The following is a 52486-nucleotide window of genomic DNA, read 5'->3' as shown; positions in this document are numbered from 1 at the left end:
CAGGGCGCCGACGATGACGGGCCGGTCGATATCGTTTTCCAGGAATTGCACCAGCACTTCCTGGCCGATGCGCGGCAGGAACTGGCTGCCCATGCCGCCGCCGGCGGCGCGCTGCGCTACCCGCACCCAACACGTTGCGCCAGTCTCTTGCTGCCAGTGAAAGCGGATGCGCACCCGGCCCAGCTTGTCGCAGTAAATCTCATCGGCGCCGCTGGCCACGTCATTGCCATCGGCGCCGACGACGATGGCGCTCTGGCTGCCCAGGGCGGTAGGTTTCGGATGTTGGCGCAGTCCGTTTTCCCCCAGTAGCGGGCGCCACGGCGTGGCCGCGGCAAGCATCTCGATGCAGTTGGCGTAGCCGCTGGCCATCGCCTGGGCGATAACCTGCTCGAAATGTTCAATGTAGTGCGGCCCCAGGTTCAGCGTGCCCAGGCTTTCCTGCAGCAGTTCCGGGATCGGGCCGAACAGTTCGGCCAATCCTTGCCGGGCCGGCGCCGGCAGGTTGTTGACACCCACGCTGCAGACGCGCAACACGGTGTAGGACGGCGTATCGCCGCCCGCCGCCTGTAAGGGTCCTTGCGTCAAGGTAAAACGCGTACCGGCGCGCAAGGTGCGCACCGTCGAACGCGCAACGCAGCGTTCGACGCGCGCTTCGATCGCCTGCATGCGCAACAGCGCGTAGCGGCTGGCCTGGGCAGCGTCGGCATAGTAATACTGGCCCGGTGTATCGTAGCTTTCCAGCAGTGGCGCCTGCCGGCCGCCCACCGCCGTCCGGGTCGGCACGCTGGCCGCGACCGCCTGCTTTGCCTTGTAGTCATAACTGAGCACCGTCGCCAGCGCCGTGCTCAGCGAACGCGCCGTGCTGAATGCCTGCAGCGTGTCGCCCCGCTCGCCAACCCTCGCGCCATGAAAGCGGATGCCGCCGCCGACCGCGCTGGACCTATCTTCCGGCACGGCGCTGTCGGCGCTGCTGTCGGCAAACAGCACCAGGCAATGGCCGCCGTCCTGTTCCTCAAAGCGCCATGCCAGCCCTTCTTCCGTCAGCAGGCGGCCGACGAAATCGAGGTCCGATTCGCGGTACTGGCAGCAATAGCTGCGCGCCGCGGCGCCGTCCATGAACGGGCGCGTGTCGTCGCTCCAGCGCCATAACGCCGCCGGCGCATAGGCCTGGAACACGGAATCGACGATCTCGATCACGGACTTGTCTTGCCAGACGCGGCTGTTACGCACCTGGCCCAGCCGCCACAACCACGGTGTCAGGCGCAGCCGGTAGCGCGCCAGGCCGCCCAGGCTGCCCAGCATGGCCGCCTCGCTGATATGGCCGCTGAAACTGGCGCGGCTGCCATCAAACAGGCTCACCTGCAGCGTGGCCAGCTTGCCCAGCATGGGCGCCAGCGCCAGCTGGGCGCTGGTCGACAGCACGATGACATCGCGCGCCCCGGGGGTCTGCAATTGCTCGTCGCAGGCGAACGCTTCCACCAGCAGGGGCGCAGTCTTCTGCCCGCTATCGTCTTCAAACTTGAGCTCGTACAAGCGCGTGATGCTGGAGAACGCTCCCAACGCGGCGCCCACCTGGTCCAGCAGCGCTGTGCTCATCGCGCGCCTTTCGCCGCTGCCTTGGCCGCCTTGCACAGGGGCTTGTCGACGCGGCCGGCGCACGTTCTCTGACGGCAGCTATCGGCCGCCGCCGGTTTCAATTTGCTGCATTGCTGCAACTGGGCTTGCAGGCTGGACGGCGTTTTTTTGGGCGGCTTGGCCGCCTGGGCGTGCGAGACCAGCGCGGCCAGCAGGGCCACGTCGTTTTCCTGTTCCGGCGTGGTGGCGGGCTTGGCCGGTGCCGCAGGCTTGAGCGGCTTGGCCGTTGGTTTTTTTGGCGGCGCCGCCTTGGGCGCGCTCTTCTGCGGCCTCTCAAGAGCCTTGCTCAGCACATCCCTGGCGCTGGGTACGGGAGCCGAAACCGGAGCCGGCAGGTCGGCGTCCAGCATTTCGCTCAAGCTCTGCTGCGGCAGTGCCTGCTGCTCCTCCTCGCGTATGCTGGCCGCGGCGGTGACAGGGGCGGCGGCTGGTGTTTCCGGCGCTGGCGCCGTGCTGGACAATGCCGGTTCGGCCTGCGCCGCCGTTTCGCCTTGCCCCAGCCAGGCACCGGTGGCCAGCAACAGCATGGCGCCAGCCAGCATGCCCACCCAGACGGCCCACCGGCCGATGCGCCTGCCTTCATGTGGCACGGGCGCGGGCCGACGGCCGCCTTCAAGGTGGTTCAGGATACGGCTGCGGTCGGCCTCGGCCTGTTGCGCGGGCGTCAGTAAGCTGGGCCGTGTCGATGGCCGTCGGCTGTCGTCATTGCTTTGCAAAATCTTAACTCCTGTCAATATTTACAACACCTTACGACAATAAAAAAAAGCGTGACGCATGTTAGGAAATCAACAGTGCGCACCCGGCGCACAATTGAAACAAAGCTCCCGTAATTAGCAAGTTAGTAAGATATACTCAGAGGCAATATTAGCGAAAACGCTGGCACCGCGGCATTCAGCTGCCCATGCATGGCGCCTTTTTTCGAACGGAGTGGGCGTGTTTTTACTGGCGGTGGCACTCTATTTTTTACTCGCATGCCTGATCAGCTGGCTGGCGCTGTTTCCATCCGGTCGCGAACTGGTACTGCGGACGCTGGCGACGGCCGAACAAGGCCTGGCGGCGCGGCTCGATCGGCTGGCCCGGCGCAGGAACGCGGGCCTGGACACCTTGCGCCGTGGCGGCGCCAGGACGCTGCTCGGCGGCGCGGCATTCGTGCGCCGCCATTACCTGCTGTTCCTGGGCGGTGCGGCGGTGGTCTGCCTGCCGCCGGCGATCGCCTTGCTGGCAGGCAGCAAGAACATGCTGGGCGGCTACGAGGTCTCGACGCGCGAAATGAATACGCAGGTATCGGCCCTGCTGCAAGGTGAACAGCTGGTGCCGCCGGTAGACCTGCCGCCGCTGGTGTTTGCCACCGAGGAAGTGCAGCAAGTGCGGCCGATGCTGGTATCGGCCAGCCGCAACTGGACGCTGCTCAATGCCGAATATGCGCAAAGGCTGCTGCTGGTGTTCAAGATCATGAAAGAAAAACATGGTTACGACATGGCCATCCTGGAAGGCTACCGCAGTCCGGAGCGGCAAAACATGCTGGCCGGCATGGGCAGCAATGTCACCAATGCGGCCGCGTTCCAGAGCTGGCATCAGTATGGCCTGGCGGCCGATTGCGCCTTTTTGCGCGACGGCAAGCTGGTGATCTCGGAAAAAGATCCCTGGGCCATGCGCGGCTATCAGCTGTATGGCGAAGTGGCCGAATCGGTCGGCATGACCTGGGGCGGCCGCTGGAAAATGATGGATTTCGGACACACGGAACTGCGCGTGCCGGGTGTGATGAAAAAACAACGATGACTGGAAGGAACACATATGGCTGGTCCCGTAATCAGATTGGGCGATAAAACATCGCATGGCGGCAGCGTGCTGGAGGCCTCGGCGATGACGGACAGCGGCGGCATCGGCATCGCGCGCGTGGGCGACAAGGTCTCGTGCCCCCTGCCGGGCCATGGCACCTGCCCCATCGTCAGCGGCGACGCCAGCTGGATCATCGACGGCAAGCCGGTGGCCCGCCACGGCGACAAGACCAGCTGTGGCGCGATGCTGATCGCCAGCCAGCAAGCCACCACGGATCAACTATGACGTCCCGCCGCCACTGCAAGGAAGTGCGCTGATGCGCCCGTGGCTGCGGCGCAGCCTGCTGATACTGGCCGTGTTCGCCCTGTGCTGGGGCGGCGCAATCTGGTACTGGCGCACCAGCATGCGCATGCCGTCGACGGGCGACCTGACAGGCACCATGCTGGCGTTGCCGCTGCTGCTGCTCGCCAGCTGGTGGCTGGGCAAGAAACTGCTGGCCAGGCTAGCCGCGCCGGCAGCGGCGCCGGCCGATGCCGCCGGCAGCGACGCCCTGGCGGGCGGCATCGAAGCGCCGCCGCGCGCGCCGCTGCACCTGGCCGCCGCCGCGCTGCGCATGCCCGGTGGCGGCTCGGCGCCGGAACTGGCGGCCGCGCTGCAGGACAAGCAGCAGCGCCCCGAACTCGATCCGGAGCTGACCGATGCGCAAGGCTACCCCGTGATGAGCGCCCGCGTGGCGGATCTCGATGAACAGGGCCAGAAGGAACTGCTGGACGACTGGCTGCGGACCCGTCCTGCCGCTACGGCGCAGGGCGCGGCAGCGCATTTCGATGCCGAACACTTGCGCGCACTGGCGCTGGGCGCTGGCGTATTGAATGAACTGATGCAGGAAGCGGCGATGCACGCGGCGCTCGACGGCTACAAGACGGTGCAAACGGGCGCGCGTGCCGCCCTGCCGACCCTGCAACTGCATCTGCTGTTGCCGCCGGACTGGGACAAGCCGCAGCGCGACATGGGCGCCGCCTGGCTGCACGCGCAAGCGGGACAGCAAGGCTGGCCGTCCGACAAGCTCAGCGTGCACCTGGCCGGCGACTGCGGGCCGCTGGCGCTGATCGAACAGCTGGCCACGCAGGCTGCCTTGCAAGAGGTGCCGTGCCTGGCCATCGTGCTCGCTTGCGCTTCCCATATCGGCGAGATGACCGTGCATGACTGGACTACGCGCGGCCTGCTGTTCAATGCCGGCCAGCCGGGCGGGCAGATTCCCGGCGAAGGCGCGGCCGGCCTGTTGCTGGCCGACGCGGCCCAGGCGGCGGCGCTGCAGGCCGACACGCCGGTACTGCTGCACCATGCCAGCACGGCCGTGCGCGGCCAGTCGGCGGACAGCCGCGGCCATGGCGATGCCAGCTTGCTGGCCGAGCTGGGCGGCAAGGCGATGTCGGCCGCGTCCGTCGCCCCGGCCGCGATCACGCGGCTGTACGCCGATGCCGACCAGCGCTCCAGCCGCATGATCGAACTGATGAACAATGCAGGCACGCTGCTGCCCGATATCGACCTCAGCAATGACGTACTGAGCGTGTCGGCGGCCTGCGGCCAGAGCGGCCAGGTGGCCACCCTGGCGGCTCTGGTGCTGGCGCGGCACGAGGCGGCCGAGAATGCCAGCCAGGTGCTATGCCTGAGCAACCTCGATGCCTTCCACCGGGCCGCCGTAGTGGTGGGTCCGGCCGCCGATGCCGCTCCTGCCGCTGCCCCTGAAACCCTGGCCGCGACATGACCCCTCCTTCCACCATGCCTATCAACCTCTCGCCCCTCATACTATGATGCAACGATTCTGGCATTCCATTACTACCCGTTTCAGCCTGTTCGCCATCGGCTTCGTGGCGCTGGCCGCGCTGCTGGCCAGTTGCGCCGTCATCTTTCAATGGCCGCTGGTATGGATCGTGCCGCCACTGGCGCTGGTCCTGCTGGTCGCCAGCGTGGTCTGGTGGCTGCAGCGCAGGCGCCGCCAGCGCGATGCCGCCCGGTTCGGCGGCATGCTGGAACAGCAGACAGCCGGCGCGGCGCCCAAGGCCGGGCCCGCCCAGCGCGAAGAAACCGAAGCCATCCGCAAGCGCATGCTCGAGGCGATCAGCACCATCAAGACCTCCAAGCTGGGCCAGCTGTCGGGCGACGCGGCCCTGTATGAATTGCCCTGGTATATGATCATCGGCAATCCGGCGGCCGGCAAGAGCACGGCGATCGCCAATTCCGGCCTGCAGTTTCCGTTTGCCGACAGCAAGATCGTGCAAGGCATCGGCGGTACCCGCAATTGCGACTGGTTCTTCACCACCGACGGCATCCTGCTCGACACGGCGGGCCGCTATTCCGTCAACGACGAAGACCGCGCCGAATGGTTCGGCTTTCTGTCGCTGCTGAAAAAACACCGCAAGCGCGCGCCGATCAACGGCATCATCATCGCCGTCAGCATTGCCGAACTGACGGGCAGCCGGCCCGAATTCGCCATCAACCTGGCCAAGAACCTGCGCCAGCGGGTGCAGGAGCTGACGGAAAAACTGGAAGTGCACGCGCCCGTCTACGTGGTGTTCACCAAGGCCGACCTGATTACCGGTTTCAACGAATTTTTCCAGGACACGGAACGCGGCGAACGCGACCGGGTATGGGGCGCCACCCTGCCCTACAGCCAGACCAGTTCCAAACAGGACGTGCTGGCACAGTTCGACCAGCGTTTCGACGAGCTGTATGACGGCTTGAAAGAGCTGAGCCTGGCCAGCATGGCGCTGCAGCAGAACGAACGCATGCCGCCGGGCGTCTTCACCTTCCCGCTCGAATTCAGCGCGATCAAGGGGTCGCTGCGCGCCTTCATCGCCACCCTGTTCGAGGAAAACCCGTTCCAGTTCAAGCCCGTCATGCGCGGCTTTTATTTCACCAGCGCGCTGCAGGAAGGCGCGTCGGTATCGGCCTCGTCGGAACGCGTGGCGCAGCGCTTCGACTTGAAATTGCAGCCGCAGCAACACAATGCGGTGCAGGACCAGCATGGCTATTTCCTGCTCAATCTGTTCCGCAAGGTGATCTTTGCCGACAAGGAACTGGTGGCCCAGTACGCCAGTCCAGCCAAGACCCGCCTGCGCTACGCCACCTTCTTTGCCGCCACCGCGCTGGTGGGCCTGGCGCTGGCCGGCTGGAGCTGGTCCTACATGGCCAACCGCCAGCTGGTGGCCAATGTGCAGGCCGACCTGGACCAGGCGATCAAGGTGCAGGACAAGCGCCTCGACCTGCAATCGCGCTTCGAAGCACTGGAAATCCTGCAGGACCGGATCGAGCAGCTCGATTCCTACCGCAACAGCCGCCCCGTCTCGCTGGGCCTGGGGCTGTACCAGGGGGATCTGCTGGAGCGCAAGCTGCGCGAGGAGTATTTCTCGGGCGTGCGTGAAGTGATGCTCAGCCCGGTGGCGCAATCGCTGGAAGCCTTCCTGGCCGAAGTCAACGCCGGCGCCAGCCACTTGCAGCCGATGGCCAGCACGCCGCAGTCGGGCGCGGTATCGGCCAGCGCGGCAGCCACCCTGCCCGCGCCGGCCGGCACCCTGGCCACGCCGGTGGCCGCCACCCCGACGCCGGCCTTGGCCAGCGCCCCTGCCGCCGCGCCGCCAGCCACGGCCGCCGCCGTCAACCTCGGTGCGCAGCAGTTCAAGGATGCCTCGCCGGCGAATGTGGAAGACGCGTATAACGCGCTGAAAACCTATTTGATGCTGAGCGACAAGTCGCGCGCCGAAGCGAGCCACTTGAACGACCAGCTGACCCGCTTCTGGAGAGTCTGGCTCGACAGCAACCGCGGCAGCATGCCGCGCGAACAGATGATACGCAGCGCCGAACGCATGATTTCGTTTTATCTGACCCAGATCAACGACCCGTCATGGCCACGGATCGACAGCAAGCTGGCGCTGGTCGACCAGTCGCGCGATAGCCTGCGCCGCGTAGTGCGGGGCATGCCGGCGCGCGAGCGCGTGTACGCCGACGTCAAGGCGCGCGCGGCCACGCGCTTCGCCTCGATGACGGTGGCGCGCATCGTCGGCGAGCAGGACAAGGAACTGGTGCTGGGCAGCTACGCCATTCCCGGCACCTTCACGCGCGACGCCTGGGAACAATTCATACAGCAAGCCTTCCAGGAGGCGGCCAACCGCGAACTGCAAAGCGCCGACTGGGTGCTGAAAACGGCCTCGAAGGACGACCTGACCCTCGAAGGCAGCCCGGAGCAGATCCAGAAAGCGCTGGTCGAACTGTACAAGACGGACTACGCCAGGGAATGGCAGAAATTCATCCAGGGTGTCAGCATCCGCGAGTTGAATGGCTTCGACAACGCGGCGGCGGCCATGAACCGGCTCGGCGATCCGCAAACCTCGCCGATCAACAAGCTGATCGAAACCGTGTACAAGGAAACCTCGTGGGACAACCCGTCGCTGCTGGGCCAGGGCTTGCAGCGCGCCCAGCGCGGCGTGATAGGGTGGTTCAAGGAAACCATCCTGCGCCAGAAACCCTCGGGCATCAACGTCAACGTCGGCACGGGGGCAGCGGCCGCCGGCGCCTTGCCGATGGGGCCGGTAGGCCGCGAGTTTTCCGGCGTCGCCCGCCTGGTGGTGACCAAGGACAAGGACGCTTCGCTGATGCGCGGCTACATGGAAGCGCTATCGAAGCTGCGCGCCCGCTTCAACCAGATCAAGAACCAGGGCGATACGGGTCCCGGCGCCAAGCAATTCATGCAGCAGACGCTCGACGGCACCGGCTCGGAACTGGCCGATGCGCTCAAATACGTGGATGAACAGATGCTGACCGGCATGACCGACGGGCAAAAGCAGGCGATCCGGCCGCTGCTGGTGCGCCCGCTGATGCAGACGTTTGCCGTCATCATCAAGCCGACCGAAACGGAAATCAACAAGGTCTGGCTGGCGCAGGTGCTTGAACCGTTCCAGAAAACCCTGGCGCCCAAGTATCCGTTCTCGCCCGCCTCCGGTAGCGAGGCCAGCAATGCCGACATCGGCCAGGTGTTCGGACCGGAAGGCAGCATCGCCAAGTTCTTCAATACCACCATCGGCCCGCTGGTGGTGCGCCGTGGCGATTCACTCAGCGCCAAGACCTGGGCCAACATGGGCATCGGCCTGGCGCCGTCCGTGGTAGCCAGCTTCCCCGGCTGGATCGCTCCGCTCAGCGCCAACGGCGTGGCCACGGCGGCCGGCGCCGGCGAAGCGCAAACGCGTTTCGACCTGCAGGCGCTGGCCGCCAGCGGCGCCACCGAGTACACGATCGAGATCGATGGCCAGGCCCTGCGCTGGCGCGGCCAGCCGCAGCCGTGGATCCATATGGTCTGGCCGAATCCGCAAGGCACGCCCGGCGCGCGCATCAGCGCCATCACGCCGGAAGGCCGCACGGTCGTGTTGCTCAACGAACCTGGCCATTTCGGCCTGAAGAAAATGATCGATTCAGCCAAGCGCAAGCGCAAGGATGGCGGCGTATTCGAACTGAGCTGGGAAAACAGCGGCGTGACCGTGGCGGCCAACCTGAAGATCGTCGCCACGCCGGCGCCAGCCGCCGCGCCGAGCACCGCCTCGGGCGCTGCGGGCTTCCGCGGCCTGAAGCTGCCGGAAAGCGTGGCCCAGAGCGTACCGGCCGTCAACACCCCCGCGCCGGCAGCCCCTGCCAGCGCCATCGCGGCCAATGCCGCCGCCGTGCCATGAGCCGCACCACCGCCACCCCGATCGGCTATTTCGGCAAGCTGCCCAGCCGCGGCGACTTCGTCAAGGCCAGTGACAACCCGGCCCTGCTGAAGATCCTCGACGACTGGCTGGCGCAGGCGATGGACCTGCTCAGCGCCGACGCGCGCTGGAAGCTGACCTACGATGCGCTGCCGCCCATGCATTTCGCCTTTATCGGCCCGCGCCGGGGGCGCGCCATCGCCGGCCATATCGCAGCCAGCAGCGATGCCTCGTCGCGCCGTTTTCCCTTCCTGATGATGAGCACCATGGAAGTGGACCATCCGGCCGCGTTTGTCGCCAGCAGTCCGCTGGTGCTGTCGCGCCTGTGGAACCGTTTCGAGGCGCTCAGCAACGACATGCGCGGCCCCGATGCGGGCAACGCGCTGCAGGCGGCCACGCATGCCAGCATCGACGTCGACCTGCGCGCCGCCGCCTATGAAGCCGCCTTCAACGATTTTCTCGACATGCAGACCGTGGGCGAACTCGACGCGCTGTTGGCGCCGACCGGCTTCACGGGCACGGTGCGGCAAGTGCTGCTGGCGCTGGGCCTGCTGCTGCAGCCGGTGATGGCCAGCAGTTCCAGCCGGCTCGAGAAAAGCCTGGAACTGCCGCTGCCGGCCGATCCGCTGTACCGCAACATGGTGGCGGCGTTCTGGATGCACCTGATCACGCCGTTCCTGGCGCGCGCCGACTTCGAGCTGGCGCTGTTCATCACCCGGCTGCGCGGCCGCCAGACGCTGGTGCTGGGCTTTTCCGGCGCCTCGGCGCAGACCCTGCATGTGCTGATGAACCCGCAAGCGGCACTCGATCACCATATCGCGTTCGACGACCTGGACTGGGTCGAAGAACAGGTCGGCAGCGACTATGCGATCAAGAAAGTGTCGACCTATCTGGCGCAAGCCAACCTCTCGCTCAAATCGGCGCACGACTCCTTGCGCGCCGCCTTTATCGGAACCTGACCATGCGCATATCCCGGATCGTTCTCTTCCTCGGCATGGCGCTGGCCGCCATGTCCGCTTCAGCGCAAGCGCCCCTATCGATACCCACGGCCGCCACGCCGCAGCCAGGCCAGGTGCTGGCCAGCGGCACCGTGCCCGACGAAGCAAGCAAGGCCGCCGTACTGGTGCGCCTGCGCGAACTGTACGGCGCCGACAAGGTGGTCGACCAGATCGCGGTGGGCCAGGTGGTGTTGCCCGCCAACTGGAACGCCTATGTGCAAAAGTTGCTGTCACCCAATCTCAAGCAGATCAGCCGCGGCCAGCTGAAGATCGACGGCAGCGTCGTCAGCGTGCGCGGCGAGGTGGCCAACGAGGCGCAGCGGCAAAAGATCGCCAGCGATATCGCCACCAGCCTCAACCCCACCTACACCGTCAACAACGGCCTGCGCGTGTCGGCCAGCGAGCAAGGCGTGCTCGACACCACCCTGGCCAACCGCACCATCGAATTTGAAAGCGGCAAGACCATGCTGACGGCATCGGGCCGCGCCATCCTCGATGAAATGGCGGCGGCCATGCAAAAGCTGGCCGGCCGCAAAGTGGAAATCATCGGCCATACCGACAACCAGGGCTTGCGCGCCAGTAACCAGAGCCTGAGCCAGGCGCGGGCCGAGGCCGTCAAATTCTACCTGGCGTCGAAGGGCATCCACAGCGAACTGCTGACGGCGTCGGGCCAGGGCTCCGACCGGCCGATCGCCAGCAATGACACGGCGGACGGGCGCGCCCGCAACCGGCGCATTGAATTTCGCATGGCGCAATAACCATCTATCAGAGGACCACATGTTTTCAGCCGAACAGCTATTACTTCCGATCAGCAATGAACAACCGGCGGGCGTGGATCTGGCGTTCTCGCCCGAGCTCGACGCCATCACGTTGGCGCGCAAGTTCGACGACCCCTCGCTCGACCAGGGCGAATGGGTCGCCGACCTGAAGGAAGCCGACTGGGACTTCGTCGTGCGCAGCTGCGCCGGCCTGCTTGCCGGCAGCAGCAAGGATCTGCGCCTGGCGGTCTGGCTGACTGAAGCGGGCGCCAAGCGCTATCACCTGCGCGGCATGGCCGAAGGCTTGCTCGTGCTGGCGGGGCTGTGCGAAAAGTTCTGGGACCGGGGCCTGTTTCCGGAAGCGGAAGACGGCGACCAGGAGCAGCGCATCGGCAACCTGAGCTGGATACTCTCGCGCATCCCAACGCTGCTGCGCGAGGTGCCCCTCACGGGCGGCCCGGGAGGCGCCTTTTCCACCATCGATTTCGAGACCGCGCGGCGCCAGGCCGGCGTGGGCGATTCGGTCAGGCCGCATGAGGGCGTCAAGTTGTCCGACATGGAAGCGGCGCGGCGCAACAACTCGGCCGCCTTCTGCGCCAGCTTCGCCGTCGACGCGCAAGATTGCCTGGAAGCGCTGCGCAAGCTCGAAAGAGTCGTCGACGCCCGGCTGGGCAACGACAGCCCGGCCTTTTCCACGGCGCGCGAAGCCGTCGAAGCGATGCTGCGCGTGATGCCAGCCAGTGCCGGCGTGACGCCTGCCGCCGTCCCTGTCGCGGCGAGCGGAGCAGCCGCTGCCGCAAGCACGATGGCGCCTGCCATGCCGGCGATCCCGGCCGGCCCACCGGGCGCCATCGCCACGCGCGCGCAGGCGATCGAGCAATTGCGCGCCGTGGCGCAGTTCTTCCGCCGTAGCGAACCGCACAGCCCCGTCTCGTATTTTGCCGACAAGGCCGCCAATGCCGCCGACCAGGACTTGCACAGCTGGTTGCGCTCGGTGGTCAAGGACGCCAGTTCGCTGGCGCATATCGAAGAACTGCTGGGCGTACAGCCGCCCGAGAATGGCTGAAACCGCTACTCGCACCCTGGCGGCGTATCTGCCGCCAGGGTGTTCAGTTTTTTGCCTGGCGCAGTCCTATTTCGATTTTTCCCGGTCTTCCTCGCGCCAACGCTTTTCCAGCTGCGCCATCCATTCGGCCTCTGCATTGGCATATTTCAAATTGGCTTTTGTACGGAATGATCCATTGCCAGGTTCTTCAAGATACACATCCCATAGCCCGGTAACATTGCTGTGCCTGTTTTTACAAGAACTCCTGAATTATTTTCACAACTTCTATTCCCATATTATTTCCAGTGGAACGCCCGGCTCCAGTTCCGCCTCCTTGCCAGCAAGGGGGTATTTTCGATGTCCCAGCAAATATTTTGTTACAAGTATCTTATAACTTCCATCATGAAGAAAATGGACGACAAACCTGTCGGCATCGGAAGAATTGTAATGAGGGATAGCGACAGTCTTCTCCACCCGAACCGGCTTACCATTTTTTACAGTATGCATGACAATCGCCGCTTTCATGCCTGGCGTCCATGTCGCAGGGATAGAAAGACAGCAGGTTTTTCCTCCACCACCTTCACCTGGGCTCAGGTAGCCAGCCTCGGCTGAAGATCCGTCTTCGAGTGTCACGACATAGCTGCCAACACCATACTCGGTATGGTTATACGCAGTCATATTTACGTCAATCTTCATTGCCTCCTTGCTACAATCTGTATTTAAAAACACAAGAAATCCACATAAAAATACGCAACCAAATCGTTTTCCCAGCAAATTCACCATAGCCTTCCAGAAACTGAAAATGCATTATCACAAAGAACATTCATATGAGAAAATTACTCTCCTATTATTTCAAGCGGCTCACTTGGCCGCAATCCGTTCTCTTCCCAGAAAATTGATATATCCCACCTCCAAAAATAATTGGCCATGATGCAAAATATTAAAAGTCCCCTATTGATATAAGATGAATGCTTTCCTGTGATCCGTTAAATAATTTAAGCAAACTTTTATGGCAGACAAAAAAGGCAGACAAATCCCCTCCCATTTGAAACAGCAAACGGTTCCTCAATGGGGTTTTTTCCAGCAGTTCATCATTCAAACTATAGCTATATACCTGCTCCAAAACAAATCCTCCCAACTCTATTGGAGGTGCCTCCTGGTCATAATGTGAGAATTTCCTGTCCCAGCAATCAAACCTCTCAGAAAATGCCATAAACCAGTAATCCTCGTACCATTTTTTATCATCATGCTTATAAGCAACGGGGTGCATATGCAAATTTGGAATTTCCAACTCCAATAAAACATCCCTGATAGAGCCTGGGATTACAAGATTCGAACCAGATAAAAGAATACATGATGATATTTTCATGGATGGAATTTTATTTTTTCTTTGATATTCAAACGATCCATTAAAGAAAACCAATGGCGGAGAACCAATCAACTGAGCCTCATATCTGAATGCCCTACCTTCAGTATTTTCATCAGGCGTCAACATTGGATTAGCATCATTACCCGAAGAGACAATGAAATAGTACTCCTTATCAAATTTTCCCAAAATTTCCTTCCTGCTTTTTAACTTTTACTTGGCGCCAAATAAATAAGCTATTTTCATTTTCCTGAAAATAATAAAATTTACCATGGCAATCTCTATCGACCAAGCAATAATTCGAAATTTTGATTTTCGAAATTAACCCTCGTAGATAGAAAATATTTTCATCATTGTAACTCCACTTATCCCGAATCGAAATCAACAATCACCGACCTGGATAAATTTTATACCATTTCCATTCCCTGATTTAAATATATTTAAAATTGACTCATGACAAACAATAAATGGATCAAGACTCCCCCCCATCTTGAAGAGCAGCCGCTGAGATTCAGGAATAGACTTCAATAAGTCATCATTAAAAGCATAGTGGTAGATTTGATGCAGTTCAAACCCACCTAAATTTATTGCCTCGCCATCCTTGTCATAATCCGACCTCAACCTACTCCAGCAATCAAAACCCTCAACAAAACTCATATACCAGTAATTTTCATACCATTTCCCATCATCATGTATGTAAACTGATGGATGCATATAAAGACCCGAAATATTTAATTCAAGAAGCGCTTCCCGCATAGCACTCGGAATTAACAAATCAAGCCCATTAAATAAAACATCCGGGATTTTTTTCAGAGATGGCACGCCTCTTTTTTTATTATAATCCAACGCGCCATTAACAAAAATAAACGGCGACTCACCTAATGAAAACTGCCTTATATCATACTTCCTTTCCGACGTATTCCGATCCGGAGATAAAGAAGGAATTCTTTCATCATCTACTGATCTCATCATAAAATAATATTGCTCCTCATATTTTTTCATCTAAGTTATTTTTTCCTGGACTTTTCTTTCACACTGCCGCCCAAAATTATTCCGTTGAACTGATCAATCTCACTTCGCTTGATACCCTCTTCGAAAATACATTCTTATGAGGGCATCCACCACAGCCTTCGCGCGCTTGATTTTCTTGCCTGTCATTGAGATTTTCGCGCTGCTTGCGTCAATCCGCGCAGCCAGCGTGGTGATGCGTGCAGCTGCACGCTTGCCGCTCAGGCTGGCATTACCACGACACCAGCACACTGTCCGCCGGCAGTACCGAGCGCCAACGCCGGTTTTTCACTGGCCAGCTCTACCGCCAGCGCAAGATGGACCAGATCCGCTGCGATGCCGAAACTGCCTGCCGATTCCATGGGGCTCAGCCGCTGTTCCAACGGGTCGAGACCGGCCAGCACCTGCTGCATGGCGGCCACCACCGCCATGCTTGCCTGCTGGCGATGATCGGCGTCGCTGACGACATGGGCGATGTCGGCGGCGTCCATGCCCGACGCCGTGATTGCGGCGGACATCACGCTGCGCAAGGCAGCGTGCGTCGCGGCGCCCTGCATGATGCTGACCGGCCCTAGCATTGCGGCATTTGCCCACACCGGCTCCGGCGCCCTCTCAGGGTTCCACAGCACGATGCCGCCCGCGCCTTCGGCAGGAATGTAGCCCTGCGGCGCGCTGCTGGAAAACACCTGCCCCAGCGCCAGCGCAGGCGCGAGTTCTTCGGGATCCAGCAAGCTGTCGGCACCGACGATAATGGTGCAGGCAACGCCAGGCTGGCCGATGCCGCTCTGCAGGCTCGACAGCACGCTGAAAAGATGGGCCTCGCCGGCCCGCATCGCCTGCAAGACATAGGCAATGTCACGCCAGGCCGACTGCTGCCAGGCCCGTGCAAAGACGGCGCCCTGCGCCTCGTCGCCGGATATCGCATCGGGCGCCAGCCAGTACACGCTCACCGGGCCATCTTCGCGGCGAACCAGGCTGCCTTTCTGCGCATGCAGATCGTCAAGGATGGCGGCGAGCATGGCCATGACGCGCGGCGCACGCAGGCGCGTGCCGGCGGCATGTCCCGTCGCAGCGAGATCGAGGGGATCGACGATGCCCGCATGGGCCGGATAGCCGGACGGGTGCAGGATGGCCTTGTCGGGCTTGAAGACCTGCTTGCGCGCCTTGCTGCCTTCGGCCGTTTCGGTCACGGCGCCATGCGGCGTCAGCGCGCTCCAGGCACCGATCCGCAGGCCCACGAGGGGTATGGGAGGCGCCAGCGCGACCTCTGGCGCCGGCACGCAGGCAGGCGCGCTTTCAGGCAAAGACGGCACGGATTTTGGAGCAGAAAGAAATTGCAGGCTGGTCCAGCCCAGCAAGGCCAGCAGCAAGGGCGGCGCGCAGAGCATCAGTATCGCGCCCCCGCCTGACAGATCCAGGCGCGATGGCGCCACGCTTGCCAGCAAGACAATCCAGGCAAGGCCGACAATTGCCAGCACAAGTATCCACAAAACGATCCTGAGCGCCAGCCGGCGGACCGAGCGCGGTACAGGTGGCAACTGCTGCAATGGAATATCGCTCATGATGCGCCTACCCTATCGTGGCCACGGGCAGGCTGGCGATCAGCGCGCAGCCGCAAGCGCTTTTATGCCCATGCAGCGCCACCTTGCGCCCGCCGATACTGAAGACGGCGCTGCCTTCGATGATGGGATTGCTGCCATGGCCCGCCAACGGGCACGCGACCATGTCGCCCAGCCTGGCGATGCCGATGCCGTGGAGGGTGTGCACAGGAGAAGCGCTTGCCACGACGCCGCCGTGGGTGGTCTTGTCGCCGAGCCGGATGATTGCGAGTGCCATGTCAGAATCCCAGCTGATTGCGGCGGAAGGAACTCCAGCCATCTTCAACCGATTTGACGTGCGCATCGATGCCGTCGCTGATCGCCTTGCCCGCCTTGCTGGCACTGCTCTGTACCTTGCGTGCGGCCTCCGTGGCCATGTCCTGGGCCTGGCTGGCGCCACGCTGCACCTTGCCCGCGGCTTCGGTGGCCATGTCCTTGGCCTGCTTGACGCCGCTTTGCACCTTGCGTCCGGCCTCGGCCGCCAGCTCCTGGGTCGCGTCCACCACCTCGCCGGCCTTTTTCTGCACGGCCGTGGCGGCATCGGTGACTTCTTTCTTCACGACGTTGACCGAGGTAATGACCATCTGCTGGCCGCGCTTCACGGCAGCGATGACGACCTGCTTGCCGCTCTGATACACCTCTACCGTATAGGTGACGCCAGCACGCACGGTCTCGACGACAAATTTTTCACCCACCTTGTACGTATGCGTGGCCACCCGCTTGCCGCCTTCCCAGGTTTCCATCACCACGCCCTCGGCCCGGTGGTACACCTTGATCACGCCCTTCTTGATGGCAGTGACGGTATCGTCCAGCCAGTCCAAGCCTTGCGCCAGCACATTGCGCGACGACTCGGCCATGCCGCGCGGACGGAAATAGCTGAATGGTTCGATGCCGCCCATGAAGCCGGCCTTGGAATCATGCACCGCGGATTTGATGAAATTGAGTACGGGATCGGACGCCGTCGCTTGCCAGGCATTGAGCCGCCACTTTTCCGGGCGTACGACCATGCTGTACTTCATGCCGATGACCTGCAGCGTTGCTGCCGATACCGTGGGCAGAATATGCGACTCGACAAAATCTTTTGCTTTGGCGTAATCCAGTAACAGTTCAGCTTCACGCGCAATGCCGGGATGACCTTTTTTGCTGTCGCCCTTCCTGCCTTCCGCTTCGATCAAGTCAGGCGTCCTGATTTTTCGCTTGGTCATCGTTCCCCAGGTAGAGTACAGGGCTTTCATGTGAGCCGTGACAGCTTGTTCCACGGTGGCGGGAGCACCAATTGCTGCAATATATTGCTTGTACGAGGCTTCGACCTCAGGCTTGAGTTCAAAACGATCCTCAAATATTTTTTCCCCAAATTTAGGTAGATCGTCATAGTCAACCAAACGAACGCCATTTTTAAAGGCCTCACGCATCATGTCGCGCATGGGAATACGCGCATAGTTATTCGATATTTTCTGTTCTTTCAGCGGCTCGTATCCCCCTCCCACATCGGAATGCGCGCCCGGATAAACGGCCTCGGTCCAACCAGACCTGAGCACGCCGTTTTTCCTGATCAAATCGACTGGAAACGAAAAACGCAGCTCATGGGCTGCCACATAATGCACGCAACGTTCGATCGCATGTGGCACCACCAGATTCTTTTCGTTAAAGGGAGTATCAATGGTGAGCGACGGTAGACCAAAAGAGGCGACCGTATCGAATAATCCCATGAAGTGCAAGCGTATGGGTACCCCTTTATAACGAAGTACGCCATCTTTTCCAGTAGTGCACTCTTTCATCATGTCATTGCTGAATGCACGGGCCAGCGCTGCGCCGCGCGAAAAACCGAAGATAGAGAGATTAATAATGGTAATCAAACCATGTGCCTCGATAGCAGCGGCAAGACCATTGATATTCTCCGGTTTTCCATTTTTTGCGTAAGCCGTTAACGGGATATTCAGTTGTTTGGCATTTTTTACAAGGGCGGATCGCAAGCTCTCGTCAACGTTAGTTTGCCCGAACTCGGTTCGTCGCGTTCCACCGGCACCTAATCCACGCCCAGCGGCCTCTGAATCCTGTATTTCCATCAGCTTATTGTCCGGCCAATCCATCCAGTCGGTAGACTCGTCTTTAAATTTTGTGCCTACCCCAGGAACATAAATTGCATAGTTTGAACCTCCTTTATCACTATTCTTCATAAACTGAGCTGATCGCCACATTCGCGCAGGATTTGACCAACGGCGAGTCTTATTATCCTCATCCTTATTATTACCTGTTCCATCAAAGAATATGCTGATATTCAAAATATCAGCACAGCTCTGTGATGCACCTGGCTTCCCGCATGGAGCATCACGATTGCACGCACGAGCCGCAATCAAATTATCGTCCTCAGCCATATTATCTTCTCGCAGCGAGTATTTTTTTACCGCGCACACTAACCTCAGGAACGGACGCAGAGAAAATTATCTCCGCGGTCTCATCTGGATAGAGGTGCAACCCAAGATAGCGTGTTCCAGCAGGTACCTGCTCAGGCAAAACAACTAACTGGTTCTTCAAGGTCACTACCTCACCTATGCGCGGCGTTCCTTTCGGTCCGTCCAATTCCCAGTGTAATGTCTGAATGCCGAACGGAATACGAACACCTGCAATGGTGCCAGTGGCACCAAACTTGTTCATCACGCCAAGGTCCTCACCATTAAAAATAATGTTAGTAATGACGTGATCGACATAAGAAATCATTTCCACATTGAGAACTATTCCTTTTTGCATTTTTTTTCCTCCTTGACCGCACGCCATCAGTGGCGTCAACAACAATAGTCCGAAAAAACCAAGCACACTTCGTCGTGCTGCAAGTGGCAAAATTTCGTCACCCTCGAAACCATAACCTTTATCGTATTTCATGATGCTTCCTTATTCCCCGTTTATCGGTTACCTACTTAGAAACCTCGCTTTATCACTGCTTCACACCAGCATTACGCATCTATGTTCGAAGAGTTCATTGGCATCATTCATTTTTATTTCTCTTCAAACGATATTCTTTTCCACGCTGGGTTCTCTGCGGGAGAAATTTATCGAATGTAACTTCAGCGGTATCATCCGGATAAATATGCAAGCCAAGATATCGAGTTCCCTCGGGTATCTGCTGCCGCGATATTGTCAATTGTTTATTGATGGTAACAACCTCGCCATTGCGTGGTGTACCTTTTGGGCCACCCAAGGTCCATTGTAATGTCTGGATTCCGAACGGAATACCGACGCCGGCAATGGTTCCAGTACTACCAAATCTGTTCATCACACCCAAGTCAGTATCGTTAAAAATAATATCGGTAATGACTCTGTCCACATTGGAGTACATGACCACGTCCAATACTATATATTTCCGTACCGTCCGGCCGCACGCTACCAGCGGTATTGCCAGCCCTAGCGCAATCACCCTGATGACGTGACGCCTGCTTGGCGGCGAAGGTGCCAATTTTTGAGTTGCCGAGTTTTTTCCATCCTTGTCACGCATGTTATTTCTTTCTCGCCGCCAGAATTTTCTTGCCTCGAACTGTTCGTTCAGGTAAGGACTCCGCAAAGGTGAACTCAACCGTATCATCGGGATAAACATGTATGCCGAGATAACGCGTTCCCGGCGGTATCTGCTCCGGTGAAATGACAAGTTGATTCTTTGGGGTCATACGCTCGCCATTGCGCGGTGTTCCCTCCGGCCCGTCCAAAGTCCATTTCAATGTCTGAATCCCGAATGGAATATAAACGTCGGTGATGGTCCCAGTGCCACCATACCTGTTCATTACGCCCAGGCCAGTACCGTTAAAAGAAATATCGGTAATGACCCGGTCAACGTAGGAGAACACTTCCACATGCAATGCTGTTTCTTTTTGCACTCTCTGCCCGCACGCCGCCAGCGGCAGTATCAAACCGCACGCGATCAATCCGAGCGCCAGCCGACGGCCTGGCTTCATTGCTTCTTGTTTCCAGATACTCATGGAAACTGGTCCATGGCGGCTTCAAAGCTGATTTCGCCGGCCTTGACCTGCGCCAGCAGTGACGCAATGGCCGGGTTGGTCTGGAGCTTGTCGCCGTAGATCAGGGCGGCGCAGATGTAGTTCAGAATGTCGCGCATGCCGAACAGCTTCAGTTTGCGCGCGGCTAACAGGTGTTTTTGCACGAGGCGGTAGTGCTGCGCGCGTGGAATATCCATCAGCAGCTGCGGCTGGTTCTCCTGCAGCATCGACAAAAGCTGGTCCGGCATGCCCGCTTCGACCAGCATGTCGACCTGCACCTGGGCCAGCTTGAGCGGCAAGGTCACCTGATGGGGCGGCAGACCGTTGTCGTTTTCGCCTGGCAGTATCTGCTGCGGATGGCCTTCGCGGTCCCAGTACCACCATGCCTGTATGCCCTGCAGCAGGCGCTCGCGCTGGGAAACGGTCAGCGCCGGCACGCCTACGTGCAAAGTCAGATCGCTTTTCTGTCCCATCAGGGTACCCAGGATGGCCGGGTCCCAGAAGGCAAAAATCATGTCGGTGCCGTCCGGCAGCAGTATCTCGGTAAACGCCGCCAGGCTTTCCCACAGCGTGTCGAAATCATCAGTACTTGCCAGCAGCGTAAGGCTGGCGGGATGGCTGGCGGCGCCTTGCGCGATTTCCGGCCACGCTTCGGTATCGGCGGCCAGTGGCGACAACGCCACCAGATGGGGCGCGTACGCTTCCGTGTCGGATCCGAGCGCCGCTGGCAGCAGGCACTTGCTGCGCATGCTGATCTGCTCTTTTTCAAAGCGCGCCAGCAGCGTGCCGTCCTGCGCCTGGTCGACAATGGCATAACAGCTCAGTTCACGATTGTCGAGCGCACTTGCCAGGTTTGCTTCAAACGAAGCCTTATCCAGAGGTAAAAATTTCATCGTTGAGGTCCTTTGTTGACGAAGGCGGAGCGCTGTTTTGCGCGCTTTTGCAGGCATTCCTTGCAGACTCCCTGCGGCCGCACTGCGCCACGCGCCGCGGCCGCCTTTTTCGTGGTTTTATTTTTTTGTCCGAAAGCCGCAAGCGGCATCATCACACCCAGTCCTATCAAGCCCAGCACACTGCGCCGGCCTGACAGCAGTGGCTGCAATGATTTGCCGGACATATCTCGTTTGTCGTGCCTCATGATGTTCTATCCTTTATGTATTCCAGCGATGAAAATGTCATCGTTGCGATCCTTTGTTGACGAAGGCCGTACGCTGTTTTGCGCGCTTTTTCAGGCATTCCATGCAGACTTCCATGGGCAGCACCGGCAGCGCATACGGCATGGTCTTCGGGCCGGGCATCGAGAAGTCGGCGTTATGGCTGATGCGCTGGCCGCTCGTCATGTCGGTGATGCCCGCGCCGTTGATCCTGATGGCCGAGCCATCGGCGCCGAGAATGATCTCCTTCTTGGCGAAAATTTCGATGCGGTCGGTGGCTGACAGCAGGCGCAATACTTTTTGGGCGATGATGTCGATGTCGCCGCCGTGGGCCTGGATCTCGACCTTTCCTTTCGCGGCGAACAGCTTGATGCCCGCGTTATAGGCAAACAGGCTGATCTTCTCCTTGACGCTGGCGATCAGGCTTTTGCCGACGGCAAGGTTGGTATCCTCGCCCGACGACATGGTGACCTGCTCGCCGCTGTGCAGGTGCGTGCTCTTCGGCGTGGCGAGGCCGATGCCGGCCGGCGACGCCGCCAGCAGCACCGGTTCGGCGAAGCGGTTGGCGCCCTGCTGGCCGGCGCCGTCGTATTGCGCCTGGGTCGCGTCGATGAATTGCTGGAACGCCTGCTGCCCCGGCAGTGCCTCGGCACTGGACTTTTCCGCCACGTCCGACAGGTTTTGCGCCAGCTCGTGCGCCTGCGTCAGCTGATCGTATGCCTCGCGCACGTCGAGCTGGGAGCCGCGCCCGCCGGGCCGGCCATAGGTGCTGATGTACAGTCCCTTTTGCGTGGTGATGGCGCCATACGCATCCGAATTGAGGGCGAAGCCGGAACCGAAAAAGCCGTCGCGCTGATTGCCCTGCTGCCCTACCAGGTAGCCCAGGTTGAGCTGCGCATGGGTATTGCTGCTGTATAGTTGCACCCGGTTCTGCTCGGTGTTGTCGTCCATTACCAGCTGGTTGAAGCCGGCGCCCTTGTATTCCTTCGATTTGTAGCCCGACACGCGTCCATCGGTATGCCATTGCGGCGCTTGTTCGCCGTTGTAGATGCGGCCCGTGATGATGGGCCGGTCCACGTCGCCGTCCAGGAAGGTGATGATCACTTCCTGGCCCACGCGCGGCACATGCACGGCGCCGTATCCCTCGCCGGCGTTCGGATAGCTGACGCGCACCCAGCACGAAGCCTTTTCGTCGCCGGGATTGAGGCGGTCCCAGTGGAAGCGCACCTTCACGCGGTTCAGCGCATCGGTATGGATTTCCTCGCCGGCCGGACCGACCACGGTGGCCGTCTGCGGATGCATGGCCGGCTTGGCGTGCACGCAGGCGCTGCGGTATTCCACGCTGCGGCGCTGCACTTCGAAGCGGTTGAAGCAGTGGCCGGTGCGCTCATCGCCGGCGCCGGGCTGGGCCAGGCCGGCGCGGTTCAGGCCCGCCTCTTCCTTGAACTGCAGCAGCCGGCCTTTCAGGCTGCCCGAAAAATCCTGTTGCATGCCTGACAGCGGCAAGTTGTTTTCGATCGCCCATTCCACGCCCAGCACGACGAACTGGCGCTCCTCGGCCGCCTCCTCGGCGTGGGCCGGATGGTCGAGCAAGGTAAACCAGCAGCCCACCGGCAGCCGGCGCACGCCCGAAGTGCCAAAAAACCGCTTGATGCGCGACTCCCACTCCTGCACCCGGATGCGCGATTGTTCCGCGCCGTGCTCGGTGTCGGCGCTGCTGTAGGCGCCCGTATATTCATAGACCTCGAGCTGCGGCGGAATACTGCCGTGCCCTGGCAATATCTGCACGGCATTCTGCTGACCGCTGCGAGGCGCCTTGTAGTCGTAGGTGCGGGTCGCCAGCTGGCTGTTCGACAGCGTGCGGGCGCCGCCCCACTGGACGATCTTGTCCAGCTCCTCGGTGGCATCGGCACGGTGAAAGGCGATCTGCCCGGGCTGCAGCGGCTTGAGCGATTGCACCGAATCGGTGATGATCCACTGATGGCCGCTGCCATCGGCCGCCTGTTCGACATAGCCGTACCAGCCTTCGCTTTCCAGCATGCGCATGACAAATTGCCAGTCCGTCTCGTACTGCGTGCAATACGAGCGCTGGCGCACCGCCTGGTTCAGGTCGAACCTGAACTTGCCCTGGCATTGCGGATGGCCGCCCAGCACGTCGGCGATGATGTCGTCGGCACCCTTGTTCTGCCAGATGCGCGCATCCTTGCGGAACTTGAGAAAATGCAGGCAGCTGGCAAAAGCGATCTGATAGGCCGACAGCTGCCCGTCGCTGCCCAGCTTCCTGACAGTGTGTACGTAACCGTGGACGGGCTGGTAGCTGGCGTCCGGCTGCAGTACCCACAAGGTCACTTCCTGGGCGATCAGCTGCTTGAGTTCCAGCGCGCCGTCGAGCGACAGCAGATCGACGATATAGTCGTATCCCTGGCTCACGCGGTCGACCGCATGGACGCGCTGCGCCAGCAGGACGTCGGCGCCAAGCGGCGTGTCGAGCTTGAGCAGCCTGGCGTGCTGGCCCACTCCCGCGAACATGTTTTCCAGTTCCTGTTGCAACTCAGCCATGAAATACGGCTCCTTCTACTTGATGGTGTACTTGAACTGCCCCTGCTTGCTGGCGCTGACCTTGATTTTCGTGATCGCGGCGCCTTCGGCCATTTTGGCCAGCACCGACTCGGCGATCTCGGGCAGCACGGTGCCGTTGAGGATATTGTCGACATTGCGCGCGCCCGAATCGACTTCGGTGCAGCGCGCCAGCACGGCCTCGACCAGCGCTTCGTCGTGGCTGAATTCGGCCTTGTGATTGACCGCGATGCGCCGGGCGATCTTGCCCAGTTTCAGGCCGATGATATTGACCAGCACATCGTCCGAGATCGGATAGAACGGGATCACTTTCAAGCGCCCCAGGAAGGCCGGCTTGAAGTTCTTGACCAGTTGCAGGCGGAGCTTTTCCTCCAGCTGTTCCGGCGTCGGCAGGTCTGGCGCCGCCACGTTCAGGCAGGCCTGCATCAGGATGCTCGAACCGACGTTCGAGGTCAGGATGATGATGGTATTTTTAAAGTCGATCTCGCGCCCTTCGGCATCCTCCATCACGCCCTTGTCGAAGACCTGGAAGAACAGTTCGAGCACGTCCGGGTGGGCTTTTTCCACTTCGTCGAGCAGCACCACGCTGTACGGGTTGCGCCGCACCGCCTCGGTCAGCACCCCGCCTTCGCCATAGCCGACGTAGCCGGGCGGCGAGCCTTTCAGGCCCGACACGCTGTGCGCTTCCTGGTATTCGCTCATGTTGATGGTGATCAGCTTGCGTTCGCCGCCATACAGCACGTCGGCCAGCGCCAGCGCCGTTTCCGTCTTGCCCACGCCGGACGGGCCGACGAACAGGAACACGCCCTTCGGCTTGTTCGGGTCATCGAGGTTGGCGCGCGAGGTGCGCACGCGCTGCGCCACCGCCTCGATCGCATGCGACTGGCCCAGCACGCGCTCTTCCAGCATGTCCTTCAGCTTCAACACCGTGCGGATTTCATCCTTGACCATTTTGCCCAGCGGGATGCCGGTCCAGCCGGCGACGATTTCCGCCACCACGTGGCCGTCGACCTGCACCGGCACCATCGGCGTTTCGCCCTGCAGCGCGCGCAAGTCCTTGAGCAAGGCCTGCAGGTCGCCCGCCTGGCTGGCATCCGGTTTCGTGCCGGACTGGCCGGCGCCGGCGCGTTCCAGCTCCTGGCGCGCCGCCCTGATTTTCCCCGTCAGCGCCTTTTCGCTTTCCCAGCGCGCGGCCAGCGCCGCATGCTCGCCGGCGGCGCCGCTGCGCTGCGCGCGCAAGTCTGTCAGGCGCGCCGGGTGCTTCCCGCCGCTCTTTTCCTCGCGCTCGAGCGTCGCGACTTCGGCGTCGATGCGGTCCAGCCTTTTGACCAGGTTTTCCAGCAGGGCCGGCGTCGCGTTCTGGCCCAGCGCCACCTTGGCGCAGGCGGTATCGAGCACGCTGATGGCCTTGTCGGGCAGCTGGCGGCCCGAGATGTACCGGTGCGACAGACGTACCGCTTCGGTGATGGCTTCGTCGTAGACGCGCACATTGAAATGCTTTTCCATCAGCGGCGCCATGCCGCGCAACATGGCGCAGGCCAGTTCTTCGCTGGGTTCTTCGATCTTGACGACCTGGAAGCGGCGCGCCAGCGCGGCGTCCTTTTCAAAATATTTCTTGTATTCGCCCCAGGTGGTGGCGGCAATCGTGCGCAGCTCGCCGCGCGCCAAGGCCGGCTTGAGCAGGTTGGCCGCGTCGTTCTGGCCGGCCGTGCCTCCGGCGCCGATCATGGTGTGCGCTTCGTCGATGAACAGGATGATGGCGTGCGGGCTTTTCTTGACTTCGTCGATGACGTTCTTCAGGCGGTTCTCGAACTCGCCCTTGACGCTGGCGCCGGCCTGCAGCAGGCCCATGTCCAGCGTATGGATCTCGACTCCCTTCAGCACGTCGGGCACGTCGTTCAGCGCGATGCGCAGCGCCAGACCTTCCACCACGGCAGTCTTGCCCACGCCCGCCTCGCCCGTCAGGATGGGATTGTTCTGGCGGCGGCGCATCAGGATATCGATCGCCTGGCGGATCTCGGCGTCGCGCCCGATCACCGGATCGACCTTGCCGTCGCGCGCGCGCGCCGTCAGGTTGGTGGTGAACTGGTCCAGCGCCGGGGTTTTCGATGCGGCCGCGCGTCCTTCGAGTTCGCCAACGGGGTCTCCTCCTCCCTCGCCGCCCTCCCCCGCCTCGCCATCGGCCGCCGGGGCGCCGGCCGCCTCCTGCGAGCCTTGCGTGATCTTGTCGAGATTGTGTTTCAGGTCGTCGAGCTTGAATTTGTTGAACAGTTTCGAACCGCGGTACGCCAGCTGGGCCAGTTCAGGGTCGGTCAGCAGCGCCTGCAGCAGATGGGCGCTGCGGATGCTGGCCTGGCGGCCGGCCTGCACGTCGAGCGAGGCGATCAGCCAGGCGTTTTCAAACAGCTTCGGCAGCCTGGACGAAAACACGGGGGTGCGCGCATTGCCGGTCTGCAGGCGCGCCACTTCGGCCTGCAGGTCCGCTTCGAGCATGCTGACGCTGATGCCGCTGTGGCGGGCGATCAGCGCGAAGTCGCTGGCCGGCTGCTCCAGCAGGGCCAGGAACAGATGTTCCAGGTCGACCTCGTATTGCCCGAGGCCGACGCAGATGCCGGCGGCGCGGGTGGCGGCGGTGCGGCTGGTGTCATTGAGCTTGCTGATCAGCGTCTTGAGGTTGATGCTCATGGGGCGAAGGTCCTTGTGTGGAAACGGATAAAAAAAGAAGATGGTTCATGCCAGCGCATGCAGTTCGTAGCGCACGTCGCCGCGGTCTTGCGCGGCGCCGGCGGTGATCAGGAAACTGTCCCAGCCCAGCCGCCCGCCGCTGCGTGGCTGCTCCAGCGTGACGCCATGCACGTCGTCGGCGCGCAGCACCAGCTGCACTTCGTATTCGAGGCACAGGCCGGTAAACATGGTGAGCATTTTTTCCAGCGCGCGCGCCGCCGCCCCGCCCGGCAGGAAGGCGTCGAAATGGGCACGCGCCAGGGGACCGACAACCAGCCGCATGCGCAGATCGCGCTGCCAGACGCGCGCGCCGACCAGCGCGGTCGAACCGAGCATGGCGTTTATGCCGCCCAGGCTGCTTTGCTGGTCGCGCGGCACGTCGTACCAGCAGCCGACGAACTGGATCACCTTGATCGGCTGGCCGAAATACGCGGACAATACCTGGCCCATCGCCACCGCCGATGGCGGCCGGTGCCGCATGGCGGCGACAAAAAATCCCACCGACTCGTCGAGCACGCCGTCGCCATCGTCGTACAGGCGCCGGCGCAGCGACTCATGGCCCAGGCCCGCCAGCGACAGCAGCAGCGGCAGGAACTTGTCCTTGCCATCGAGCTGATACTTGAGCTCCAGGCGGTACTTGCGCCACGCTTCGTAGAACAGCGCCAGCGCGCGGTTGGAAAAGGTGTCGAGAAAGGCGCGCGGCCCCGCGTCTTTCTCGTACAGCTGGTGCGCGGCGATGCGTTCCGTGTAATGGGCCGGCAGCGCCCCGGCCACGCCAAGAAAACCCATGAAGGCCGGCGTGATGCGGATGTATTTCAGCTCGGCGCGCCGCACGGCCTCGCCCAGCGCGCGCATGTCACCCGCCAGGGCGCCCAGCTCGCGCGGTTCGGCCTGCACCGCTTCAAGCTGGCTGGGCGCGAAACTGAGCGACACCGAATTTTGAAAGCGCAGGAAGTTGGCCACCGCGCCCTCGCGCGCCATGCCGTTGCGCACCAGCCAGAGCTCGAGCATGCGCACCGCCTGGAAGTACTGGAAGCGGTAAGGCTCGGCGAACAGGCGCTCGATTACACTAGGCTCAAATCGCCGCTGCGTGGTTTGCATCGCAACAACTCCTCTCCCGATTTTTTCGACAGCACCACCAGTTGCGTGAAACTGTTGGCATGCACGTACAAGCCGAGAAAACACTCGACGATATGGGCAAACGCATGGATGCCGCTGCCGACAAACGCTTCTTCGTCCAGCGTCAGGCGCACCTCGATTCCACGCACCAGGCAGGCGAAGGGATTGCCGGGCAGCCAGGCATTGGCCGCCTTGTGGTCGATCGCCGCGATACCGCTGATCTGCCGCTGCGAGGTCGCCGAACGGGGCAAGTCATACAAAGTCAACATTTCCTGGAACGCTTCCAGGCCGCTGCCCGACAGCGACAGATGGTTCAGCGACAGGTGCGAGATCAGGCGCCAGTGCGCGCCGCGGCCCCGCTCGAAGCGGTGCGACTCGGTCGGCTTGCGCAGGAAGTGGATGCTGCGCACGCTCGATCCGCCTTCCAGGAACAGGTCGCCGCCGCGCAGGCCATAGGTGAGTTGCGCCGGCAGGTCGCGGTTGGTACAGCTCAACTCCAGGCTCAAAGTATCGGTTTCAATCGCGGCCGGATCGAAATCGATGTCGACGATGGAAATCTCGGTCTCGTAGCCGGGACTTTTTTCACTGATGGTATCATCGCGCCGCATCACCCAGTAATGGCCATCCCTGGCCGGTGTCTGGCCGTGGCGCAGCGAATAGAAAGGCCGAAATTCGGTGATCGACTCCCCTTGCGGCGTCTGGCGCACCAGCTTGACCGACTCGATTGCGTGCACCTCGAAGGCGTAGGCGCGGCGCGCATCGGCCAGCACCGGATAGCTGGCGGCCGTGTGCGTCAGCCGGATCGGTTCGCCGCGCAGGCGGAACAGGTTGACCACCGGCGTGCAGCCCAGCAGCAGGTTGTTGGTCGACATGGTGCCCAGCATGCGCGCCGTATTCGAATCGGTGCGCAGGCCGGCCAGGGCCAGGTGCAGCGTGATGCGCCGGCAGCCGGACGGCAGCGGCGCGCACAGCGCGGCCAGGTCGATGTCGAAGAAATTGAATTTTTCCGGAAAACAGAAGTATTCGGTCAGCAGCCGGTAGGCCGGATGGGAACGGGCCGAAAACGGGATCAGCGCATCGTCCTCGGCATAACCGGCGATGCTGACAGGCACCTGCGCCAGCGCGCTCCAGCGGCCGCTGTCATCGGCTTCCACATAGGCCTTGACCGTGCGCATGAACAGCGCGTCGCGCAGCGCCGCGCAAAACGAGGGTTCGCCATCGATGAACACGCGCAGCTTCGCCACGCCCAGCTGCGCCAGCGAGATCTGCTCGGCGGTCGCTTCGATGACGATGCTGACGCTGGAAGTGGCGTTGGGCGGCAGTTGCATTTGCTCGGGCGCGTCGATGATGGCGGAAAATGCCGCATGCGTCAGCGCCAGCGGCGCCACGGTGACGGGATAGGCGGTGCGGAAAGTGCACGCGACGCCCTTGACGGGACGCGTCGCCAGTTCGGTGCCGCGCGCGATCTCGGTGGCGGCCGTCAGCTGCGCCGCCGCACCGCTGTAGTCGAGGCGCGCGATCGAGCACGAAGGAAACGGCCGCAGGTAGTGCGGATACAGCACCTCGAACAACGCCTCGGTAAATTCGGGGTAATCGTCATCGAGGCGTTTCGAGATGCGCGAATTGAGCAGCGCGAAGGACTGGATCATGCGCTCGATATGCGGGTCTTCGCAGACTTCGCCGCCGATCAGCAGGCGCCCGGCGATCTTCGGGTAGCGCTCGGAAAACTCGCGCGAATAGCGGCGCAGGAAACCCAGCTCGCGTTCGTAATACGGTAACAATTCTTCCAAGTTCAGGCTCCTTGCGCAGCACGGCGCGCCTTGCTGATCGTGTAATGCAGGCTCGATGGCTGCAGGATGGCGTCGAAGTTGACGGGTTCCTTCGCCGAGTGCACCACCAGTAACGCGGTGATGGCGAAATTGAGGCGGTTGATCGAGCCTTCCTGGATTTCCAGCGAAGCGCGCACGCTGCGCAGGCGCGGCTCATGCCGCGCGATGGCTTTTTCCAGGCACTGGCAGATATATGCGCGGTCGTCGGAACTCGACAAGCTCAGGCCGGCGAAGTCATTGAGGCCGTAGGTGACGATCGAGCGGCCGCATTCGGGAAATTTTTTCAGCAGCGCTTCCGGTATCACGGTGCGCGTGTTGAGCAGCGCCTCCAGGTCGCGCGCCACGGTGTCTTTCAAGTCTTCCAGCGACAGGCGCGAGACGGTGCTGCTGGAAGCGCCCTGGACAGGTGTGTCCATCAGGCGGTCGAACAATCCCGGCGTAAAACCCTTCATCGGTATCCTGTGCTTGGCAATAGTATGAAAAAAAGGGCGGCCTGCGGCGGCCCTTTGATGCAGGAAAATCAATCGCGCAGGCACAAGCCGGAGTCAGCGCCGGCAGCTGGCCGGAACGGCTTCATCCGGCAAGGGCCGTTGTCGATCAAATCGTCTTGTTGGCCGACAGATCCCAACCGCCGGAGGTATTGCCGCCGGAGCCACCGCCCACTTTTTGCTGCGTGTATTTCCACTTGACCTTGGAATACTTGATCGACAGGTTTTCGCCGAGGATGTCGCCAGGTGCGACGGACGGCGCCACGCTGCTGATCAGCACGTTTTCCAGCTCGATCTCGAAGTACTTGATGCGCTCGCCCTGGCCGTCAGCGCGCAGGAATTCGAACTTGGCTTTCGGGATCGTTTTACCGGACGAGCAATTTTGCAGCAGCAGCGGCGTGGCGAGGTCGGCCAGCTTGGCCACCACGATATCCTTGTGCTCGGTACGCTCGGCGGTATGGCCGCCGCCCGTCGAGGCAGTAGCGGACTTCGGTTGCAGCACTTCCCATTGGACCGACTTGCATTCGATCCAATCTTTATGGGAGGTGTCGGTGGATTCGCCTTTGATACCATCAATTTGCAAGTAAACGTCGATTGCCATGTCATTCCTTTCGGTTGTTTATAAAAAAATCAGGATTTGGTCGATTGCGGCAGCTCCGCGACCAAACGGAGTGAAACGGACAGCTCATCGAGCTGGAAATGGGGACGCAAGAAGGAAATGGCGCGATAGACGCCCGGACGACCAGGCACCTCCGACACCTGCACCGATGCTTCACGCAGGGGAAACTGGGCCTTCTGTTCCTGGCTGGCGTTATCGTCGAGCAACACGTATTGCATCAGCCAGCGGTTGAGGAAATCTTCGACGTTGGACGCGGCGGCAAAGCTGCCGATCTTGTCGCGCATCATGGCCTTCATGTAATGGGCGATGCGCGAGACGGCAAAGATGTATTGCAGCTGCGACGACAGCACCGCATTCGCATTGGCGGAATCGGTGTTGTATTTCTTGGCCTTCTGCGCCGACTGGGCGCCGAAGAACGCCGCGTAATCCGTGTTCTTGCAATGCACCAGCGAGATGAAACCCAGGTCGCTCAGCTCCTTTTCGCGCCGGTCGGTAATGGCGATCTCGGTCGGGCATTTCAGCGCCACTTCGCCTTCGTCGGTCTTGAAGGTATGGGTCGGCAAGTCCTCGACCAGGCCGCCGCCCTCCACGCCGCGGATCGCCGCGCACCAGCCGTAGTCGTCGAAGGCCGCCGTCAGCTTGGCGCCGAAGGCGTAGGCTGCATTGCACCACAGATATTTCTGGTGGTTGGTGCCATCGACATCCTCGACGAAATTGAAGCCGTCGACGGTGGCGCCATCGGCCGGATTGAACGGCAGCCGACCAAGGTAGCGCGGCAGCGTGAGGCCGACGTAGCGCGCATCTTCCGATTCGCGGAACGACTTCCACTTCGCGTACTCGACCGTATCGAACACCTTCGCCAGGTCGCGTGGTTTGCCGAGGTCGGCATAACTTTCAAGACCGAACAGCTCGGGCGATGCGGCCGAAATGAAGGGCGCGTGGGCAGCAGCGGCCACATGCGACATCTGTTCGAGGAAATACATGTCTTCGGGCTGGCGCGTGAATTCGAAGTCGCCCAGCAGTGCGCCGAACGGAGCACCGCCGAAGGTGCCGAACTCTTCTTCATACACTTTCTTGAACATGGTCGACTGGTCGAACTCCAGCGCGCCCTGGAAATCGCGCACCAGCTCGCGCTTGGTGGCGTTGAGCAGCTTGATCTTCAGATTGGTGCCGGTGGGCGTGTTGTCAACCAGGTGATGCAGGCCCGTCCAGCTGCTTTCCAGCTTCTGGAATTCGGGCGCATGCAGGATAACGCTGAGCTGGCGCGAAATGAGTCGGTCCAGCTCGGCAACGCGCGCATCGATGGTGGCGGCCAGGTTATCCGACACCACGACGGTGCCGTCCATCACCTGGCTGACCAGTTCTGAAATCAGATCCTTGGCGCGTGCATGCTCGACGCTGGATTTGGCAACCTTGCTTTGCTCGACGATCTGGTCGAGCAAGCCGATATCGGTGGTCGCGGCGGCGCCGGACGCGGGGGTCAGTTGAGCGGACATGGGATCAGCCTTTCTTGGCGGTGGATTGCTGTTCCAGCTGGGCCAGCTTTTCAGTGCTGTTGAGCACGTCGTTGAGGATATCTTCCAGTTTGTCGTTGCCGGCCAGCTTGTTGCGCAGGTCCGCCAGCTTGGTGCGCGCTTCGAGCAGCCGTCGCAGCGGCGCCACCTGTTCGACCACCGCCTCGGGACGGAAGTCGTTGAGCGACTTGAAGCGCAGGTCGACCCGCAACTGGCCGCCTTCATCACTCAGCTCGTTGGAAACGCCGAACGCGGCGCGCGGCTCGACCCCCTTGAGCACCTCGTCGAAATTGTCGCGGTCGATACCGATGAACTTGCGGTCCTTGAGCCGTTTTTGCTCGACTTCGGAATTGCCGCCGAAGTCGCCCACGACACCCATTACAAAGGGCAGTTCCTTGTTTTCAATCGCATCGCCGATTTCCACGTCATACGTCATCTGCACGCGTGGCGGACGGACCTTTTGCAGGCGTTTCTGAACACTTTCTTTTTTTGACATGACATCATCCCTTTACGAATAATCGACGGCATCGGCGATGCCCCTGATAATTTCTTTACTGCCTCAGTTTTACTTCAACCCATCGAAAGGATTGGCGCTGCTTTCGGCAGCCTTGGCCTGCCCTTTGCGCGACGGACGCGGCGGTTTGTCGCGCGCCTGCGCCGCGGCCGGCGCCGGCACCAGCACGGTTTCGCCCAGGCTTTCACGCAACAGCTTGGCCAGATCCTGCGATTCGGTGCGCAGCGGGCCGGACAGATTGTTCTGACGGCTCAGGTCAGCCAATGCACGCGTCGACAAGCGCAGTCCGCTGATCGCAATGACGCTGTTGGCCAGCTTGTCGGCAGGATCGCGCACCAGCACTTCCTGGGCATTGATGATGGCGTCGCCGTACTGGCCCGCCTCATAACGGGTCTGGGCCATGCGAACCCATGGATTCTTATCGGCTGGAAATTCGACAGCAGCTTGTTTCCACAAACCCATGGCCGCTTCGTTGTTGCCCGAACTGGCAGCCTGGGTCGCCTTTGCCATCAGCTCGTCGAGCGAGGGCGGCGGCGGCGGCGGCGTCTTGACCGCGGGTGCGGTGCTGCAGGCACTGAGCGTCAATGCGCAAGCAACCGCGGCAAAAAAATGGAATGTGGATTGGCGAGACATGGTCTGATTTCCCTCAAAAAAGATGACGCGTTCATTAAAAAAATGTTGCAATTTATAGTTGCTAAATTCTTATTTTTGCGAGACTAACACGGATTTAATATTGACTCCGTTCAATAGAAAATACGCGAAAACTCACATTCCGACCGGCCACTAAGGCAGCAGCCATGCGGAAAACGTACCGTACGCACCTTTCTTTCAGATAATGTTAATGTTGTTGCAGTTGCGAAAAAAGCACATGATTTTATTGCAAAGATTAGATGATTGGACGCACCGGCAACATGGCGACCGCGCTGCACGACAGCCCGCGAGCGTCAGCGTTCTCCGCGCTTTGACTTCCTCGGAAAAAGGCAATCGATGAGCATTACAAGTAAATTGTTATGGGGTGAAGGCCTGTTTCTGCGCCCCCAGCATTTCCAGCAGCAAGACCAGTACCATGAACATCGCCTGCACGAAAGCATCAAGGCGCTGCATCCCTATGCCTGGGGGGTCAATCACGTGCAGATCGACCGCGATGCGCTGAGCAATAACACCCTGCGGCTGCTGGAACTGTCGCTAGTGTTCCAGGACGGCGAGATCTACAACGCCCCCGGCGCCGACGAGTTGCCCGAAGCCGTGGACCTGGGCAAGCTGCTGCAGTCGCAGCAAACCGTCACGTTTTATGCCGCCCTGCCCGCCTTCAAGCATTTCGGCGGCAATTTTGCCGCGTCCGACCAGCCCAACAGCGCGGCGCGCTACGGCCAGGCCAACCTGGAAACGCCCGACCTGTACACCCATGCGGCGCAGGCCGAACTGGCCTACCTGCAAAAATCGCTGCGCCTGGTGGCCGAATCGGAACCACGCGATTCGTATGTGAATTTTCCCTTGCTGCGCCTGCGGCGCCTGTCGACCGGCGGCTTTGAGCCCGACCCGTCATTCGTGCCGCCGAGCCTGTCGATCCGCGGCGCGCCGTTGCTGTTCCTGCAACTGCGCCGCCTGATCGATGCGCTGCAGGCGAAGGTCAACGCCCTGTACGGCCACCACCGCGAACCGAGCAAGAATGTGATCGAATTTCGTTCCGGCGACATGTCCTCGTTCTGGCTGCTGCACACGGCCAGTTCGGCGTTTGCCTCGCTCAGCCACTATTTCCACCATCCGGCGCTGCACCCGGAGCGTTTGTACGAAGCGCTGCTGGCGCTGGCCGGTGCGCTGATGACATTCTCGAAAACCCATGCGCTGGCCGACCTGCCGGCCTATCAGCACGCCGATCCGGGACCATCGTTCGCGCGCCTGCACGCGATCATCCGCGAACTGCTCGACACGGTGATCTCTTCAAAATATTTCGCCATTGCATTGAGCGAAGTCAAGCCGTCCTACCATCACGGCAAGCTCGACTCGGGCAAGATCGACGACAAGACGGCGTTTTACCTGGGCGTCTCGGCCGACATGCCGGGCGTGGAACTGGTGGACGTGGTGCCGCTGCGCTTCAAGATCGGCGCGCCGGACGACGTGGAAAAATTCGTGCTGTCGGCCCTGCCCGGCGTGCGCCTGCAGCACACGCCGCAGGTGCCGGCCGCCGTCCCGGTACGGCCCGATACCTACTACTTCACCGTCGAAGCGAAGGGCCAGATGTACGAGCGCATGCTGCAGGCCCAGTCGATCTCGATCTACGTTCCGTCCGGCATGCGGGATCTGAAACTTGAACTTGTCGCCATCACTTCCTGAAGATAAACGATGAATGCAAACGCCCCTTCCCTGATGTCCGGCGGCTCCGCCGCTTACGCATCGAGCGTACCGGCCGGCCCGGGTAGCGAACACACGCTGACGGATCTGATGTACGACGGCTTCTACGCGCTGTTCATGCTGAAAAATGGCAGCGGCCCGCAAGACAATGCCGACTTCATCAGAAAGATGACGCAGTTTCTCGACGAGTTTGGGCACGCGGCGAGAAAACATGGTGCCTCGGCCGATGATATCGATGCCGCCAAGTATGCATTTTGCGCGGCTGTCGACGAAATCATCCTGCGCTCGCCGTATCCCATCCGCGACGATTGGGCGCGCCGCCCGCTGCAGCTGGTGCTGTTCGGCGACCAGTTGGCCGGCGAGAACTTCTTCATACGGCTCGAAGCGCTGCGCGCGCGCGGCAGCGCCCACCTGCAGGCGCTGGAAGTGTTCCACATGTGCTTGCTGCTCGGCTTTCAGGGGAGGTACATCCTGGAAGGCTCGGAAAAACTGGCCTACCTGACGGCACGCGTGGGTGACGAAATCGCCCAGATGAAAGGCAGGAAAGCCGGCTTCGCCCCACATGCGGAACGCCCCGACCAGATTGCGCACAAGTTGCGCAACGATGTGCCGCTGTGGGTACTGTGCTCGGTATTCGCGCTGATCTGCGCACTGGGTTATTTGGGCCTGCGCACCATGCTGGCCAAAAATACCGAAAAGCAGATGAACGCCTACAGCGATATCGTCAAGCTGGCGCCACGCACGGCCAACCTGACCATCACGTTGCCGTAATGAGCGGCCTGGCGACGACAGAAACTGCCCAGGGCATGTTCGGCACCGGCCTGTCGCAGCATGCGCGGCTGATCACATTGGCCACGGCGCAGGCATCGAACTTGCCCGAATCGCTGATGGCCGAGCAGGTGACGGGCCGCGAGGCGGTCAATGAGCTGTTCCGCTTCGAAGTTGATGCCTTGAGCACGGCAGCTGGCCTGGACCTGGCCAGCTTTCTCGGCGAAGAAATCACGCTCAAGCTGCTGCAGCCCGATGGCAGCTGGCGTGCCTGGCACGGCTTGTGCACGGACTGCGCCTTTGCCGGCGCCGACGGCGGCGTGGCGCGCTACCGGCTGCGCCTGGAACCTGCCCTGGCCTTGCTGGGCTTACGCCGCGACAGCTATATTTTCCAGGACAAGAACGCGCGCGACCTCATTACGGAACTGCTCGGCGACTATCCGCAGGTCCGCTTCGAATTCGATGTCAGCCAGGAACTGGCGCCGCGTCCGGTCTGGACGCAATACCGCGAAAGCGACCTGGCCTTCCTGGCCCGCGTGCTCGCCTTCGAAGGCCTGAGCTGGCGCTTCGAGCACGAGCAGGATGGCGCGGCGCGGCAGGACGCGCAGCAGGCCAAGCACAAGCTGGTAATTTTCGACAGCAAGGCCGTCGCGCCAGCGACGCCGGGCGTGTCCGGTCTGCGCTTTCACGGTGTGCGCGCCAGCGATACCGATGACGCCATCGACAGCTTCAGCGCGCGGCGCCAGGTGCGGCCCAATGCGGTCAGCATCAGCAGCTGGGACCCGCAGCAGCTGGCGGCGCCGGCCGCCGAACACAGCTCGAGCCTGCAGGCGGGCGAACTGCCGCCCCTGCCGCTGTACGACGGCGCCGGCGAACGGCGCCATGCCGACAGCACGGCGGCCGATCCGCGCGGCCTGCGCATGCTGCAGGCGCTGGAACTGGAGAACAAGCAATTCACGGGCGCCGGCGCGGTGCGGCGCATGGCGGCCGGCCACGCCTTCGATCTGCTGCAGCACGAACAGTATGCCGATGGCGCCAACCAGTTCACCGTATTGTGGGTCGAGCACCAGGCACGCAACAACCTGGGGCCGGCCGGCGGCGCGCTGACGGCGGTGCTGTCGAAACTGTCGACAATAGCCAGCCTGGGTGACGTTGCCAGCTTACTCGATGGGCAGCTTGAGGCCGGCACCTACCGCAACACCTTCGGCTGCGTGCGCACCAGCGTGGCCATCGTGCCGCGCGCCACCGCCGCGCGCCAGGCCAGCAGCGCGCTGGGGCCGCAAACGGCACTGGTGGTCGGCCTGCCCGACAGCGTGGCCACCACCGGACGCGACCATCAGGTACGCATCCAGTTCGCCTGGCAACGGGGCAGCGCCGCCAATCCGGGCGGTATGGCGCACAACACGGATCAACAGGGCAACGCGCCCGGCAACGAAGCGTCAGGCACCTGGGTGCGCGTGGCCGAAGCGCTGGCCGGCCCGAACTGGGGCTCGCAGTTTACGCCGCGCATCGGCACCGAAGTCCTGGTCGATTTCATCGAAGGCGACATGGACCGCCCGCTGGTGGTGGCCCAGCTCTACACAGGCAGCGACACGCCGCCTTACGCAGCCGGCGTCGATTCGGACGTCAACCATGCCGGCGTCATTTCCGGCATCCACAGCCACAATTTCGATGGCGGCGGCCATAACCAGTGGGTAATCGACGACACACCGGGCCAGTTGCGCACCCGCCTGGCGACGAGCAGCGCCGCCACGCAGCTGAACCTCGGTTACCTGATACAGCAAGGCGTGGGCACGGCCCAGCGCGGCAGCTACCGCGGCAGCGGCTTCGAACTGCGTACTGACGCCTGGGCCGTGCTGCGCGGCGGCGAAGGCGTGCTCATTTCCACCACCACCCGCGCACAGGCGGGGGCGGGCGTAGCTTCTACCCAGCTCGACACTGCGGAAGCGCTGGGCCAGCTGAAAGGCGCAGCCGAACTGAACAAGTCGTTGGCCGAAGCCGCGCAACAGCAAACCGCCCTGTTCAGCCAGGAAGCGAAACAGGCCCAGCTGGACCTGATCAAGCAGATCGATCCCCAGCAGGATGGTCGATACCGGGCCAGCGTGGGCGGGCAGGAAGCGCTGAAGGCCAGCGCAGGCGAGCGCAAGCTGGCTACCGACCAGCCGGTGGAAAAATTCGGCCAGCCCCTGGTTCTGATGGAGGCGCCGGCCAGCATCAACTGGGCCACGCCCGGCTCGACCGTATTGTTTGCCGCGCAGCAGCTGCAATGGACCACGCAATCGGACCTGCACATGACGGCCGGCCACACCTGGTCGTCCGTGTCGGCCAGCGCCAGCGCCCTGTTTACCCACACCGGCGGCATCCAGGCGATCGCCGCCAACGGCCCGGTATCGCTGCAGGCGCATACGGGGCAACTGGAAATCCTGGCCGACAAGGCCATTACCGTGATCTCGGTCAACGACGTCATCGACATCAAGGCCAACCAGAAGATCACGCTGCAGGCCGGGCAATCGTCGATCACCTTAGAGGGCGGCAATATCACGTTTAAGTGTCCTGGCAACTTCACGGTCAAGGGCGGCCAGCATGTCTTCAACGGCGGCGCCAGCGCGGCCGGCATGCTGTCGGCACTGCCCGATACGCGCATCAAGCTGTTCGACGAAGGCTTTGTGCTGCGCGACCGCGACACGGGGGAACCGATGCCGCGCCAGCCCTACCGCATCAAGCGCGAAGATGGCAGCTATGAGAGTGGCATGACCGACGAAAAGGGCTTGACGCATGTGATTGCAGCGGCCGCCGCCGAGGCGCTGGTGATCGAGCTGCTGAAAACGATGGGCGGTCAGGGTTCGGCATCGGCACCCGCCCCCTCTTCAGCGCCGGCGCCGGTACCAGGTTCGCCAGGACAGCCGGCGGCCAAGGCAAACACCCCGCCGGAACCAAAATACAAGCCGGCAGGCGACTCCAGCACCACGCCGGTGGACAACAAGCGCCGCAAGGAAGTACTGGTCAAGCTGCCGGCCTGCTGGATCGAGGACTACGAAAAGGAAATCGCCGGCCCCTCGTATGGCCGCTATGCGCAGCCTTACCAGCACGACGGCACGCCACACAAATACAGGGACAAGATCTGGTTCAAGCTGTACATACCGGCAAAATCGGACGGTCCGGTGGTGGTGGAAGTGCGTTTCAAGGCCATCCCGGTACTGGACGCCGCAGGCCAGGCGCTGGAAGAGAGCGACAAGGGCACCGAATCGGCGGCGCTGCGCGTGAAGCAGCGCGCCAACGTCGTGGCGCTGGCACAGAAAAACGCGACGGCCGGCATCGAAGGCAACTGGAACAACAAGTTTCGGCTTGAAATCAATGATCCGCAATGCGGGCAAAAAGTGTTGCCCGTGGTTTTCCGCGTCCTCTGGGTCGACGATCAGCAGCACTACACGCTGCAGATCCACAAGCGCTATGACCGCGAAAACGTCACCGGCGACGTCATGAACGTGTCGCTGGCAACGGCACTGACCACGTATGCGCATGAATTCGGGCATTGCGTCGGCATGCCCGACGAATACTCGTACACGGAGTTCGAAGAAACTGTACGCTATTTCAAGCCGGACGGCACACTCGACGCGCCCATCGTTTGCCACGTCAACGGCACCTCACCGGAAGACCTGACGCAATCGATCATGTCGTATGCAGAAGGCGCACTGATATTGAAACGCCACGGCTGGAATATCGCGATTGAAGCGCAGGAATTGCTGAGCAAAAAAATCGGCAGGAAAATACGATGCGATATTGTCTGACACTGCTTATTTATGCCATGCTGATGGCACTACCATTGAAAGCCAATACCATGACGAGCACTCACGCGCCCCTCTCCATTTCCCTGCAATGCCTGGGCAACGCTGGCTGCGTCTATCAACGCAAGCCGATCGACATACTGGTCACCATCCGTAACGATGGCAACCGCGATATCGGCTTTCCGCTCGACTACCTGCGCAAGTCGGGTCCGATCGTCAAATTCATCGATACCGATACGGGCGCCGTCACCTACGCCCGCCGCGGCCTGGCCAATCCGGCGCTGAAAACACAATTCACCACGATTGCGCCAGGCGCCTCGATTTCCATGGAAATCGATGTACATCCTACCGACATTGAAACGTTTCGCATCAAAAAAGTCGATATCAGCGTGGAGGTGATATTGAAGGGTAACATACGCATCGATGGCGAAGCGGAACTGCAGGACTACCAGGGCGGCGCGAAGATCCGCATCGTTGAAAAAGATGACTAAGACCATGCTGGCGCGGATGGTGCTGTAGAGCATACGCGTCGACCAGCAACTGCCGTCGCCACGGAAACGATCGCGCTGTGCGATCACTTGCTGGCCGGCCGCTACAGTTGTCCGGCCCCGCATAAAAAATCCCCTGAAAAATCAGGGGATTAGCTGTTACATTGACCCGGTATTACCTTACGGTGCCGGACGGGAGATTATCCCACTCGATTGCCAACAATAAATCTAAACATTTGATTTTTCAGAGCTTTTCACGTTACTCAGTTGCCGAGACCCTCAAAAATACCCTCACTAGATATCTCCATCATTATCGATTTATCCCGAGGGTGTCGGTAGAGGCACGTCGGCCCACTCGCAGCTGTCGCCAGTTTTTTTCTGAGCGATGCAGCCTGCCGATGCATTCGAGGATACGTCAAGACAGCAGCACAGCGCTGTCACGCTGACACTAGCGCAATATCAAGCCCTCTATAGCAACAGAGACGAGGCAATGGCACGCGCTTATCTCTCAACCGCTTTTACCATGGCCCATATCGCCGTCGCTTTTCACGTCTCGAGCAGGGCAGTGAGTCGGGCCATATCAGCATTTAATAAAGCGCAACTTGCTGCAGATCGAAACGGCCAAGGCTGAGATCGTGTACTAATGGCGGATCTGACTCCGGCTCCCACGTATGGCGCATACCCCTCGCCGCAAAAGTCAGCGCACGCAGCTACCAACCGAGTTCGCTTATCATATCGATATTAGAAACCTGGACGGCGCCTGACTTCAAAGTGATGGTGGCAGTGGCATCGTCCACTGCCCCCCATCCTGCATATTGCATGGAAAAGCCTGAATTTTTATCACCCTCATAAACTTTCTGCTTAAAACTAGGATGATTAACCTTATAGATGACGGAGCTTATTTCAGCCAAGGAGTCATGCGGAGCAATTGTAAACAGATAACCTCCGCTGCGTCTTTCATTAGCCAGTACGGAAAAGTGTATGGATGAACTATTTTTTCTCGCCTCCCCAATCGGCATAGGAGTATTTGCGACAAGGTGTTGCGTATTCGACGAAATGATCGTCTGCGCAGCTCGAAGCTGCTCCTGAATCTCCACATCCTTAGTAGCCGAAGCAAATTTTGCAAAAATCGTATCTGTTACCTTTCTATTCGGGGAAGTCATTTTTATGACCTCAATCACAAAAGTTCGTTCCGCTGGATTGGTTGAATAGATTTTTGGCCCATGCTCAAGCAATACTTTACCCAAAGAAAAAACCCCTTCTTTTTCGGCCCGATCGTTACCTATCCAAAATTGAACTGATCCCGTAATAAGGCTTACTATAGCCCCGGCAATGCCCAGCCCCAAACTCAGCCGGCGTACGGTAGACTTCAATTCATTTTGATTTCTGAGCTTCTCATATTCGAACCGCTCACGCTCCAACTGAACCTTGGCATCATTACCCTCCATGTCCCTCTTCCAGTCGGCATATCGTATGCAGTACTTGATATCAGGCAGGCGGACGACACGCGTTGACCATTTCCCTTACCCGCCAACTTATCATCTTAGAATACAGTCGGTAGAACGCCACATCCGAAGCTTTGAGCACGATCAAAATACCAGCATGGGAACGGGGTCAGGTTGACCCCGCCCCTAGACAAATGGCGGACCTGACCCCGGCCAGAGCCAGCAAACCAAGGCGCGCCTCTACTGCGTTTTGCTTTCCTCTTTTTTCACCAGTTTGCCATTGATAAAGGTAACGATATTGTTCGGATCCTGTTTCTCAGAAAAGTCGTAACCTGGCGCCGGATTGCTAACCGTGACACAGCCTTTCGCGCCCGTGCCATAGCAGCTATGCGCGCTATATGAGGTTTTATACACATTGATAAACTCGAATATGGAAGCGATGATATTGCCAGGATTCATGGTCGTCAGGACAGGAATCGGATCATTTTTCATGTACGTATAGCGGTACAGCTCCTTGTCCGACGACGTTTGGGTGTTCACCTTGCCGAACGAGGAATACAGATCCGTGTTCGAAATGCCTGGACCGAAGGCCTGCAGCGTCAGGTTCGGGTTGACAAAGCCGTTGCTCGCCGCGATATCCAGGCCATTCCTGGCAACGATCGCGCCGCGGCTATGCGCCAACAGCAGATTTTCCGTATCCTGGCGCCCCATCAGTACCTGCGCCAGTTCCTTGTCGCCAGCCGAATAGCCCAATACCGGCGCCAGCAATTTTTCATAGCCAGCCAGGAGCACATCTGCGAAGCCGTCTTTCGTCTGCTCGATATGCATCAGGACAATAACATCCGGTTTTTTATTCTCGGCATCGAGAAGCACGTTCTGGTAGGCCAGTTCCGCGGCACGGTCCATGCCATTGCGAATGCCATTCACGGCCAGTACCCCTTTCATGGCGATGGCCTCCTCCTTGGTGATCTCTTCCTTCACGAGCAAACCGGGTTCCTTGATGCAGGCATTGCGGTCGCCTGGACAGCTCAGCTTGTAGAACTTGCTTGGCGTATTGGCCGCAATAAAGGTTTGATCGGTGTAGTAGGTGGCCTCGCCATACATGGCGTTCTTGAAGCCTTGAACGATCTCGGCATTTTTCGCCAATTCCTGGACATTCTGTTTTTCCGCCGCCGTGTGCGCCACGCCCGTATCGCGGTTCAGTGCCGCGATGGCGGCAGCGCCATCTTTCCCCGTCAGCGCCTGCTGCTGCGCATTGTCGCGTATCGTCAGCACGCCATTGCTGATCGTGCTGCGCGTGAGTCCGTTCGAGGAAGAGGAATCGGAACTGTTATTGAGCAGGTTTTTCGCCACCAGCTTGCTGCCCTCGTACAGATTATCGGTGGCATTCGGCCCGCTGCCCGCGTTGATCAAGTCGGTGCCGCCCGGGCCTTTCCCCTTGCCGATATCCTTGCCGCCAGCCACTTTGTCATTCCCCTCCTTGTTGCCCTGTTCCCTGTCTTTCTTGGCGTCCGGATCTGCAAAGCTGAAGCCGCCACTCAGCCCCATGCTGCTGGCGTCGGCCACCGAGTGGTTCTTGATATCGCTCTGCGTGAGCGTCCCCGTATTCAGGCTGTTGGCGCCGGGCGCGGCGCTGCTGCTGATAATGGCGCCCTTCAAGTCCGTATTGCCGCCGACCGCGATCTGGAAGCCGCCCGCGCCGGCCCTGATGCCGCTTTGTTCCTGCACGCTGGCATAATCGCTGTGCATCTTGCTCTGGCTGAAACTGGCACTTACGCTGGCACCGGCGCCATAGGTTCCGCTCACGCTGACACTCTGGTTCTTGCTGTCGAACTTGGCTGTATCCTGCAAACTTTCCAGATTCAGATTGCCCTGGATATTGGCAATCACCTGGCCGGCATTCGCCACCGCACCCTTGATCGTGGTATCCCCTCCACTATTAATCACCAGCAACTGGCCTGCATTGACGTGCGTATTCAGCTGGGTACTGCCCTCGCCATCCTGCTTGCCCTGACTGGCGCTGATACTGCCGGTCAGGCCAAACGCCGGCCCGCTCTTGCTGATGTTAGCCGAGACACCCGCCGAAACACTCAGGCTGGAACTCTTGGTGTGCTGACTTTCCGTATCCTGCACTGCCAGCAGGTTGACCTGATTATCTGCGCCCAGTCGAACGATATTGCTGGCATTAAGCTCGCTGCCGAGGATATTGATGTTGCTATCCTTGCCGCCGCCCGTTGCCGTAATGTTAATGTTTTTGCCGCTCAATATGCTGCCGCTATGCGTCGTGCTGGCCGTCGTCTGCGTCTGTTCGCTTTCCGAATGACCGTAAGTGAGGCTGATGCTCACGCTCGGGCCTTGCGATTTGGCGTTGTTGGCGGCCAAGGCGGCCGTGGCCGCAGCCATGGCCTGCACCCGCCCGTTGCTCGTCTTGCCCATCGCCTCGCCCATGCCTTGCACGGTTTGAATGGCGCTGACCACGCTGCCACCCACAGCCAGGGTAAAGCCATCCTGCACGATCTTGGTAACAACTTTGCCTTTCTCATTGTCTTGCCCAGGTTGAATGGTGACACTTTTCCCGATGATATCGAGGTCAGTCGCGGCGGCAATATCGCTGCCACTTATTTTGACGCCGTTGCCAGCAACCATCGTCAACGCTCCCCCCGTGGAACCAATCATGCTGCGCGAGTCACCGCTCTGCAGCGTAGCATCACGTTGCCGATCCACGGTCGTGCTATTGGTGCCATAGGTGAAGCCAATGCCGCCACTGCTCATAAATCCGGTTTTCTTGGTATTCAAGTGATGCTGTTCATACACGGTATTGGTGGCCGCATCGATCGTGATGTTGTTACCCGCGAGCAATCGTGTCGCATCGTCGCTCAAGATGCTCGAACCCGTAACTTGCAGATCATGCCCAGCCTGCACCGTCACGCTGCTGCCGCCCAGCGAAGTGCCGATTGCCGTGGTGGTATCGACCACATCATGCTTGGTCGTCGTGGTCTTGTTCCAGAAGCCCTTCTTCGTCGATTTGCTGGCGATATCGCTCACTTCGTTCTGGAAACCATTGACCAGGCTGATGTCATTGCCCGCCACCAAGCCCAACGTTCCCTGCGCCTGCACGTCCGCCGCGCGCGCTGTCAGGTTATTGCCCGCCTGCAGATTGACATTGCCGGCGCCCATGATCTGGCTGCCTACTTCGCTGGTTTTGCTCTGTTTGCTGTAATTGTCAGCATTGCGTATGTCATTCTGCGTAGAGGCCACGGTAACGGTATTGAGGGTCAGGTTATTGCCGGCAATCACGCTGGTCTGGCCATTCACGCCGGCGTTGGCGATGACGCCGCCCGTCACCGTCACATCGCGCCCTGCCTGGACGACGAGGGCAGCGCCTTCGTCCGTCCCCGTCACGTACATGCCTGCCGTCGTGCCAATGGTGGTGCTGGTCGACGTGTTGCCTGTCCATCTCTGGCTGGCGTTGCTGACGGTGGTGCTGACCACATTGATATCGCGGCCTGCACTGGCCAACAACTGGGATTCGGCCACAACACTGCTGCCGCGGTTATTGATGTCATTGCCGGCGATCAGCGCCACTTTGTCGCCGTGTACTTCGCCTGCCTGTTGCTCGATACGCTTGGCCGACAAGCCGCTACCGGAGGTGGCCACCACCGTCTCGACGCTCAGGTCGCGCCCGGCAGAGATTGCCGTGACGCCGCCCTGCCCGGTATTGCTGACAATACCTCCAGCGATACTGACATCCCTTCCCGCAGACAGCACCAGGCTGCTGCCACTGGCGGCATCGCCGCTGACGTACAGCCCCGCCACGCGGCCCAGGTAGCGCCCGTCTTCCAGCGTATTGGTGGAAATATGAATGTCGCGTCCTGCGCTCGCCTGCAGTGCGTTATTGGCCGAAATGGTACCGCCGATATTATTCAAGTCGTTGCGCGCCGCGATGCCGACGTTATCGGCGCCAACACGGCCACCCAGATTGCTGACATTCTCCGCATTCAGCAACACGACTTCACGGCCGGCAATGGTGCCGCCATTCACCAGGTCGCCCGACAAGCGGATATCGACCTCTTTGCCTGCCAACAGACTGCCTGCGCCATCAAGGTCGTCTTCGCGCACGCGTACGTAGACTTGCGGCACAAGCACCTTTTGCGTGGAACCATCGGCCAAGGTCACGTCCTGCTCCACCAGCCACACGATATCGCTGGTCAGCGCCGCCATCTGTGCCGGCGTCAGCGCCAGGCCAGGGCGCAAATCCCAGGTCTGGGCAAAGGCGGCGCCGGCATCCATCAGCCCGCGATACTGCTGATCATCGCTGGAATAGTCGCCAGTAAAACGCTGCCCCGTCAGTTCCGCGATCTGCTCGCGTACCAGGCGTTGCTCGTAAAAACCGTCACCGAGGCGCTTTTGCGTCACGGTTGGATCGAGCTGGACCTTACTGGTCAGGTAATCCGACCCCGTCCAATCCTTGTAATTGGCAAAACGGGGATCCGTTTCCACGAGGAAGCGCGATGCAGGTCCGGGACTCGTCCTGAACAGGCTGGCATTCGGAATTTGCGTGGAAGGCAATGTCGTACGCACGACTTGCGCGCGGCCGGAAGGGTTCGCCAAAGCCACCTGACCGATTACCGTCATGCGTCCTGCGGACGCGCCGCCGGCGCCGGCCACCTGCGCTGCCCCGCCGGTGGCGCTCGACACCGTGGCGCCACGCGCTGCGGCCATGCCGGACTGTGTGGCCTTGCCCGGCCCCGTAGCGCCTGCCGCAAGTTCCTGCTTGACGCCTGCCAGGCCGAGCGCCTGACCGGCATTGCCGGCACGCTCGCTCCCCTGCAAGCCGCTGTTGTCGCCCACGGCGGCAGGACCACCTTGCGTATTTTTAGCAAGCAAGCCCGCATCGACCTTGCCAGCACCAGCCACTGCGCCGACGGCAGCAACACCGCCATCTTGCACACTGCCATGGCCTGCTGCCTGGCCAGCGTTGCCAAGGCGTCCACTACCTTGCAAGCCGCTTGCCCCACCTACCGCATCGGGTCCACCTTGCGTCCCACCTGCCAGCAAGGCGGGATCGACCGTGCCAGCCCCGGCGGCACCGTCAACGGTAGCAACAGAGCCGCCCTGTACGCCCCCATGCCCGGCCGACTGGCCAGCGTTGCCGAGACGCCCGCTACCTTGCAAGCCGCTGCCCCCGCCGACCGCGCCGGGACCACCCTGCGCGTCACGCGCCAGCAAGGCCGAATCGACCGTGCTGGCGGCGCCGCTTCCTGTGGCCGCGCCAGCGGAACCGCCCTGCACCGCGCCATGGTCAGTTGTTTTCCCCGCGTTGCCAATCCGACCACTGCGATCTTGCGTGCCTTGCGCGTCAACGGCGTCCGCGCTCCTGCTGTCGACTCCCACCGTGGCACGGCCAGTGTCGATGCCCGACGTCGCCGTCTGTCCGCCCGCACCCGTGGCGCCGGCGACGGCCGAACCGCTGAGCGCGCCGACATTGCCCGCCTGCCCCACATTACCCGTCCCGCTGGCGCCGCTCAATGCCCCCGTGCCGCTGGCTGCCGCGGCACCGCTGCCTGCAGCAGCATTGACGCCGGCAATGGCTCCCGAGGTCTTGTTCACGGTCGTCAAGGCCACATTGGCATTGGCGGCACCCGCAGCGCTGGTGCCGCCGTTGACACCGCTCACGCCTGTCGATGATGGCGAGGTATAGGTGGTTTTCTGATAAATCTGTGTTACAGGATTCACCGAGCTATGCTCGACCGGAGTCAAGGGACTTTCTCCCATCGGTTTTTGAACATAACCGCCCCAGGCGCTCGATGGCAAATACAATACATTCTCGGACGTTCCCGTCTCCTTCGAATAGGTATGTAGATCAACTTGCGGATTAACGAGCGCAGCCCCCTCCATGAACAGTCTCCCACCCGCAATGACATGGCTTTGCTCGTTGCGCGCATCGCTGGACCGTATCGTCACGTTGCCTCCAGCCACCAGCTTCGCCGGATCGGTATCCACCACGGTCTCCGTACGTGAGGTACGGGTCAGTCTGTAGATGACGTACTCTTTTTGTACTATCCCCTTAGCATCAACAACATTACCGCCTTCGCTACGAAAGCGCTGGTCTCCTCCGGAAGGCAGGCTCCCATACTCTCTGACGCTTACAGTCCCGCTATCGAGCGTCTCGATCCTGAAATGCGTATTTAAATTTCGGAACTGACTCGCCCCCATATCCAGATTCCCCAACGCCTCGATCGTCGCACTGGCATTCGTCACCGATACCGCCCAGCCCGTGGCGATGCGGTTGCCGTCCAGGTAACCGCCGATGGCCATGTCGCCGCCGCTGAAGATCAGGCCGTGTTCGCGGTTATTGAGTGTCGTGACGCCGATATCGAGGCGGGTGCGCGCCGCGATGGTGGCCGCCATGCCGCCTTCCACGTCATTGTTGACGGTGCCGCCGCCGATGCTCAGATAGTCGCCATAGATGCGGCCCGTACCCATGTTGTTCAGCGTGCCGACGTTCAGTTGCGTGTAGATGCCATCGATCACGCCCCGGTTGTTCAGCACGCCGCCGACATTGACGCGCGTCGTGCCCGCATTGATGTCGCCGGTAGCAGCGTTGTCGAAATTGGCGGCACCCAGGGTCAGTTTGCTGAGCGCCTGGATCTTGCCCGCGTTCACCAGCTGCCCGCCGATGGCAATATCGGCGTTACCGTTGGCCATGATCTCGGCGCCCGAGTTCAGCGTAAAGTTGCCGGCCAGGTCCAGCGCCAGATCTTTCTGTGACAGCACCTTGCCGTCACCGCTCAGGCTGCCCGCGCGGATGTCGGTGCGCACACCGCCGATGATGGTGCCACCCGAGTTGGTCACGGCCAATCCACGGCCGAGTCCGGTGTCCTGCAGCGCCAGCGCGCCACCGGCGCTGAGCATGCCCAAGGTATTGTTGACGCTGCGTGCGCTGTTAATCGCCAGGTTGCCATCGGCGCGCACCGCTCCCTGCACATTGCTGACATTGGCGCTGTTCAAGGTCACCTGCACGCCTTCGATGCCCTGGTTCGCGCCCAGGGTGCTGGCATTGTCGATTGCGCCGCCCGTCAGCGTGACGGCAGCGCCGGAACGGATCAAGCCTTGCTGATTGTTGACGCTGCCGCCACCGGCGTTCAAGCCGATATTGCCCAGCACCTGGATTTGTCCGCCCTGGTTCTGCAAGCCACTCAGGGTCAAATCCAGCGCCGACTTGCCGACGACCTGGCCGCCGCGATTGTCCAGCTGGCCCACGCTGCCCGTGATGTTGCCGGCAGCGCCCAGGTAGCCACCCGCATTGTTCCAGCTGCCCGTTTGCAGGGTCAATCCGGCACCACTGCTGATGCCGCCGGCGCTGCCGGGATGGCGCACCGCATACGCGCCCGCATTGGTGTTGAGCAAGGCGTTGCCGTGCGTATCGATGGTCATGGCGCCGCCCGACTGCAGCAAGCCGCCATCGTTGTCCAGAATACCCGTCTGCAAGTTGACGCTTCCCGTGCCCGCCAAAGTGCCCTGGTTGTTGTTGAAGACCTGGCCATGCGTGTCGAGCGTGACGTTCGCGCCGGCAATGGTGCCTTGCCCGTTCGACAGACCACCATTACGCAAAATGATGTCGCCGCCAGACTGCAGGGTGCCGCCGTCGTTGACGGTGGCGCCCGTGGAGGTGACCGTCAACAGGCCTTGCACCGAGGCCAGCTTGCCGCCGGCGCTGTTGTCGACGCTGGCCGCGTTTACGTTCATATTGCCCGTGGCGGCCAGCAAGCCGCCCGCATTGTTCAAGGCCTGCGCCACGTTCGCCGTCAGCTGCCCGCCCGCCGTGGCGCTGCCACCCTGGTTCAGCAGGCTGCCTGCGCCCAGCACCACATTGCCGCCGCCAGCGATGGCGCCGCCAAGGCTGTTGTCGAGTACATTGTTCGCCGTCACCGTCAGGTTGGATGTACCCGCCGCCTGCAGCTTGCCGCCCTGGTTGTTGAGGCTCGGCGCGACGATGCTGGTATTGCCATTGCTGGCGATGGTGCCGCCGCGGTTATCCAGGCCACCACTCAATTGAATGCTGGTATCACCTTTACCGAGCTGCGTCAGGTTACCGCCTCCATTGTCCAGGGTCGCGGCCGTTATGCTGATTTGCTGCGCGATGGTGCTGGCGTTGCGGTGGTCGATGACATCGGCTGTGACGACCAGGGCGCCATTGCCCGTGATCTGGCCACGCTGGTCGTTCAACTGCGTGGCTTGCAGGCTCAAGGTACCGCTGCCCGCGTGTTCGATCTTGCCATCCGTATTCGTCAGGGTGGCTGCCTTCAGGGTCAAATTGGCGCTGTTGACGGCGATGCGGCCGCCCGTGTTGTCCAGCGTGCCTGCTGGCGATGTCAGCTCGATGGCGGTATTGCCGACACCGGTCTGCACGATGCTGCCGTGCTGGTTATTGAGGTTGCCCACGCCGACGGCCAGTTGGCCGGCGCTGATATCGCCGCGCTGGTTGTTCCAGGTCTGGCTATTCGCACCGGCCTTGATCGTCAAGGCGCCCGGCGTGGTGACCACGGCGCCGCTGGTGCTGACGTCGCCTGCGCTGGCCGTCAGGCTGATATTGTCGGCGCTGCTGCGGCTGCCGCCAAGGTCGACGCTGCCGCCGCTCAGGACGGCATTGCCTGCCGCCAACACTTGCCCATGCGCACCCAATGCCTGCTGTGCCGTAATTTGCAAGTTGCCGCTCGTTTGCAAACTGCCATCGGCTTTCACGCCCGCGCCGACCAGGCTGGCCGCACCGCTGTCGATACTCTTCGCGCTGATCGTGTTGTTGCCCTGAGCCAGGATAACGCCGGCATTCTCCAGCGCGCCCGTCACGGTGAGCACCTGTTCTGCGCCGGCAAACAGGCTGCCGCTGTTGCGCACGCTGCCCGCCGTGGTCGTCAGATTACCGCTGGCAACGATGCTGCCCTGCTCATTGAGCAGCTCGTCCATGGTCAATTGCGCATTGCCGCCCGCTGCCTGCAATTGTCCCAGCGTATTGTCCACCTTGCCGCCGGCCAGCGTCAGGTCGCGCCCGGCAATGATCACGCCGCTGGCATTGTCCAGCTTGCCCGTCGCTGCCACATTGACATCTTGCGCAGACGCAATACGACCATGATCGTTGAGCAACTCACCCGTTTCCACGCGCACATTGCCATTCGCTTCGATTTTGCCGCCGCTATTGTCCAGGCGCGTGCTGGCCAGCACTGTTGCCGCACTCGTGCCCAGCTGCGTGATCTGCCCCTGGCGATTGTCGAGGATGCCAGCAGAGACGCTCACCTGCTGCGCCAGCAGGCTGGCGTTGCGGTGATCGATGTAATTGGCCGCCACCTGCAGCGCGCCATTGCCCGTCAGCTGGCCCCGCTGGCCATACAGATTCGTGGCGCGGATGTCCAGCACACCCTTGCCTGCATGTTCGATCTTGCCATCCGTATTCGTCAGGTCGCCCGCCTGCAGGCGCAGATTGGCGCTGTTGACGGCGATGCGCCCGCCCGTATTGTCCAGCTTGCCCGTCTCGATGACGGTGTCGCCCGTGCCCGTCTGGATCACGGTGCCCTTGGTGTTGTCCAGATTGCCTACGCGCAAGGCCAGTTGCCCCGCGCTCAGACTGCCGCCCTGGTTGACCAGTGCCTGCCCGTTGGCGGCACTCGCCGTAATATTCAACAGGCCATTGGTCGACACGACCGCCCTGCTGGTCGTCACATTGCCCGTCAATGCCGTCAAGCCGATATTCGCCGCGCTGGTCTGGCTGCCGCCCACGTCAACAGACGCACCCGTCAGTTGCAACTGGCCGGCCGCCATGTTCTGGCCGCCAGCCTGCAAGGCGCCGCTCGTTTTCACCGTCAGATCGCCAGCCGAGGCAAAGCTGCCATCGACGCGCATGCCCGCTGCCAGCAAGCCGTTGCCGTCCAGACTACCCGCCGTGATCGTCGTATTGCCCAGGGCGGCCAGCGAGCCTGTATTGCTGAGCAAGCCGCCGATATCCAGGCTCTGGTTGCGTCCCGCATACAGCACGCCAGCGTTGAGTACGTCGCCGCTGACCTTGGCCGTGATATCCGTGCCCGCGCTCAGCGTTCCCTGCGCATTGCGCAAGCTGGCCGCGTCCAGGCTCAAGACGCCGGTCCCCGCCTGCAGCAAGCCACGCGTATTGTCGATGGCGCCACCCAGGTGCAAATCGGTCGCCGCCGCGATCACGCCATCGGCATTGACGAGTACGCCAGTGCTGACGATGTCGGCGGACGTGGCCGAGGTGATCTTGCCCTTGCTGTTGTCCAGATTGCCGGTCTGCACCGACAAGGTGCCGTTGCCGGAGATTTCCCCACTCGTATTATCGAGCTGGCCGGTGACGGCTACCGTCATGCCGCCCGCGCCCGTCTGCAGCAGATGGCCGCCCCGGTTGCTCAGGCTGTCTGCCTGGACATTCAGGGACCGGCCCGTGGTGGTGGCGTTGGCGTGGTTGAACAGACCGGCCTTCAGATCGACGGCGCCGTTGCCGATGATGCTGCCGCCCGCGCCCTGCAAGGTGGCCGCCGTGATGGCCAGGGTACCTGCACCCGCATGCTCGATCTTGCCGCCCGCATTCGTCAAGCTGGCCGCGCCCAGGGTCAAATTATTACTATTGACGGCGATGCGCCCGGCGCTATTGTCCAGCTTGCCCGTCTGGATGACGGTGTCTCCCGTGCCCGTCTGGATCACGGTACCCTTGGCGTTGTCGAGATTGCCCACGTGCAGGTCGAGTTGGCCGGCACTGAGTTGCCCTTCCGTATTGCGCAAGGTGTCTTGCGCATGGATCGTCAAGGCACCAGGCGTGCTGACCACGGCTTGATGCGTGCTGACATCGCCCTGAGTTGCCGTCAGGCCGATATTGGCGGCGCTGGTCTGGCTGCCGCCGATGTCGATGCTGGCACCTGTCAGGGTCGCCTTGCCCGCCGCCAGATTCTGGCCGTGCGCGGCCAGCGTTTGCGCGGTGTTGATGGTCAAGTCGCCAGCCGTGCCCAGCTTGCCATCGGCCTGCATGCCTGCAGCAATCAGGCTGCTTGCGCTATTGTCGAGGGTCTTCGCCGTGATGCTGTTGTTGCCTTGCGCCGCGATGACGCCCGTGTTCACAATGGCGCCGCTGGCGTTCAAGGTCTGATTGCCAGCAGCGTACAGGCTGCCCGCGTTGTTCAAGCTGGTCAGTGTCGC

Annotated in this window: 35 protein-coding genes; 11 read left to right on the top strand and 24 right to left on the bottom strand. The window is 61.1% G+C overall.

Going from position 1 to position 52486, the window contains the following annotated elements:
- Together IGS61_RS26960 and IGS61_RS26955 are read right to left on the bottom strand one after the other, a co-directional pair.
- The coding region (locus IGS61_RS26960) for a type VI secretion system Vgr family protein (protein WP_230542389.1) at positions 1 to 1596 on the bottom strand (1596 nt) is incomplete at its 3' end.
- Entirely contained in the window at positions 1593 to 2351 is a 759-nt protein-coding gene (locus IGS61_RS26955; protein ID WP_230542388.1) for a hypothetical protein, read from the bottom strand. The genes IGS61_RS26955 and IGS61_RS26960, both read right to left, overlap by 4 nt.
- 217 nt (positions 2352 to 2568) lie before the next feature.
- Here IGS61_RS26955 and IGS61_RS26950 point away from each other — a divergent pair, with 217 nt between their 5' ends.
- The 7 genes from IGS61_RS26950 to tssA are packed head-to-tail and all read left to right on the top strand — an operon-like array spanning position 2569 to position 11974.
- On the top strand, positions 2569 to 3414 hold the full coding sequence (locus IGS61_RS26950; protein ID WP_230542387.1) for a M15 family metallopeptidase: 846 nt from the start codon (positions 2569 to 2571) through the stop codon (positions 3412 to 3414).
- Positions 3415 to 3429: 15 nt separating this feature from the next.
- On the top strand, positions 3430 to 3699 hold the full coding sequence (locus tag IGS61_RS26945) for a PAAR domain-containing protein (protein WP_230542386.1): 270 nt from the start codon (positions 3430 to 3432) through the stop codon (positions 3697 to 3699).
- Positions 3700 to 3730: 31 nt separating this feature from the next.
- On the top strand, positions 3731 to 5182 hold the full coding sequence (locus IGS61_RS26940; RefSeq protein WP_230542385.1) for a hypothetical protein: 1452 nt from the start codon (positions 3731 to 3733) through the stop codon (positions 5180 to 5182).
- A 46-nt stretch (positions 5183 to 5228) separates the two neighbouring features.
- Entirely contained in the window at positions 5229 to 9134 is a 3906-nt protein-coding gene (tssM, locus tag IGS61_RS26935; RefSeq protein ID WP_230542384.1) for a type VI secretion system membrane subunit TssM, read from the top strand.
- Entirely contained in the window at positions 9131 to 10111 is a 981-nt protein-coding gene (tagF, locus tag IGS61_RS26930) for a type VI secretion system-associated protein TagF (RefSeq protein ID WP_230542383.1), read from the top strand. The genes tssM and tagF overlap by 4 nt, the downstream gene beginning before the upstream one ends.
- 2 nt (positions 10112 to 10113) lie before the next feature.
- On the top strand, positions 10114 to 10908 hold the full coding sequence (locus IGS61_RS26925; RefSeq protein WP_230542382.1) for an OmpA family protein: 795 nt from the start codon (positions 10114 to 10116) through the stop codon (positions 10906 to 10908).
- Between the two features lie 19 nt (positions 10909 to 10927).
- Positions 10928 to 11974, top strand: a complete 1047-nt coding sequence (gene tssA, locus IGS61_RS26920) for a type VI secretion system protein TssA (protein ID WP_230542381.1) — start codon at positions 10928 to 10930, stop codon at positions 11972 to 11974.
- 264 nt (positions 11975 to 12238) lie between these two features.
- On the opposite strand, the gene IGS61_RS26915 is transcribed toward tssA, so the two are convergent.
- From IGS61_RS26915 to IGS61_RS26820, 20 genes are all read right to left on the bottom strand, one after another.
- Positions 12239 to 12736 (bottom strand): DUF3304 domain-containing protein, encoded by a 498-nt coding sequence (locus IGS61_RS26915; protein WP_230542380.1) that lies wholly within the window; start codon positions 12734 to 12736, stop codon positions 12239 to 12241.
- A gap of 157 nt (positions 12737 to 12893) precedes the next feature.
- Complete coding sequence (locus IGS61_RS26910; RefSeq protein WP_230542379.1) at positions 12894 to 13508, bottom strand: hypothetical protein; 615 nt, start codon at positions 13506 to 13508, stop codon at positions 12894 to 12896.
- A gap of 192 nt (positions 13509 to 13700) precedes the next feature.
- On the bottom strand, positions 13701 to 14321 hold the full coding sequence (locus tag IGS61_RS26905) for a hypothetical protein (protein ID WP_230542378.1): 621 nt from the start codon (positions 14319 to 14321) through the stop codon (positions 13701 to 13703).
- A 227-nt stretch (positions 14322 to 14548) separates the two neighbouring features.
- Positions 14549 to 15889 (bottom strand): hypothetical protein, encoded by a 1341-nt coding sequence (locus tag IGS61_RS26900; RefSeq protein WP_230542377.1) that lies wholly within the window; start codon positions 15887 to 15889, stop codon positions 14549 to 14551.
- Positions 15890 to 15896: 7 nt separating this feature from the next.
- Positions 15897 to 16163, bottom strand: a complete 267-nt coding sequence (locus tag IGS61_RS26895; protein WP_230542376.1) for a PAAR domain-containing protein — start codon at positions 16161 to 16163, stop codon at positions 15897 to 15899.
- Position 16164: 1 nt separating this feature from the next.
- Positions 16165 to 18300, bottom strand: a complete 2136-nt coding sequence (locus tag IGS61_RS26890; RefSeq protein WP_230542375.1) for a T6SS phospholipase effector Tle1-like catalytic domain-containing protein — start codon at positions 18298 to 18300, stop codon at positions 16165 to 16167.
- 1 nt (position 18301) lies between these two features.
- Positions 18302 to 18805, bottom strand: coding sequence for a hypothetical protein (locus IGS61_RS26885; protein WP_143450790.1), 504 nt, complete (start codon positions 18803 to 18805; stop codon positions 18302 to 18304).
- 103 nt (positions 18806 to 18908) lie between these two features.
- Positions 18909 to 19415 (bottom strand): hypothetical protein, encoded by a 507-nt coding sequence (locus IGS61_RS26880; RefSeq protein WP_230542374.1) that lies wholly within the window; start codon positions 19413 to 19415, stop codon positions 18909 to 18911.
- A 1-nt stretch (position 19416) separates the two neighbouring features.
- Positions 19417 to 19893 carry a hypothetical protein gene (locus IGS61_RS26875; protein WP_230542373.1) on the bottom strand — a complete coding sequence of 159 codons (477 nt, stop codon included), beginning with the start codon at positions 19891 to 19893 and terminating at the stop codon, positions 19417 to 19419.
- Entirely contained in the window at positions 19890 to 20861 is a 972-nt protein-coding gene (locus IGS61_RS26870; protein ID WP_230542372.1) for a DUF4123 domain-containing protein, read from the bottom strand. The genes IGS61_RS26875 and IGS61_RS26870 overlap by 4 nt, the downstream gene beginning before the upstream one ends.
- A complete protein-coding gene (locus IGS61_RS26865) occupies positions 20801 to 21049 on the bottom strand; it encodes a hypothetical protein (RefSeq protein WP_230542371.1) in 249 nt (82 codons plus the stop codon). The genes IGS61_RS26870 and IGS61_RS26865 overlap by 61 nt, the downstream gene beginning before the upstream one ends.
- A gap of 37 nt (positions 21050 to 21086) precedes the next feature.
- Positions 21087 to 23624, bottom strand: coding sequence for a type VI secretion system Vgr family protein (locus tag IGS61_RS26860; RefSeq protein WP_230542370.1), 2538 nt, complete (start codon positions 23622 to 23624; stop codon positions 21087 to 21089).
- A gap of 15 nt (positions 23625 to 23639) precedes the next feature.
- On the bottom strand, positions 23640 to 26327 hold the full coding sequence (tssH, locus tag IGS61_RS26855; RefSeq protein WP_230542369.1) for a type VI secretion system ATPase TssH: 2688 nt from the start codon (positions 26325 to 26327) through the stop codon (positions 23640 to 23642).
- 45 nt (positions 26328 to 26372) lie between these two features.
- Entirely contained in the window at positions 26373 to 27467 is a 1095-nt protein-coding gene (gene tssG, locus IGS61_RS26850) for a type VI secretion system baseplate subunit TssG (protein WP_230542368.1), read from the bottom strand.
- Positions 27431 to 29275, bottom strand: a complete 1845-nt coding sequence (gene tssF / locus IGS61_RS26845; RefSeq protein WP_230542367.1) for a type VI secretion system baseplate subunit TssF — start codon at positions 29273 to 29275, stop codon at positions 27431 to 27433. The genes tssG and tssF overlap by 37 nt, the downstream gene beginning before the upstream one ends.
- Before the next feature lie 2 nt (positions 29276 to 29277).
- Entirely contained in the window at positions 29278 to 29766 is a 489-nt protein-coding gene (gene tssE, locus IGS61_RS26840) for a type VI secretion system baseplate subunit TssE (protein WP_230542366.1), read from the bottom strand.
- 145 nt (positions 29767 to 29911) lie between these two features.
- Positions 29912 to 30403, bottom strand: a complete 492-nt coding sequence (locus IGS61_RS26835) for an Hcp family type VI secretion system effector (protein ID WP_230506832.1) — start codon at positions 30401 to 30403, stop codon at positions 29912 to 29914.
- A 29-nt stretch (positions 30404 to 30432) separates the two neighbouring features.
- Positions 30433 to 31917: a type VI secretion system contractile sheath large subunit gene (gene tssC, locus IGS61_RS26830; RefSeq protein ID WP_230542365.1), complete on the bottom strand. Its 1485-nt coding sequence runs from the start codon at positions 31915 to 31917 to the stop codon at positions 30433 to 30435.
- Positions 31918 to 31921: 4 nt separating this feature from the next.
- Positions 31922 to 32431 carry a type VI secretion system contractile sheath small subunit gene (gene tssB / locus IGS61_RS26825; protein WP_230506834.1) on the bottom strand — a complete coding sequence of 170 codons (510 nt, stop codon included), beginning with the start codon at positions 32429 to 32431 and terminating at the stop codon, positions 31922 to 31924.
- A gap of 69 nt (positions 32432 to 32500) precedes the next feature.
- Complete coding sequence (locus IGS61_RS26820; protein WP_230542364.1) at positions 32501 to 33133, bottom strand: tetratricopeptide repeat protein; 633 nt, start codon at positions 33131 to 33133, stop codon at positions 32501 to 32503.
- A gap of 303 nt (positions 33134 to 33436) precedes the next feature.
- On the opposite strand from IGS61_RS26820, the gene tssK reads away from it, so the two are divergent.
- The 4 genes from tssK to IGS61_RS26800 are packed head-to-tail and all read left to right on the top strand — an operon-like array spanning position 33437 to position 39845.
- On the top strand, positions 33437 to 34783 hold the full coding sequence (tssK, locus tag IGS61_RS26815) for a type VI secretion system baseplate subunit TssK (protein WP_230542363.1): 1347 nt from the start codon (positions 33437 to 33439) through the stop codon (positions 34781 to 34783).
- A gap of 9 nt (positions 34784 to 34792) precedes the next feature.
- Positions 34793 to 35572, top strand: coding sequence for a type IVB secretion system protein IcmH/DotU (gene icmH, locus IGS61_RS26810; RefSeq protein WP_230542362.1), 780 nt, complete (start codon positions 34793 to 34795; stop codon positions 35570 to 35572).
- A gap of 35 nt (positions 35573 to 35607) precedes the next feature.
- Positions 35608 to 39357 carry a type VI secretion system Vgr family protein gene (gene tssI / locus IGS61_RS26805; RefSeq protein ID WP_230542361.1) on the top strand — a complete coding sequence of 1250 codons (3750 nt, stop codon included), beginning with the start codon at positions 35608 to 35610 and terminating at the stop codon, positions 39355 to 39357.
- Between the two features lie 50 nt (positions 39358 to 39407).
- Positions 39408 to 39845 (top strand): hypothetical protein, encoded by a 438-nt coding sequence (locus IGS61_RS26800; RefSeq protein ID WP_230542360.1) that lies wholly within the window; start codon positions 39408 to 39410, stop codon positions 39843 to 39845.
- A 707-nt stretch (positions 39846 to 40552) separates the two neighbouring features.
- Here the strand turns inward: IGS61_RS26800 and IGS61_RS26795 are convergent.
- Positions 40553 to 41290, bottom strand: coding sequence for a pYEATS domain-containing protein (locus tag IGS61_RS26795; RefSeq protein ID WP_230542359.1), 738 nt, complete (start codon positions 41288 to 41290; stop codon positions 40553 to 40555).
- Between the two features lie 237 nt (positions 41291 to 41527).
- A complete protein-coding gene (locus IGS61_RS26790) occupies positions 41528 to 52471 on the bottom strand; it encodes a hemagglutinin repeat-containing protein (protein ID WP_230542358.1) in 10944 nt (3647 codons plus the stop codon).
- Between the last annotated feature and the right edge of the window lie 15 nt (positions 52472 to 52486).

Origin of the sequence: Janthinobacterium sp. FW305-129 (assembly GCF_020858115.1) — a bacterium.
Lineage (GTDB): Bacteria > Pseudomonadota > Gammaproteobacteria > Burkholderiales > Burkholderiaceae_D > Janthinobacterium.
Note: the sequence above shows the minus strand (reverse complement) of the source record. Positions and strands in the feature narration are given on the sequence as shown.

Excerpts from the sequence above, each read along its gene's own strand:
- IGS61_RS26865 (WP_230542371.1), bottom strand. The coding sequence starts at position 21,049 with ATGAGGCACGACAAACGAGATATGTCCGGCAAATCATTGCAGCCACTG.
- tssM (WP_230542384.1), top strand. The coding sequence starts at position 5,229 with ATGCAACGATTCTGGCATTCCATTACTACCCGTTTCAGCCTGTTCGCC.
- IGS61_RS26875 (WP_230542373.1), bottom strand. The coding sequence starts at position 19,893 with ATGAGTATCTGGAAACAAGAAGCAATGAAGCCAGGCCGTCGGCTGGCG.
- IGS61_RS26890 (WP_230542375.1), bottom strand. The coding sequence starts at position 18,300 with ATGGCTGAGGACGATAATTTGATTGCGGCTCGTGCGTGCAATCGTGAT.
- IGS61_RS26940 (WP_230542385.1), top strand. The coding sequence starts at position 3,731 with ATGCGCCCGTGGCTGCGGCGCAGCCTGCTGATACTGGCCGTGTTCGCC.
- IGS61_RS26835 (WP_230506832.1), bottom strand. The coding sequence starts at position 30,403 with ATGGCAATCGACGTTTACTTGCAAATTGATGGTATCAAAGGCGAATCC.
- IGS61_RS26880 (WP_230542374.1), bottom strand. The coding sequence starts at position 19,415 with ATGCGTGACAAGGATGGAAAAAACTCGGCAACTCAAAAATTGGCACCT.
- IGS61_RS26900 (WP_230542377.1), bottom strand. The coding sequence starts at position 15,889 with ATGAGCGATATTCCATTGCAGCAGTTGCCACCTGTACCGCGCTCGGTC.
- IGS61_RS26925 (WP_230542382.1), top strand. The coding sequence starts at position 10,114 with ATGCGCATATCCCGGATCGTTCTCTTCCTCGGCATGGCGCTGGCCGCC.
- tagF (WP_230542383.1), top strand. The coding sequence starts at position 9,131 with ATGAGCCGCACCACCGCCACCCCGATCGGCTATTTCGGCAAGCTGCCC.
- tssI (WP_230542361.1), top strand. The coding sequence starts at position 35,608 with ATGTTCGGCACCGGCCTGTCGCAGCATGCGCGGCTGATCACATTGGCC.
- IGS61_RS26915 (WP_230542380.1), bottom strand. The coding sequence starts at position 12,736 with ATGGTGAATTTGCTGGGAAAACGATTTGGTTGCGTATTTTTATGTGGA.
- IGS61_RS26870 (WP_230542372.1), bottom strand. The coding sequence starts at position 20,861 with ATGCCTGCAAAAGCGCGCAAAACAGCGCTCCGCCTTCGTCAACAAAGG.
- IGS61_RS26945 (WP_230542386.1), top strand. The coding sequence starts at position 3,430 with ATGGCTGGTCCCGTAATCAGATTGGGCGATAAAACATCGCATGGCGGC.
- IGS61_RS26795 (WP_230542359.1), bottom strand. The coding sequence starts at position 41,290 with ATGGAGGGTAATGATGCCAAGGTTCAGTTGGAGCGTGAGCGGTTCGAA.
- IGS61_RS26905 (WP_230542378.1), bottom strand. The coding sequence starts at position 14,321 with ATGAAAAAATATGAGGAGCAATATTATTTTATGATGAGATCAGTAGAT.
- IGS61_RS26895 (WP_230542376.1), bottom strand. The coding sequence starts at position 16,163 with ATGGCACTCGCAATCATCCGGCTCGGCGACAAGACCACCCACGGCGGC.
- tssA (WP_230542381.1), top strand. The coding sequence starts at position 10,928 with ATGTTTTCAGCCGAACAGCTATTACTTCCGATCAGCAATGAACAACCG.
- tssB (WP_230506834.1), bottom strand. The coding sequence starts at position 32,431 with ATGTCAAAAAAAGAAAGTGTTCAGAAACGCCTGCAAAAGGTCCGTCCG.
- tssC (WP_230542365.1), bottom strand. The coding sequence starts at position 31,917 with ATGTCCGCTCAACTGACCCCCGCGTCCGGCGCCGCCGCGACCACCGAT.
- icmH (WP_230542362.1), top strand. The coding sequence starts at position 34,793 with ATGAATGCAAACGCCCCTTCCCTGATGTCCGGCGGCTCCGCCGCTTAC.
- IGS61_RS26860 (WP_230542370.1), bottom strand. The coding sequence starts at position 23,624 with ATGGCTGAGTTGCAACAGGAACTGGAAAACATGTTCGCGGGAGTGGGC.
- tssH (WP_230542369.1), bottom strand. The coding sequence starts at position 26,327 with ATGAGCATCAACCTCAAGACGCTGATCAGCAAGCTCAATGACACCAGC.
- IGS61_RS26885 (WP_143450790.1), bottom strand. The coding sequence starts at position 18,805 with ATGAAATACGATAAAGGTTATGGTTTCGAGGGTGACGAAATTTTGCCA.
- tssK (WP_230542363.1), top strand. The coding sequence starts at position 33,437 with ATGAGCATTACAAGTAAATTGTTATGGGGTGAAGGCCTGTTTCTGCGC.
- tssG (WP_230542368.1), bottom strand. The coding sequence starts at position 27,467 with ATGCAAACCACGCAGCGGCGATTTGAGCCTAGTGTAATCGAGCGCCTG.
- tssE (WP_230542366.1), bottom strand. The coding sequence starts at position 29,766 with ATGAAGGGTTTTACGCCGGGATTGTTCGACCGCCTGATGGACACACCT.
- IGS61_RS26800 (WP_230542360.1), top strand. The coding sequence starts at position 39,408 with ATGACGAGCACTCACGCGCCCCTCTCCATTTCCCTGCAATGCCTGGGC.